This is a genomic window from Streptomyces scopuliridis (genome assembly GCF_042790125.1).
Taxonomy (GTDB): domain Bacteria; phylum Actinomycetota; class Actinomycetes; order Streptomycetales; family Streptomycetaceae; genus Streptomyces; species Streptomyces scopuliridis_A.
Map to the genome: position 1 here is coordinate 1 of NZ_JBHTZS010000033.1, position 57,671 is coordinate 57,671.

The 57,671-nt window shown below is 70.0% G+C and carries 48 protein-coding genes; 17 read left to right on the top strand and 31 right to left on the bottom strand.

Going from position 1 to position 57,671, the window contains the following annotated elements:
• Positions 1–416: 416 nt before the first annotated feature.
• From ACFRKB_RS32690 to thyX, 3 genes are all read right to left on the bottom strand, one after another.
• Complete coding sequence (locus ACFRKB_RS32690) at positions 417–2,102, bottom strand: ribonuclease J (RefSeq protein ID WP_383110247.1); 1,686 nt, start codon at positions 2,100–2,102, stop codon at positions 417–419.
• 166 nt (positions 2,103–2,268) lie between these two features.
• Positions 2,269–3,168, bottom strand: coding sequence for a 4-hydroxy-tetrahydrodipicolinate synthase (dapA, locus tag ACFRKB_RS32695; RefSeq protein WP_383110248.1), 900 nt, complete (start codon positions 3,166–3,168; stop codon positions 2,269–2,271).
• 199 nt (positions 3,169–3,367) lie between these two features.
• Positions 3,368–4,105 carry an FAD-dependent thymidylate synthase gene (thyX, locus tag ACFRKB_RS32700; RefSeq protein WP_383110249.1) on the bottom strand — a complete coding sequence of 246 codons (738 nt, stop codon included), beginning with the start codon at positions 4,103–4,105 and terminating at the stop codon, positions 3,368–3,370.
• A gap of 214 nt (positions 4,106–4,319) precedes the next feature.
• Here thyX and ACFRKB_RS32705 point away from each other — a divergent pair, with 214 nt between their 5' ends.
• Both ACFRKB_RS32705 and ACFRKB_RS32710 read left to right on the top strand, forming a co-directional pair.
• On the top strand, positions 4,320–4,559 hold the full coding sequence (locus tag ACFRKB_RS32705; protein WP_383110250.1) for a hypothetical protein: 240 nt from the start codon (positions 4,320–4,322) through the stop codon (positions 4,557–4,559).
• A gap of 94 nt (positions 4,560–4,653) precedes the next feature.
• A complete protein-coding gene (locus tag ACFRKB_RS32710) occupies positions 4,654–5,199 on the top strand; it encodes a hypothetical protein (RefSeq protein WP_383110251.1) in 546 nt (181 codons plus the stop codon).
• Between the two features lie 86 nt (positions 5,200–5,285).
• Here the strand turns inward: ACFRKB_RS32710 and ACFRKB_RS32715 are convergent, their stop codons facing one another.
• From ACFRKB_RS32715 to eccD, 6 genes are all read right to left on the bottom strand, one after another.
• Positions 5,286–5,738, bottom strand: a complete 453-nt coding sequence (locus tag ACFRKB_RS32715; RefSeq protein ID WP_383110252.1) for a tetratricopeptide repeat protein — start codon at positions 5,736–5,738, stop codon at positions 5,286–5,288.
• Positions 5,739–5,742: 4 nt separating this feature from the next.
• Entirely contained in the window at positions 5,743–6,495 is a 753-nt protein-coding gene (gene dapB / locus ACFRKB_RS32720) for a 4-hydroxy-tetrahydrodipicolinate reductase (protein ID WP_383110253.1), read from the bottom strand.
• Positions 6,496–6,531: 36 nt separating this feature from the next.
• Positions 6,532–7,908: a M16 family metallopeptidase gene (locus ACFRKB_RS32725; protein WP_383110254.1), complete on the bottom strand. Its 1,377-nt coding sequence runs from the start codon at positions 7,906–7,908 to the stop codon at positions 6,532–6,534.
• Positions 7,905–10,154, bottom strand: a complete 2,250-nt coding sequence (locus ACFRKB_RS32730) for a polyribonucleotide nucleotidyltransferase (protein ID WP_383110255.1) — start codon at positions 10,152–10,154, stop codon at positions 7,905–7,907. Before ACFRKB_RS32730 ends, ACFRKB_RS32725 begins: the two co-directional genes overlap by 4 nt.
• Positions 10,155–10,522: 368 nt before the next feature.
• Positions 10,523–10,813, bottom strand: a complete 291-nt coding sequence (gene rpsO / locus ACFRKB_RS32735; protein ID WP_030351649.1) for a 30S ribosomal protein S15 — start codon at positions 10,811–10,813, stop codon at positions 10,523–10,525.
• Positions 10,814–10,967: 154 nt separating this feature from the next.
• Complete coding sequence (gene eccD, locus ACFRKB_RS32740; RefSeq protein WP_383110302.1) at positions 10,968–12,476, bottom strand: type VII secretion integral membrane protein EccD; 1,509 nt, start codon at positions 12,474–12,476, stop codon at positions 10,968–10,970.
• Between the two features lie 302 nt (positions 12,477–12,778).
• Between eccD and eccCa the strand changes: the two genes are divergently transcribed.
• Both eccCa and ACFRKB_RS32750 read left to right on the top strand, forming a co-directional pair.
• Complete coding sequence (eccCa, locus tag ACFRKB_RS32745; RefSeq protein ID WP_383110256.1) at positions 12,779–16,759, top strand: type VII secretion protein EccCa; 3,981 nt, start codon at positions 12,779–12,781, stop codon at positions 16,757–16,759.
• 188 nt (positions 16,760–16,947) lie between these two features.
• Entirely contained in the window at positions 16,948–17,415 is a 468-nt protein-coding gene (locus ACFRKB_RS32750; RefSeq protein WP_383110257.1) for a hypothetical protein, read from the top strand.
• A gap of 84 nt (positions 17,416–17,499) precedes the next feature.
• On the opposite strand, the gene ACFRKB_RS32755 is transcribed toward ACFRKB_RS32750, so the two are convergent.
• The 6 genes from ACFRKB_RS32755 to eccB form a co-directional block, all read right to left on the bottom strand.
• Entirely contained in the window at positions 17,500–17,799 is a 300-nt protein-coding gene (locus tag ACFRKB_RS32755) for a WXG100 family type VII secretion target (RefSeq protein WP_383110258.1), read from the bottom strand.
• 65 nt (positions 17,800–17,864) lie between these two features.
• On the bottom strand, positions 17,865–18,224 hold the full coding sequence (locus tag ACFRKB_RS32760; protein WP_365977531.1) for a WXG100 family type VII secretion target: 360 nt from the start codon (positions 18,222–18,224) through the stop codon (positions 17,865–17,867).
• A gap of 126 nt (positions 18,225–18,350) precedes the next feature.
• Positions 18,351–19,652: a S8 family serine peptidase gene (locus tag ACFRKB_RS32765; protein ID WP_383110259.1), complete on the bottom strand. Its 1,302-nt coding sequence runs from the start codon at positions 19,650–19,652 to the stop codon at positions 18,351–18,353.
• 1,736 nt (positions 19,653–21,388) lie between these two features.
• Positions 21,389–21,853 (bottom strand): hypothetical protein, encoded by a 465-nt coding sequence (locus ACFRKB_RS32770; RefSeq protein WP_383110260.1) that lies wholly within the window; start codon positions 21,851–21,853, stop codon positions 21,389–21,391.
• Positions 21,854–22,114: 261 nt separating this feature from the next.
• Positions 22,115–23,407 carry a type VII secretion-associated serine protease mycosin gene (mycP, locus tag ACFRKB_RS32775; protein WP_383110261.1) on the bottom strand — a complete coding sequence of 431 codons (1,293 nt, stop codon included), beginning with the start codon at positions 23,405–23,407 and terminating at the stop codon, positions 22,115–22,117.
• An 8-nt stretch (positions 23,408–23,415) separates the two neighbouring features.
• On the bottom strand, positions 23,416–24,942 hold the full coding sequence (gene eccB / locus ACFRKB_RS32780) for a type VII secretion protein EccB (protein WP_383110262.1): 1,527 nt from the start codon (positions 24,940–24,942) through the stop codon (positions 23,416–23,418).
• 183 nt (positions 24,943–25,125) lie between these two features.
• Here eccB and eccE point away from each other — a divergent pair, with 183 nt between their 5' ends.
• The 9 genes from eccE (at position 25,126) to ACFRKB_RS32825 (ending at position 37,007) form a co-directional block, all read left to right on the top strand.
• Positions 25,126–26,472, top strand: a complete 1,347-nt coding sequence (gene eccE / locus ACFRKB_RS32785) for a type VII secretion protein EccE (RefSeq protein ID WP_383110263.1) — start codon at positions 25,126–25,128, stop codon at positions 26,470–26,472.
• A complete protein-coding gene (locus tag ACFRKB_RS32790; protein WP_030351664.1) occupies positions 26,469–27,188 on the top strand; it encodes a hypothetical protein in 720 nt (239 codons plus the stop codon). The genes eccE and ACFRKB_RS32790 overlap by 4 nt, the downstream gene beginning before the upstream one ends.
• Positions 27,189–27,361: 173 nt before the next feature.
• Complete coding sequence (locus ACFRKB_RS32795; RefSeq protein WP_365752349.1) at positions 27,362–27,595, top strand: DUF397 domain-containing protein; 234 nt, start codon at positions 27,362–27,364, stop codon at positions 27,593–27,595.
• Between the two features lie 468 nt (positions 27,596–28,063).
• On the top strand, positions 28,064–30,922 hold the full coding sequence (locus ACFRKB_RS32800) for an SCO5717 family growth-regulating ATPase (protein ID WP_383110264.1): 2,859 nt from the start codon (positions 28,064–28,066) through the stop codon (positions 30,920–30,922).
• Between the two features lie 196 nt (positions 30,923–31,118).
• Positions 31,119–32,999 carry an ABC transporter substrate-binding protein gene (locus ACFRKB_RS32805; RefSeq protein ID WP_383110265.1) on the top strand — a complete coding sequence of 627 codons (1,881 nt, stop codon included), beginning with the start codon at positions 31,119–31,121 and terminating at the stop codon, positions 32,997–32,999.
• Between the two features lie 3 nt (positions 33,000–33,002).
• Complete coding sequence (locus ACFRKB_RS32810) at positions 33,003–34,076, top strand: ABC transporter permease (protein ID WP_383110266.1); 1,074 nt, start codon at positions 33,003–33,005, stop codon at positions 34,074–34,076.
• Positions 34,073–35,005 carry an ABC transporter permease gene (locus tag ACFRKB_RS32815; protein ID WP_383110267.1) on the top strand — a complete coding sequence of 311 codons (933 nt, stop codon included), beginning with the start codon at positions 34,073–34,075 and terminating at the stop codon, positions 35,003–35,005. The genes ACFRKB_RS32810 and ACFRKB_RS32815 overlap by 4 nt, the downstream gene beginning before the upstream one ends.
• On the top strand, positions 35,002–35,994 hold the full coding sequence (locus ACFRKB_RS32820; protein WP_383110268.1) for an ABC transporter ATP-binding protein: 993 nt from the start codon (positions 35,002–35,004) through the stop codon (positions 35,992–35,994). The genes ACFRKB_RS32815 and ACFRKB_RS32820 overlap by 4 nt, the downstream gene beginning before the upstream one ends.
• Before the next feature lie 32 nt (positions 35,995–36,026).
• A complete protein-coding gene (locus ACFRKB_RS32825) occupies positions 36,027–37,007 on the top strand; it encodes an oligopeptide/dipeptide ABC transporter ATP-binding protein (RefSeq protein WP_383110269.1) in 981 nt (326 codons plus the stop codon).
• A 156-nt stretch (positions 37,008–37,163) separates the two neighbouring features.
• Here ACFRKB_RS32825 and ACFRKB_RS32830 read toward each other — a convergent pair whose 3' ends face one another.
• From ACFRKB_RS32830 to rimP, 8 genes are all read right to left on the bottom strand, one after another.
• On the bottom strand, positions 37,164–38,114 hold the full coding sequence (locus ACFRKB_RS32830) for a bifunctional riboflavin kinase/FAD synthetase (RefSeq protein ID WP_383110270.1): 951 nt from the start codon (positions 38,112–38,114) through the stop codon (positions 37,164–37,166).
• A gap of 179 nt (positions 38,115–38,293) precedes the next feature.
• Positions 38,294–39,193 (bottom strand): tRNA pseudouridine(55) synthase TruB, encoded by a 900-nt coding sequence (gene truB / locus ACFRKB_RS32835; protein WP_365976704.1) that lies wholly within the window; start codon positions 39,191–39,193, stop codon positions 38,294–38,296.
• Complete coding sequence (gene rbfA / locus ACFRKB_RS32840; protein ID WP_383110271.1) at positions 39,190–39,642, bottom strand: 30S ribosome-binding factor RbfA; 453 nt, start codon at positions 39,640–39,642, stop codon at positions 39,190–39,192. Before rbfA ends, truB begins: the two co-directional genes overlap by 4 nt.
• 41 nt (positions 39,643–39,683) lie before the next feature.
• Complete coding sequence (locus ACFRKB_RS32845; RefSeq protein WP_365752366.1) at positions 39,684–39,977, bottom strand: DUF503 domain-containing protein; 294 nt, start codon at positions 39,975–39,977, stop codon at positions 39,684–39,686.
• Between the two features lie 139 nt (positions 39,978–40,116).
• The gene (gene infB / locus ACFRKB_RS32850; RefSeq protein WP_383110272.1) at positions 40,117–43,227 is read right to left on the bottom strand and encodes a translation initiation factor IF-2; all 3,111 of its coding nucleotides are present in this window, start codon (positions 43,225–43,227) and stop codon (positions 40,117–40,119) included.
• A 149-nt stretch (positions 43,228–43,376) separates the two neighbouring features.
• Positions 43,377–43,667, bottom strand: a complete 291-nt coding sequence (locus tag ACFRKB_RS32855) for a YlxR family protein (RefSeq protein WP_383110303.1) — start codon at positions 43,665–43,667, stop codon at positions 43,377–43,379.
• A 157-nt stretch (positions 43,668–43,824) separates the two neighbouring features.
• Positions 43,825–44,880 carry a transcription termination factor NusA gene (gene nusA / locus ACFRKB_RS32860; RefSeq protein WP_383110273.1) on the bottom strand — a complete coding sequence of 352 codons (1,056 nt, stop codon included), beginning with the start codon at positions 44,878–44,880 and terminating at the stop codon, positions 43,825–43,827.
• 2 nt (positions 44,881–44,882) lie between these two features.
• Positions 44,883–45,380 (bottom strand): ribosome maturation factor RimP, encoded by a 498-nt coding sequence (gene rimP / locus ACFRKB_RS32865; RefSeq protein WP_382872765.1) that lies wholly within the window; start codon positions 45,378–45,380, stop codon positions 44,883–44,885.
• Between the two features lie 121 nt (positions 45,381–45,501).
• On the opposite strand from rimP, the gene ACFRKB_RS32870 reads away from it, so the two are divergent.
• Genes ACFRKB_RS32870 through ACFRKB_RS32880 form a run of 3 tightly spaced genes read left to right on the top strand, consistent with a single transcriptional unit; the run spans position 45,502 to position 47,482 of the window.
• Entirely contained in the window at positions 45,502–46,071 is a 570-nt protein-coding gene (locus ACFRKB_RS32870) for a hypothetical protein (RefSeq protein WP_383110274.1), read from the top strand.
• Entirely contained in the window at positions 46,068–46,535 is a 468-nt protein-coding gene (locus ACFRKB_RS32875; protein WP_383110275.1) for a ferritin-like domain-containing protein, read from the top strand. Before ACFRKB_RS32870 ends, ACFRKB_RS32875 begins: the two co-directional genes overlap by 4 nt.
• A 32-nt stretch (positions 46,536–46,567) precedes the next feature.
• The gene (locus ACFRKB_RS32880; protein WP_383110276.1) at positions 46,568–47,482 is read left to right on the top strand and encodes an aminoglycoside phosphotransferase family protein; all 915 of its coding nucleotides are present in this window, start codon (positions 46,568–46,570) and stop codon (positions 47,480–47,482) included.
• 111 nt (positions 47,483–47,593) lie between these two features.
• Here ACFRKB_RS32880 and ACFRKB_RS32885 read toward each other — a convergent pair whose 3' ends face one another.
• The 8 genes from ACFRKB_RS32885 to ACFRKB_RS32920 all read right to left on the bottom strand — a co-directional run bounded on the left by ACFRKB_RS32885 (position 47,594) and on the right by ACFRKB_RS32920 (position 56,292).
• Positions 47,594–49,285: a proline--tRNA ligase gene (locus tag ACFRKB_RS32885; protein WP_383110277.1), complete on the bottom strand. Its 1,692-nt coding sequence runs from the start codon at positions 49,283–49,285 to the stop codon at positions 47,594–47,596.
• A 67-nt stretch (positions 49,286–49,352) separates the two neighbouring features.
• Positions 49,353–49,931, bottom strand: coding sequence for a GNAT family N-acetyltransferase (locus tag ACFRKB_RS32890; protein WP_383110278.1), 579 nt, complete (start codon positions 49,929–49,931; stop codon positions 49,353–49,355).
• 16 nt (positions 49,932–49,947) lie between these two features.
• A complete protein-coding gene (locus ACFRKB_RS32895) occupies positions 49,948–50,793 on the bottom strand; it encodes a GNAT family N-acetyltransferase (RefSeq protein ID WP_383110279.1) in 846 nt (281 codons plus the stop codon).
• A 193-nt stretch (positions 50,794–50,986) separates the two neighbouring features.
• Positions 50,987–52,141, bottom strand: coding sequence for a flavodoxin-dependent (E)-4-hydroxy-3-methylbut-2-enyl-diphosphate synthase (ispG, locus tag ACFRKB_RS32900; RefSeq protein WP_383110280.1), 1,155 nt, complete (start codon positions 52,139–52,141; stop codon positions 50,987–50,989).
• 163 nt (positions 52,142–52,304) lie between these two features.
• Positions 52,305–53,606, bottom strand: a complete 1,302-nt coding sequence (locus ACFRKB_RS32905; protein ID WP_383110281.1) for a M50 family metallopeptidase — start codon at positions 53,604–53,606, stop codon at positions 52,305–52,307.
• Positions 53,603–54,868 carry a 1-deoxy-D-xylulose-5-phosphate reductoisomerase gene (dxr, locus tag ACFRKB_RS32910; RefSeq protein WP_383110282.1) on the bottom strand — a complete coding sequence of 422 codons (1,266 nt, stop codon included), beginning with the start codon at positions 54,866–54,868 and terminating at the stop codon, positions 53,603–53,605. The genes ACFRKB_RS32905 and dxr overlap by 4 nt, the downstream gene beginning before the upstream one ends.
• A gap of 71 nt (positions 54,869–54,939) precedes the next feature.
• Entirely contained in the window at positions 54,940–55,716 is a 777-nt protein-coding gene (locus tag ACFRKB_RS32915; protein WP_383110283.1) for a hypothetical protein, read from the bottom strand.
• An 84-nt stretch (positions 55,717–55,800) separates the two neighbouring features.
• On the bottom strand, positions 55,801–56,292 hold the full coding sequence (locus ACFRKB_RS32920) for a nucleotidyltransferase domain-containing protein (RefSeq protein WP_383110304.1): 492 nt from the start codon (positions 56,290–56,292) through the stop codon (positions 55,801–55,803).
• A gap of 164 nt (positions 56,293–56,456) precedes the next feature.
• Here ACFRKB_RS32920 and ACFRKB_RS32925 point away from each other — a divergent pair, with 164 nt between their 5' ends.
• A complete protein-coding gene (locus ACFRKB_RS32925; protein ID WP_376582843.1) occupies positions 56,457–57,653 on the top strand; it encodes a glycoside hydrolase family 64 protein in 1,197 nt (398 codons plus the stop codon).
• Positions 57,654–57,671 lie beyond the last annotated feature (18 nt).

Here is a 57,671-nt window from a genome sequence, read left to right on the forward strand (position 1 = left end):
CTCAACCCACCGGTCATCCGGCAGGTCGGGGTATCAACATATCTGGCGTTGACTTTTGGCACGCTGTTGAGTTCTCAAGGAACGGACGCTTCCTTTGTACTCACCCTCTCGGGCTTTCCTCTGGGCTTTTCCCTTCGGTCTTGCGTTTCCGACTCTATCAGACTCTTTCGTGTCCGATTCCCCGTCGGAGCGGGGCCGCCTTCCAGTTTTCCGCTTTCGCGTTTCCCTTTCCAGCGATTCCGACTCTATCAGAGTGATCCGAGTCGGATTCCCACCCGATGATTCGGAAGGCTCCAGGCATATGATTTACCCGGGTTCCCGTCGAGGTGGAGCCGTAAACGTACTGGAGCGGGGGGCCTCGAAGCAAAAAGAGGCCCCCCGCTCCGGGTGACGCATCGGACGATGCGTCAGATGCGTCAGACCTCGACCACCACGGGCAGGATCATCGGGCGCCTGCGGTACGTGTCCGAGACCCACTTGCCCACCGTGCGGCGTACGAGCTGCTGGAGTTGGTGCGGTTCGGCGACGCCGTCCGCGGCCGCCTTGCCGATGGCCTCCTCGACCTTGGGCAGTACGGCGGAGAACGCGGCGTCCTCGATACCGGAGCCACGGGCCTGGAAGTGCGGGCCGCCGACGACCTTGCCGGTGGTGGAGTCGACCACCACGAAGACCGAGATGATGCCCTCGTCGCCGAGGATGCGGCGGTCCTTGAGGGAGGTCTCGGTGACATCGCCGACCGACAGACCGTCCACATAGACGTAGCCGGCCTGGACCTTGCCGACGATCCTCGCCCTGCCGTCGACCAGGTCGACCACCACGCCGTCCTCCGCGATGACGATGTGGTCCTTGCGGACCCCGGTCAGCGCGCCCAGTTCGGCGTTGGCGCGCAGATGGCGCCATTCGCCGTGGACCGGCATCAGGTTCTTCGGCTTGCAGATGTTGTAGAAGTACAGGAGCTCGCCGGCCGAGGCATGGCCCGAGACATGGACCTTGGCGTTGCCCTTGTGGACGACGTTCGCGCCCCACCGGGTCAGGCCGTTGATAACGCGGTAGACCGCGTTCTCGTTGCCCGGGATGAGGGACGACGCCAGGATGACCGTGTCGCCCTGGACGATCCGGATCTGGTGATCGCGGTTGGCCATGCGCGAGAGCGCGGCCATCGGCTCGCCCTGGGAGCCGGTGCAGACGAGGACGACCTCGTGGTCGGGAAGGTCGTCGAGTGTCTTGACGTCGACGACCAGACCGGCCGGGACCCGGAGATAGCCCAGGTCGCGGGCGATGCCCATGTTGCGGACCATCGAGCGGCCGACGAAGGCGACCCTGCGCCCGTACTCGTGGGCGGCGTCCAGGATTTGCTGGATGCGGTGGACGTGGCTCGCGAAGCTCGCCACGATGATCCGCTTCTGCGCGTTGGCGAAGACCTGTCGCAGGACGTTCGAGATATCGCGCTCGGGCGGGACGAAGCCCGGGACCTCCGCGTTGGTGGAGTCCGAGAGCAGCAGATCGATGCCCTCCTCGCCGAGCTTGGCGAAGGTGGGCAGGTCGGTCAGTCTGCGGTCCAGCGGAAGCTGGTCCATCTTGAAGTCGCCGGTGTGCACCGCCATTCCCGCGGGGGTGCGGATGGCGACGGCCAGGGCGTCCGGGATGGAGTGGTTGACCGCGACGAACTCGCAGTCGAACGGGCCGATGCGCTCGCGGTGGCCCTCGGTGACCTCAAGGGTGTACGGACGGATGCGATGCTCCTGGAGCTTCGCCTCGATCAGCGCGAGGGTCAGCTTGGAGCCGATCAGCGGGATGTCGGGCTTCAGCCGGAGCAGGAACGGGACGCCGCCGATGTGGTCTTCGTGGCCGTGGGTGAGCACGACCCCGTCGATGTCGTCGAGGCGGTCCCGGATGGTGGTGAAGTCCGGCAGGATCAGGTCGATGCCGGGCTGTTCCTCCTCGGGGAAGAGAACGCCGCAGTCGACGATGAGCAGACGGCCGTTGTACTCGAAGACCGTCATGTTGCGGCCGATCTCGCCCAGACCTCCGAGCGGGGTGACACGCAGGCCGTTCTTGGGCAGCTTCGGCGGCGCGCCGAGTTCGGGATGCGGATGACTCAAAAGACTCTCCTCACCACACACGCCACGTGCCCGCAGGGGCACGTGGCGCGCATGACATTCGTGCACTTGCTGTTGTCTGTGTGGACCGATGTCCGGTGAACCGCTGTGCCGGTTCGTCTCGATTCGATGGACTATGTCTTCGCGTATTCAGTTGTGAAGTCTGTGATTAGAGCTGTACCCCGCCGGCCGCGAGATCGATCTTGAGCTGAGCGGTTTCATGGTCCGACAGCTCGACGAGCGGGAGGCGCAGCGGTCCGGCCGGCAGCTTCTGCAGGGTGAGCGCGGCCTTGGTGGTGATGACGCCCTGGGTGCGGAACATGCCCGTGAAGACCGGGAGCAGCTTCTGGTGGATCTCGGTGGCCTTCTGGACGTCACCGGTGAGGTGGGCGTCGAGGAGTTCGCGCAGCTCCGGGGTGACCACATGGCCGACGACGGAGACGAAGCCGATCGCGCCGACCGAGAGCAGCGGGAGGTTGAGCATGTCGTCGCCGGAGTACCAGGCGAGGCCGGACTGGGCGATGGCCCAGCTGGCGCGGCCGAGGTCGCCCTTGGCGTCCTTGTTGGCGACGATGCGCGGGTGCTGGGCGAGCCGGACGATCGTCTCGGTGTCGATGGGGACACCGCTGCGGCCCGGGATGTCGTAGAGCATGACCGGCAGCCCTGTCGCGTCCGCGATGGCGGTGAAGTGCCGGAAAAGGCCTTCTTGCGGTGGCTTGTTGTAGTACGGGGTGACCGCGAGCAGCCCGTGCGCTCCGGCGCGTTCGGCCGTGCGGGCCAGCTCCAGGCTGTGCCTGGTGTCGTTGGTGCCGACGCCGGCGACGATATGGGCCCGGTCTCCGACGGCTTCCAGGACGGCCCGTACCAGCTGCTCTTTCTCCGCGTCACTGGTGGTCGGCGACTCACCGGTGGTGCCGTTGAGGACCAGGCCGTCGTTGCCCGCGTCCACGAGATGGACGGCGAGCCGCTGGGCACCGTCGAGGTCGATTGCGCCGTCCGCCGTGAAGGGCGTGACCATGGCGGTGAGGACCCGCCCGAAGGGGGTCTGCGGAGTGGAGATCGGAGCCATGGGTAACACGCTACTCGCTGCTCAGCTCACCGTGTCCCTTTGGGGGACGGGACAGGAGGAGCCCGGCACTGCCTGCTCGGGGGTTCAAGCAGTGCCGGGTCCGTTTGATCAGCCTAGATGAACTTCTCGAAACGCCGCAATCCGGACACTTCACTCGGCCGACCGTACATCTGTGCCCTGGACAGGCCCGGAGCACCCCCTAGGGAGCGACTCTGCCGTTGGCGTTGAAGGCCGCATGGGTGAGCGGCATGAGCTGCGCCCAGTGCTGCTCCATCCGCTCCGCGACCATCTCGATCTCGCGCTGCGGGAAGGACGGGGTCCTCGCCTGTTCGTGCTGGGTGCGCAGGCCGAGGAAGTGCATCAGCGAGCGCGCGTTGCAGGTGGCGTACATCGACGAGAAGAGCCCGACGGGCAGCACGGCACGGGCCACCTCACGGGCCACCCCCGCCGCCAGCATCTCCTGGTACGCCTCGTACGCCCGTACGTAGGAGTCCTCCATGACGCGGCCGGTCAGCTCCTGCTGCTCGCGGGTGCCGTCGACGAACACGTACTTCCCCGGACGGCCCTCCTGGACGAGCTTGCGCGACGCATCGGGGACGTAGAAGACCGGCTGGAGCTCGCGGTAGCGGCCCGATTCCTCGTTGTACGACCAGCCCACGCGGTGCCGCATGAACTCGCGGAAGACGAAGATCGGGGCGCTGATGAAGAAGGTCATCGAGTTGTGCTCGAAGGGGCTGCCGTGGCGGTCCCGCATCAGGAAATTGATGAGGCCCTTCGACCGCTCGGGGTCCTTCGAGAGCTCTTCCAGGGACTGCTCGCCGGCGGTGGAGACGCGCGCCGCCCACAGCACATCGGAGTCACCGGCGGCGTGCTTGACCAGCTCGACGGTGACATCGCTGCGGAAGCTCGGTTCGGTCTCGGTGGGGGTGTCGCTCACCGGCGGGTTCCTTCCAGTCGCATCGCACGGGCGGCGCCCACTCTACGGCTCGGCACTGACAGCGACGGACGGGGCGGCGGACGCACGGCCCCGCTCGGAGTTCATTGGTCAATTCGGGGAAATAGGGCACCGAATGACGCTGTTGTTCGTCTCATTGAGTAGCAGCTGACACACCAGCGGCGTTCCACCACGAGACCGCAAGGAGAGTCCCTCCATGTTCCGCCGGCGAGAGGCCGTCCCGTTCGCATTCGTCGCCGAGGCCGACAGCTTCCGCAGTAATGTCGCGCCCCCGCCCAAACACCGGGCCAGTACGTCCGAGCTCGTCAGCCGTACGCTGATCGGGCTGACCGTCGCCGCCGGATTCACCGGCGCGCTGCTTTTCGGGCTGCCGTCCCTGGAGACGAATCAGTCCTACGGGCACACACAGCAGTCCGAGGCGTCGCAGGGCCGCTGACTCGTCCGGCCCCCCTGGGGTGGTCCGGACGGGCCACTGATCGATAGCCTCACCGGGCACAGCAATCGAGCGTGCTTGTGAGTGAGGATCAGTCGTGCCCCTGCCCTTCCTGACGGCCGACCGGGCTTTTGACGCGACCGATGATGTCGCGCTGCCCTTCGACGATCATGATCATTGGCGGCGTCCGTACCGCCCAGGCCCCTGGCGCGTGGTGGCGGCGGCGCTGCTTCTGCTGCTCGCCTCGTTCGTTCTGCTCGCGGCGATGATCATCGCCTTCGCGGGCGCGCCGTCCGGCGCGACCGTGTGCCTGATTGTGGCGGCGGTGGTGATCGCCGCCGCGCTGCGCCTGCTCCGGATGGGTGCGTGGGTCAGCCGGCACGGCGTACGCCGGGTGGGCCTGCTGCTGACGAAGACCGTGCCCTGGGACCAGGCCACGGCCGTACGCACCGTCCAGCAGCCGGTGCGCTGGCTCGGGCTGCCGCGCACCGTTCAGGGGCAGGCGCTCGTCGTCGCACGCCGGCAGGGTGAGCCGATTCAGCTGCTCACCGACCACAACGCGGACTTCCTGTCGCGTGGAGAGGCGTTCGACCGCGCCGCCGACACCGTGGAGGTCTGGGGCGACGAGTACCGGGGCGTCTGACGTCGTCGTACGGGCGGGAGAGCGGCAGAGCGGGGTCCGGCCATGCTGGCCGGGCCCCGCTCTGCCGTACGCGGTCCCTGTGGGCGTCAGACCCGTACGGGCTTGCCGTCACGGAGCGCGATGGCCCGCTGCATCGCCTTGCGGGCCCGCGGGGTGTCCCGGGCGTCGTGGTAGGCGATCGCGAGCCGGAACCAGCAGCGCCAGTCGTCGGGGGAGTCCTCGGTCTCGGCGCGGCGCTCGGCGAAGACGGCGTCCGCCGAGGCCCGGTCGATCCGGCCGCCGACCGTACGGACCAGCGTGTCCACCGGCAGGCCGCCCTCCGCGTCCAGCTCCGCCGCCAGCCGGTTGGCGCGGGCGACGAACTGGGTGCTCTTCCAGAGGAACCAGATACCGATGAGCGGCAGGATCAGCACGGCGACACCGAAAGTGATGGTGAGCGCCGTGCCATGCTCGATCAGCAGCACTCCCCGGCTGCCGACCAGGACGAAGTAGACGACCAGAACGGCGGCCGTGACGCAGTAAGTGATCTTTGCACGCATGGGGTCAGCTCAGGTCGAGGAAGTGTTCCAGGCCGAAGGTGAGGCCGGGGGCGGAGACCACGCGCCGCACACCGAGCAGGATGCCCGGCATGAAGCTGCTGTGGTGCAGGGAGTCGTGCCGGACGGTGAGGGTCTCGCCCTCGCCGCCGAGGATGACCTCCTGGTGGGCCAGGAGGCCGCGGAGCCGTACGGAGTGCACCGGCACCCCGTCGACATCGGCGCCGCGCGCGCCGTCCAGCGCCGTGACCGTGGCGTCGGGCTGCGGGGCGCTGCCCGCCGCCGCGCGGGCAGCCGCGATCAGCTGGGCCGTACGGACGGCGGTGCCGGAGGGCGCGTCGACCTTGTTCGGGTGGTGCAGCTCGACGATCTCGACCGACTCGAAGTAGCGGGCCGCCGTCTCGGAGAATTTCATGGTGAGGACCGCGCCGATGGAGAAGTTCGGCGCGATCAGCACGCCCGTCTCCGGGGAGGCGGCCAGCGTGGTGTTCAGCTGCGCGAGCCGCTCGTCGGTCCAGCCCGTGGTGCCGACGACCGCGTGGATTCCATGGCGTACACAGAAGTCGAGGTTGCCCATCACCGACGCCGGGGTGGTGAGTTCCACCACGACCTGGGCGCCGGTCTCCACCAGGGTCTCCAGCTTGTCGCCCCGGCCGAGGGCCGCGACCAGTTCCAGGTCGTCGGCGGCCTCGACGGCCCGTACCGCCTCGGCGCCGATACGGCCCCTGGCTCCGAGAACGGCCACGCGCAGCTTGCTCATTGCTCTGCTTCCTTCAGCGTCGGGGGTGCGGCCCGGTCAGGAGACCACGTCGTCGAGGCGGTCCGCCTGCTTGTCCTTGAGGGGTCCTATGACGGACAGCGAGGGACGGTGTCCCAGTACGTCGCGGGCGACCGCGCGCACGTCGTCCGGGGTGACGGCGGATATCCGTCCCAGCATGTCGTCCACGGACATCTGGGAGCCCCAGCACAGCTCGCTCTTGCCGATCCGGTTCATCAGCGCTCCGGTGTCCTCCAGACCGAGGACGGTGGAGCCGGAGAGCTGGCCGATGGCGCGCCCGATCTCCTCGTCGCTGAGCCCTTCCGCGGCGGCCCGGTCGAGCTCGTCACGGCAGATCTTCAGGACGTCGTGGACCTGGCTGGGGCGGCAGCCCGCGTACACCCCGAAGAGCCCGCAGTCGGCGAAGCCCGAGGTGTACGAGTAGACGCTGTAGGCGAGCCCGCGCTTCTCCCGTACCTCCTGGAAGAGCCGTGAGCTCATGCCGCCGCCGAGGGCGGTGTTCAGCACGCCGAGCGCCCAGCGGCGCTCGTCGGTGCGCGCCAGGCCGGGCATGCCGAGCACGACATGGGCCTGCTCGGTCTTGCGGTTCAGCAGATCGATCCGGCCCGCGGTGCGTACGGTGCGGCTGCCGTCCCGGGGCGCCAGGGGCGTGACGTCCGTCCGGGACAGGGCGCCGGCCTTCTCGAACGCCTTGCGGACCTGTCGTACCACCGTGGCGTGGTCGATGTTGCCCGCGGCGGCGACGATGAGACGCGTCGGGTCGTAGTGCTTCTTGTAGAAGCGCGCGATCCGGTCGCGGTCGAGGGCGTTGATGGTGTCGACGGTGCCGAGGACCGGCCGGCCGAGAGGGGAGTCGCCGAACATGGTCTTCGCGAACAGGTCGTGTACGCAGTCGCCCGGGTCGTCCTCGGTCATGGCGATCTCTTCGAGGATCACCCCGCGCTCGGCGTCGACGTCGGCGGCCTCGATGAGCGAACCGGTGAGCATGTCGCAGACGACGTCGATGGCCAGCGGCAGATCGGTGTCGAGCACCCGCGCGTAGTAGCAGGTGTACTCCTTCGCCGTGAAGGCGTTCATCTCACCGCCGACCGCGTCGATGGCGGAGGAGATGTCCAGGGCGCTGCGCCGGCTCGTGCCCTTGAAGAGGAGGTGCTCCAGATAGTGCGTGGCGCCGTTGAGCGCCGGGGTCTCGTCGCGGGAGCCGACCTGTGCCCAGATCCCGAAGGTCGCGGAACGTACCGACGGGAGGGTTTCGGTGACGACGCGGAGGCCGCCGGGGAGGGTCGTACGGCGGACCGTACCGATGCCGTTCTCGCCCTTGAGCAGGGTTTGGGTACGGGCGACGGCCCGCGCCTCCGAGGAGGTGCGGGCCGTCGCCCTGGAGCTGTCTGTCACTTGGCGCCCGTGGCGGAGCCGCTATCGGAGGCAGTGTCCTTCGCCTCTTCGGACTCCCCGGCCTCTTCACCCTCGATGACGGGGATCAGGGAGAGCTTGCCGCGCTGGTCGATCTCGGCGATCTCGACCTGGACCTTCTGGCCCACACCGAGCACGTCCTCGACGTTCTCCACGCGCTTGCCGCCGGCGAGCTTGCGGATCTGCGAGATGTGCAGCAGACCGTCCTTGCCCGGGAGCAGCGACACGAACGCACCGAAGGTGGTGGTCTTGACGACCGTGCCCAGGTAGCGCTCGCCGACCTCCGGCATGGTCGGGTTGGCGATGCCGTTGATCGTGGCGCGGGCGGCCTCGGCGGCCGGTCCGTCGGCGGCACCGATGTAGATGGTGCCGTCGTCCTCGATCGTGATGTCGGCGCCGGTGTCCTCCTGGATCTGGTTGATCATCTTGCCCTTGGGGCCGATGACCTCACCGATCTTGTCCACCGGGATCTTGACGGTGATGATCCGCGGGGCGTTCGGGGACATCTCGTCCGGGACGTCGATGGCCTCGTTCATCACATCGAGGATGTGGAGGCGGGCGTCGCGGGCCTGCTTCAGCGCGGCGGCCAGGACCGAGGCGGGGATGCCGTCGAGCTTGGTGTCGAGCTGGAGGGCGGTGACGAAGGTCTTCGTACCGGCGACCTTGAAGTCCATGTCGCCGTAGGCGTCCTCCGCACCGAGGATGTCGGTGAGGGCCACGTAGTGCGTCTTGCCGTCGATCTCCTGGGAGATCAGGCCCATGGCGATACCGGCGACGGGGGCCTTGAGCGGCACACCGGCGTTCAGCAGCGACATGGTGGAGGCGCAGACCGAGCCCATGGACGTCGAGCCGTTGGAGCCCAGCGCCTCGGAGACCTGGCGGATCGCGTACGGGAACTCCTCGCGCGTCGGCAGCACCGGCACGATCGCGCGCTCGGCGAGCGCGCCATGGCCGATCTCGCGGCGCTTCGGGGAGCCGACGCGGCCGGTCTCACCGACGGAGTAGGGCGGGAAGTTGTAGTTGTGCATGTAGCGCTTGCGGGTCACCGGCGAGAGGGTGTCCAGCTGCTGCTCCATGCGGAGCATGTTGAGGGTGGTGACGCCCAGGATCTGGGTCTCGCCACGCTCGAAGAGCGCCGAGCCGTGCACGCGCGGGATGGCCTCGACCTCGGCAGCGAGCGTACGGATGTCCGTGACGCCGCGGCCGTCGATCCGGACCTTGTCCTTGATGACGCGCTCGCGCACCAGCGACTTGGTCAGCGCGCGGTAGGCGCCGGAGATCTCCTTCTCGCGGCCCTCGAACTGCGGGAGCAGCTTCTCGGCGGCGAGCTCCTTGACGCGGTCCAGCTCGGTCTCGCGGTCCTGCTTGCCGGCGATCGTGAGCGCCTGGGAGAGCTCGCTCTTGACGGCGGCGGTCAGCGCCTCCAGGACGTCGTCCTGGTAGTCGAGGAAGACCGGGAACTCGCCGGTGGGCTTGGCGGCCTTGGCGGCGAGGTCGGACTGGGCCTTGCAGAGCGCCTTGATGAAGGGCTTCGCGGCTTCCAGACCGGCGGCGACGATCTCCTCGGTGGGAGCCTCGGCGCCGTCCTTGACGAGCTGGACGGTCTTCTCGGTGGCCTCGGCCTCGACCATCATGATCGCGACGTCGCCGTCGTCCAGGACACGGCCGGCGACGACCATGTCGAAGACGGCGTCCTCCAGCTCGGTGTGGGTCGGGAAGGCGACCCACTGGCCCTTGATCAGGGCGACACGGGTGCCGCCGATCGGGCCGGAGAAGGGCAGGCCGGCCAGCTGCGTGGAGCAGGAGGCGGCGTTGATGGCGACCACGTCGTACAGGTGGTCGGGGTTGAGCGCCATGATCGTCTCGACGATCTGGATCTCGTTGCGCAAGCCCTTCCTGAAGGAGGGGCGCAGCGGGCGGTCGATCAGGCGGCAGGTGAGGATCGCGTCCTCGGACGGCCGGCCTTCCCGGCGGAAGAAGGAGCCGGGGATCTTGCCGGCCGCGTACATCCGCTCCTCGACGTCCACCGTCAGGGGGAAGAAGTCGAGCTGGTCCTTGGGCTTCTTGGAAGCGGTGGTGGCCGACAGCACCATGGTGTCGTCGTCCAGGTAGGCCACGGCGGAACCGGCGGCCTGCTTGGCGAGCCGTCCCGTCTCGAAGCGGATGGTGCGGGTGCCGAAGGTTCCGTTGTCGATAACGGCCTCGGCGTAGTGGGTCTCGTTCTCCACTAGTGTTTTCTCCTCGTGTTCGTCCGGTGCCCGTGTGGCAGGGGACGTGACGGAGAAGCGCTCCTTGGTGCGGGCCGGTCTTCGATCGAAGCACCCGGGGCCGCGGCATGGGCCGCGCGCCATCCGGGAGCCACTACCGAGGACCGGCGGCGGCGGAGTTCGCTCCTCCTCTTCAGTTGTGCTCGTGCGACCAGATTACTGAGCTTCGCCGCGGGATGACATTCCGGTTGTCCCGGGCGGGGCGCTCGGGGGCCCGGTACGGGGGTGGTCGGCCCGCCCGCACCCGTACCCGCGTACGGAACAGAGCGTGCGCGCGTACGCGAAAGGAGCGGCCCCCTGGAAGTGGGAACCGCTCCCTTCACGGTGTCTTACTTGGCACCGCCGGCCGCACCGCGGCGGATGCCCAGGCGGTCGACCAGCGTACGGAAGCGCTGGATGTCCTTCTTGGCCAGGTACTGCAGCAGCCGACGGCGCTGACCGACCAGGATGAGCAGACCACGACGGGAGTGGTGGTCGTGCTTGTGGGTCTTGAGGTGCTCGGTCAGGTCCGAGATCCGGCGCGACAGCATGGCGACCTGGACCTCGGGGGAGCCGGTGTCACCTTCCTTGGTGCCGAACTCGGTCATGATCTGCTTCTTCGTAGCGGCGTCGAGCGACACGCGTACTCCTCGTGGGTCTTCGTGGCCACCGAGTGCCCCAGGTCGAATACTCTGGGGAGCTTCCGTTACTCGGGAGGCGGGGATCCGTTGGGCGCTGTTCCGGACGGTCCCGGAACGCGTACACAAACGGCCGCTACGTAGCGTACCAGCCCCGTCAGGACGTCAGCGCCCGGATGGAGTGGTAGACGTCGAAGACCGCCAGACAGAGCGGTACGAGCGTCAGCAGGACGAAGGCCTCCGCGATCTCCAGGAAGCGGCCCCAGAAGGGGGTCACCCCCTTGCTCGGCACGATCAGGCCGATGGCGGTGATCAGGGCGGCGACGGCCGCGACCGCGGTGGTGAGCCAGATCGTACGGATGTCGAGCCCCGTGGCGTCACCCCGCAGGGCCTCACGGATCAGATCCGAGGGCGGGTTGAGGCAGAGACCGAGCACCAGCAGCGCCAGGGCGCCGAGACCGGCGGCCAGGGCGCAGCCGACCTGGGCGGTGTAGCGGAAGAGGTGGGCGCGCATCAGCATGGCGACGCCGGTGGCGAGCGCGAGCAGCTGCCCCCACACGTTGTCGGAGAAGCCGAGCACCGCCGCGGCGCCCACGGCCACCAGCGCGCAGCCGCCGACCAGTCCGACCAGCAGTTCATGACCGCGCCGGGCCTGGGCCGCGATGCGCTCGGCGTCGACCGGGCCCTGCGGGACGGGATCGGCGCCGTAGTCGCCGACGGACGTACGGGGCGGCTCGAAGCCGATGGGGAGCCGGGCGAAGCGGGTGGAGAGGCCGGGCAGGAACGCCAGGGCCCCCACGGCGAGCGGGGCGCAGACCGCGGCGGTCTCGGCGGGCGTCATGTCGGTCATGATCGCGGCGAAGGTCACCAGCAGGCCGACGGCGGCGGCGAACACGAACGCGACGAAGGCACCGTCCCCGCTCGGGGTGACGATCACCAGGATCACGGCGGCGACGAGCACGGCCGCGCAGGCGAGCAGGAACTGGAGCCTGCCGGTGCCCTGGCCCTGTGCGAGTGACAGCAGCCCGGAACCGGCGACGCCGGCGTTCGCCAGTGATCCGATGCCCAGGGCGATGGACGAGCCGCGGTCGTCGTAGATCCGTGCGCGTACACCGGCGAGCGCGAGCAGCAGGACGGCCGTGACGGCGGCGAGGATGCCGGGCAGGCCGTGCATGTCGTGCCGCGGGTCGGCGCTCCACAGCACGAAGGAGAGCAGGACCAGCAGGACCGAGCCGCCGAAGAGCCCGGCGCCGCGCATCAGGCCGTCGGTCCAGAGCGTGCTGTCGCGGGCCACGGCGGAGGCGACGGCGTCGGAGACATCGTCGAAGACCGCCGGCGGCAGGGACTCGGCGAAGGGCCGCATCGAGAGCAGTTCGCCGTCGAGGATGCGCTGGGCCGCCAGGGAGCGCGCGCTGTCGAGAACGGTGCCGTCCCTGCGCACCAGGTGGTACCCGACGGGGGCGCCCTCCGCGGGGCTCTGTCCCGACAGTCTGAGGATCTCCGGGTAGAGATCGGCGACGGGGATGTCCTCGGGCAGTGCCACATCGACGCGGCCGTCCGGCGCGACGACCGTGATCCGGCAGAAGCCGGTCCCGCCGCCGGCCGGGGCCGCGGGACCGGGGTGACCGGTTCCGGCGGCCACTCCTTGGGCCGTCTGGGCCGTCATACTCACCTGCTGCTCCCCCTTGTGGTTCTGATGGATCGTGCGCATGGACCGCGCGCGTGGATCCGATGCGCGGATCTTGTGCGCGGATCGTGTGGACCGTGGGCCGCGCTGATGCCGGGTCTTCCACTACGACCCGAATCACCCGGTTTTTTGCAGTAGTTCACGGGTGCGCAAACGCGTCGCGCCACCCTACCGCCAAGCCCTCATCCGCGACGCAAGTAGGATCCCTCCCCGCGGATGGAACCCGTCGCCACGGGGGCGCCGATAGGAAACATTCCGTCCGGCAAGGGAATTGGTGAGCTGTGAGCCAGATCGTCGTCAAGCGCCCACCACGGGTCCTGCCTGCCGAAGTGCCCGCCGAGCAGGTGCAAGTGCAACCTCCGCCCGAGCTGCCGCGAGGACAGCAGGAGGGCGCGCTGATGCAGCTGCTGCCGATGCTGGGCATGGGCGGTTCGGTCGTCTTCTTCTTCATGACCCCGAACCCGATCATGCGGATCATGGGCATGGTGATGATCGCGTCGACGGTCGCCATGGCCATCGCGATGCTGGTCCGTTACCGGCGGGGCACCCAGGGGGAGCTCGCCGACATGCGGCGCGACTATCTCAAGTACCTGACGCAGACCCGGCGTACGGTCCTGCGCACCGCGCGCCTCCAGCGTGACGCGCAGTACTACCTCCATCCGTCGCCGGAGCAGCTGTGGGCGCTGGTCGCCGAGGGCAGCCGGGTGTGGGAACGCCGGGTGGGCGATGTCGACTTCGGGCAGGTGCGCATCGGTCTGGGCAACCAGCAGCTCGCGACCCCGCTCATCGCGCCCGAGACGGCACCGGTGGACGATCTGGAGCCGCTCACCGCAGGGGCGATGCAGCAGTTCCTGACGGCGCACAGCACGCTGGGCGGGCTGCCGATGGCCGTCTCACTGCGCGCTTTCTACCATCTGACGGTCAGCGGGGAGCCGGAGTGCGTGCGCTCCACGGCCCGCGCGGTGGTCTGCTCGCTCGCCTCGCTGCACTCCCCCGACGACCTGGTCATCGCGGTCGCCGCCGGGCGCGAGGCGGCCCCGCGGTGGGAGTGGGCGAAGTGGCTTCCGCATGTGCAGGTCAAGGGCAGCACCGACGGCGCGGGCAGCCGGCGGCTGATCACCACCGACGCGCGGGATCTGGAAGAGCTGCTGGCGGGCCGGCTGGAGGGCCGTCCGCGCTTCCAGCCCGGCGGTCAGCCGCTGCTCGACCAGCCGCACATCGTCGTCGTCCTGGACGGCCAGTCGGTACCCGCCATGTCCGCGCTCGCGGCGGCTGAGGGCCTCCAGGGGGTGACGGTCATCGAGGTCGTCCCCGGCGAGGTCACCGGCGCGCGCGGCGGACTGTCCGTGGTCGTCCACCCCGATTCGCTGCAACTGGAGTCGGGGCACGGCCTGGTGTACGACGGCGCGCCCGACCAGCTGAGCGCCGAGGCGGCCGAGGCGCTCGCCCGCCAGCTCGCGCCGCTGACCGTGGCCTCGGGCGGCGACGACGACGAACCGCTGCTCGCCAACCTGGACTTCACCGATCTGCTGAATCTGGGCGACGCGGCCTCCGTCGACGTCACCCGCACCTGGCGGCCGCGCTCGCAGGCGGAGCGGCTGCGGGTCCCGATCGGTGTCGGCGAGGACGGCGCACCCGTGATGCTGGACCTGAAGGAGGCCGCGCAGGAGGGCATGGGTCCGCACGGTCTGTGCGTGGGCGCGACCGGCTCCGGAAAGTCCGAGCTGCTGCGTACGCTCGTACTGGGCCTGGCCGTCACCCACTCCTCGGAGACCCTCAACTTCGTCCTCGCGGACTTCAAGGGCGGCGCGACCTTCGCCGGGATGTCGCAGATGCCGCATGTCGCCGCGGTGATCACCAACCTCGCGGACGATCTGACGCTGGTGGACCGCATGGGCGACTCCATCCGCGGTGAGCTCAACCGCCGGCAGGAGATGCTGCGCGACGCGGGCAACTACGCCAACATCCATGACTACGAGAAGGCACGGGCCGCGGGCGCGCCGCTCCAGCCCATCCCCTCGCTCGTGCTGGTCATCGACGAGTTCAGCGAACTCCTCACCGCCATGCCGGACTTCATCGAGATGTTCGTGCAGATCGGCCGCATCGGACGGTCACTGGGCGTCCATCTGCTGCTGGCCTCGCAGCGGTTGGAGGAGGGGCGGCTGCGCGGGCTGGAGACGTATCTGTCGTACCGGATCGGTCTGCGGACGTTCTCCGCGGCCGAGTCCCGCGCGGCGATCGGTGTGCCCGACGCGTACCAGCTGCCCAATGTGCCCGGCTCCGGGTATCTGAAGTTCGGTACGGACGAGATGGTGCGGTTCAAGGCCGCCTATGTCTCCGGGGTGTACCGCACGAACCAGCAGCAGGCGGCGGCCCCCGGCGCGCCGCTCCCGGTGGACCGCAGGCCCGTACCGTTCACGGCGGCTCCGGTGCCCGTACGGTATGTCGAGCCGAGCATCACCCGGCCCGACGTGCCCGAGGCGCGCTCCGGCGAGGACGACGCGCTGGCCGACTCCGTACTCGATGTGATCGTGCGGCGGCTGGAGGGCCGGGGCGCGGAGGCCCACCAGGTGTGGCTGCCCCCGCTGGACAACCCGCCGGCGCTGGACGAACTGCTCCCGGGACTCGCGGGGGTGGAGGGACGCGGGCTGACGCAGCCCGGGTTCGAGGGCGCCGGCCGTCTCGTCGTACCGCTCGGCGTGGTCGACAAGCCCTACGAGCAGCGCCGCGACACGCTCTACCGGGACTTCTCCGGGGCCGCGGGCCATATGCAGATCGTCGGTGGCCCCCAGTCGGGCAAGTCGACGCTGCTGCGGACGATCATCTCGGCGTTCGCGCTGACCCATACGCCGCAGGAGGTCCAGTTCTACGGACTCGACTTCGGTGGTGGCGGTCTGTCGTCGGTCGCGGGCCTGCCGCACGTCGGCGGCGTCGCGTCGCGCCTCGACCCCGAGCGGGTACGGCGTGCGGTTGCCGAGGTCTACGGGATCCTGGCGCGGCGCGAGGAGTACTTCCGCGGCGCGGGCATCGACTCCATCGCGACGTACCGCAGGCTGCGGGCGCGCGGCGACATCTCGCTGACGGACCAGCCGTGGGGTGACGTGTTCCTGGTCATCGACGGCTGGGGCAACTTCCGTTCCGACTACGAGGGCCTGGAGCAGGCCGTCCTGGACATCGCGGCGCGCGGACTCGGCTACGGCATCCATGTGATCCTCACGGCCTCGCGCTCGATGGAGGTCCGGGCCAATCTCAAGGACCATCTGATGAACCGCCTGGAGCTGCGGCTCGGCGACACGATGGACTCCGAACTGGACCGCAAGTCCGCGGTCAATGTCCCCTCGGGGGTGCCGGGGCGCGGGCTGACGCCGGAGAAGCTGCACTTCATGGCGGCGGTCCCGAGGATCGACGGGATCAACAGCGACAGCGATCTGTCGGAGGCCACGGCCGCGATGACCCAGGAGGTCTCCCGGCACTGGACCGCACCGGGCGCCCCCGCCGTACGGCTGCTGCCGCGCGAACTGCCGATGTCGGACCTCCCGGCGGGCTTCGCCCACCCGGAGCGCGGGGTCGCCTTCGCCATCGACGAGAACAACCTGGAACCGGTCTTCGTCAACTTCGAACAGGACCCGTTCTTCCTGGTGTTCGGCGAGAGCGAGGCCGGCAAGACCAACATCCTGCGGCTGCTCATCAAGCAGCTGACCGAGCGGTACGACGGCGACTCGTGCAAGCTCTTCGTGATCGACAACCGGCGCGCACTGCTGGACGCCACCCCGCCCACGCACCTGGCGGAGTACGTCCCCATGTCCAACAACATGGAGCACCATGTGGACGCCCTCGTCGACCTGATGCGCCGCCGTACACCGTCGGCGGACGTCACGGCGCAGCAGCTGCGGGACCGCAGCTGGTGGCAGGGCCCGGACGTGTACGTGGTCGTGGACGACTACGACCTGGTCTCCACGTCGAGCGGCAACCCCCTGGCGAAGCTGACGGAACTGCTCCCCTTCGCGCGCGACGTGGGCGTCCGCTTCATCATCGCCCGCAACGCGGCGGGCGCGAGCAGGGCCGCGTACGAGCCGTTCATGCAGCGGATGACGGAACTCGGCGCACAGGGCGTGCTGCTCTCCGGCGACCCGCAGGAAGGCGATGTCCTCGGCAACATCAGGATGCGCCCGATGCCGGCGGGACGGGGAATCTTCGTCTCGCGCCGGCGCGGGAACCCGCTGGTGCAGACGGGCCTGATGCCCTCGCCGGACGAGCGGTGACCGGGGCCGGTGACCGGGGCCGGCGGCAGGGGCCGGCGGCAGGGGGTCGTCGTGCCCGGCGGTCCGACCGGAGATCTCTCGGTCAAGCGGGAGGACTTGGCGGCGACCCCATTGAAGCGCGGCGGAGAGCGAGGCCGGTTCATGTCCTGGCCGGTCGCCGCGGGCACCGGCGCCGCGCGCTGGTGCTGATGGCGGGGTGCGGCGGAGGCGGCGGAGGCGAGGCCACTGCGCTCAGCGAACAGCGGATAGAGCTGGCCGTCCCCGACGCGAAGGCGGTGCCGGGCTGGGAGACCCTCAGCGCTCGGGCCTCGGGCTCCATGAAGGAGGAGACCCTCCGGGGGTCCCTCTGCCCCAAGAAGGGGCAGGAGGCCTGTAAGGGCGCACGTTTCATGGGCATCGCCCGGTTCAAGGGCGCGGAGCAGACGCAGGTCGGCTTCTGGGCCATTGCCTATCAGGACGAGAAGTCCGCCGAGTCCGCCTACGGCCTCCACTGGGACTGGTGCAGAAAGGGCCTGGCCGAGCCCGAGAGTGTCGATCTCGGCGGCCTCGGCAAACAGCGCGACGCCGGGCTCGTCAAGGACCTCGCGTCACTGTTCGCGGTACGCGCGCAGGAGGCCCAGGACTGCGAGACGCCGACGGCGAAGCTCGGCGCCTGACCGTCGGCGTCGGATCGCCGCACGCAGACAGGCCAGGGTGGGCACCTCCCGTGCGTGCCCACCCTGGCCTGTGATGACTAGCTGCTACTGGAAGTTGGCCGCGGACTTCTTGTCGCCGGCCTGGTAGGCAGGGGCCGCGTCCTGGACCGCACGGGAGATCTGCATGAGCGCGGTGTGGATCTCCTTGGCCTTCCGGTCCCAGTCGGCCTGGGCGATGTTGTACGCCTCCCGGGCCTCACCGGCCCAGAGGTCGGAGACCGAGCGGATCTTCGCCTGGATGGCTTCCAGGCTCCGGTCGAGCTTGTCCGCCTGCTTCCTGATGTCCCCGGCCGCGGCATCGAGCGAAGCGTAAGTGACGATCATCGTGCCGTCGTCATGTGCCATGGTGTCCTCCAACTACGTGCTTGGGTGTGCTGCGATGGCCGAGTTCGCGCTACGGCCGAGAGGTGTCAGAACTTGCTGAGGTTCGACGTCTGAGCCGTGGCGGAGGCGTCGCCCGAGTAGCCCTCGGCCACGTCGATGCCCTTCAGGGCCGCCTCGACCTCGTCTTCGGTGTTGCCGGAAATCGTACGAGCTGCCTCGATCGCTTCCTGGAACTTGAGCAGCAGCTTGCCGATGCCCACCATGTTGTTGTTGATCTGCGTCTGCTTCGCGTTGAACGCGCCGGCGCCAATGCCCTGCCAAGCGCCTTCGAGGCTGTCGATCGTCGCCTGCAGCGCGTGCAGCTGCCCCTTGACGTCGTCAAAGCTGTTGGTCAGCTCGCCTTGCAGCGACTTGAGGGCAACGCCATTGACCTTCTGGACTGCCATTGGTCTTCCTTTCTCGAAGATCCCGGGTGGGTGTGTCTCCCCGGGCCGTGCGTGAGCCTCGACGGCGGGTGGATGCCGGGGCGGTGTGAGGTACGTGCGGGTCGTACGGCTGTACGGCTTGTACGGTCAGGCGGCGCGGCGCTTACGGAGGAAGAAGAAGGCTCCGCCCGCGAGGACCACCACGACCGCGGCCCCGCCGAGGATCAGGCCCAACTGGCTGTCGTCTCCGGTGCTCTTGCTGGTGCCGGCGGCGACGGCCTCGTCCCCGTCCGGCGCCCCTGAAGCCTCCGAGCCCGGTGCCGAGGCCGATCCGGAAGGCGCGGAGGACGACGAGGAGTCGGCCGATGACGCGGAGCCGGGAACGCCGGGCGTCCGTTCGTTGGTCAGAGGGCTGAGGTTCGGGTCGCCGGGCTTGCCCACTCCACGGTTGATGTGCGCGCCGGGACGCACGATGCCGTGACCGATGTAGTTGCTGACGGTTCCCGGCTTCGAGTCCTCGCTCCGGCCGGCGGACTCGAACATGACGCGGAGGACCTGGTTCGCGGTCCAGTCAGGATTGGCGGACCAGATCAGGGCGGCAGAGGCGGAGGCGATCGCGGTGGCAGCGCTGGTTCCGCCGTCGCCGTCACAGTAGCTAGTGAAATTCTCGTCGCACCAATGCGGAATGCTGTCGCCTGGGGCAGCGATATCGACGAAGTCCCCATGCTGGGAGTATTCCGCTACACGGCCCTCGGGGCTGGTGGCCGCAACGCCGACGACTTGCGGATAGCTGGCGGGAAACTGCTTCTTGTTGCCGTCCTCGGCTTTGTTTCCAACAGCCGCGAAGAACAGCTTTCCCTTGCTTTCGGCGTACTTCACCGCGTCACGCTCGGCCATATTGGAGAAGTCGCTACCGAACGACATGCTGATGATCTGCGCATCGCTGTCAGCTGCAGCCCGGATTGCGTCCTGCGCATCCTGCGCGTTCACCTTGTGCTCGTTCTGATACTCGGTGTTAGAGACGCGCATCGGAATAATCTTGGCATCGGGTGCAAGGCCACGGAGTCCACCTCCCTTGCCTGTACCGGCGATCAACTCGGCCATCGTTGTCCCGTGACCGTCGTAGTCGTCTGTGGCTTCGCCTTCGGCTTCCATCGCATCCACCCCCTCCAGGACCTGCCCCTTCAGTGAGGGGGTGGACGGGTTGACGCCAGTGTCGATAACAGCGACTTTGATGCCTTCGCCAGTGGCAGACTTCCAGATCTCCTCAGCGTTCATCGCATCCAGATACCACTGCTTCGACTGCACACCGTCCGCGGCAACGGCGGCCGGAGCCATACCCGCGATGCTCAGGGTGCACGCGCCGGCCACAGCCAGCGCGCGGAGCAGCGCACGCCGCATTACGTGAGGCGCTCCGCGCCTCCGGGCCCGGCTCATTCCTGCCGTCATCCTGACTTCCGCACCTTCCCTGTGCCTATTCGATGACCGGCGGCACGGCACCACGCCGTCGAGCCGCCCACGTCTCTTCGTCTTCCGTCAGATAGTCAGGACGCTCTGATCCGGTGCGCTCCTGCTCCTCGTCCTTGGGCTGATTCCGGCCGGAACCACGCACAAGGCCGGCGCCGCCCTGCGTGAAACCGCCAGCGCCGGACCGTGAACCGCCAGCGCCTCCACGCGGGGTGCCCACGACACCGTTCGAGCTGGCTGTACCTCGGCCTCCGGGCCGGGGCGTGCTGTTCGGGTTCGCGCCGATGACCCCCGGCTGGCCGGCTCGCCCGGCGGGAGGGCGCCCCGTCGGAGTCCCACCGCTACCGATGACGGTCCCCCGCGGAATGCGTGAGCCCGAGGAACCTGAAGTGGAGCGCTGAGGGGTACCACCCACGATGCCGCTCGTACGGCCTGCGCGGGGACCCGTGCCCCCACCCGTACCCGCGCGGCCCGCAGCGGGCTGGCCGGTCGTGCCCGGTCTACCGACGGGTGTCTGGCCAGGGCCACCGGCGCGCCCCGCCGGGGGACCACCGCCCGTGACTCCTTGACGCCCAGTCGCTGCTGAGCGTCCGGCAGCCGAAGAGCGGTCTCCTGTGACACCTGGCTGTCCCGCCCTCCCCGCAGGTGGCCCGCCAGCTCTGGGCGTTCCAGTGGGGCCCGATGCTCGCGAGGTACCGCCTCGCACGGGGTTGACCAATCCGGGCGCAATCGCGGGTGGAGGGCCACCGCTAGGGCCTGGCGTCCCAGTGGGAGGGGAAACAGGCGGGGCGCTGGGGCTCGTAGTGGGAGCCGGGGGGGCCGCGACGGTGTCAATCTGCATGGACGTATCCAGTCCCGGAACGGGTGTGACCGCGCCAAGGGCTTCAGTCCGGGGCGGGCCCTCCGCGAATCCGGAGTCCCTGCGTGTCGAAATCGACTGCTGCCCGGTAGTGGCTGAGGGCCCGCCATCCGCTCGGGTGACGTCCCCGCTTGACTCGCGGATGTATGCATTACTCGGCCGCGGCACAGCCGCGTTCAGCATCCCGGGGAACTTCGGCGGTTCCTGCGAGGCCAACGACTCCTCGGAGACCGCGTAGAACGAGGCCAGGCGGTTCATCTGGTTGATGGCCTCCTGGCGATCCTTCTCCACCTTCACGGCCTTGGCGTACTCCGGGTTGTCGTCCGTACGCTCGGGCAGAGGGAAGTCCTCGACCTTCTTCTGGACCGCCCGGTCGTCACGCGGAGGCGCGGAGTTGCGCACCGAGGTCAGGCCCGTGCTCGCGACCTTCATCTGCGTGCCGGCCGCGTTGGCGAAGGTGCCCAGGGCCCAGGCGTGCTTCGCGAGCTCTCCTCCGAACCTGCGGAACTCAGTGCCGGACTCGCCCTTCCACTCAACGGAGGTGACGTAGTCGTTCAGTTCCTCGGCAGCCTTGTTGAGGGCGTTCTTGGCGGCGATGAGGGCCTCGCCCGCCTCCTCCAGATCCGATGGCTTCGAGCTGTCCACGAGATCCAGCATCGCGTTGAGCTGGGCGCCCTCGAAGCTCGTCTTGCCGAAGACCCCACCGGGGCTCCTGCTGCCGAACCCGATGCCATCCATGATCGCCGTGACGCGCTCGAAGGCGTCGGTCGCGGTGAACTGGCCCTGGATCAGAGCCGAGTCCTGCGCCTGCTGCTGCTCGGGGGTCAGTTCTGGTTGCGTCTCGCCACTCATCAGCTATTCACCCCAGGTCCTTCGTGCCGGTCTTCTCGTCGTCACGCGGCTGCGCAGGCTCAGCGTTCTTGTCGCCGTGCGGCCTGTCCCGGTTCCCCTGCGCCTCGCGCTCCTCGTCAAGACGACTCTGGATCGTGTGGAAGCGCTGCCGGAGATCCTCTTCCACGTTGTTGAAGCCGACCTCCGCCGCATGCACCCCGATGCTCAGCATCTCTATCTGATCGCCGAGGGACTTGGAGAGCTTGACGATCTCCTCATGGACACGGTTGTACTGAGTGAAAAACCCGTCCGCCTCCGCGAACGGCAGGTTGCCACCGCTGAAGGAACTCCTCGAAACCCGGTGCTCGGCCACCCTCTTGTTGCCGGCCGCCCCGCTCTCAAGCTCCGTCAGCAGCGCGTTCACCCTCGTCTGGAAACGCTTCAGGGCGCCGACGCCCTTCTCCAGGTCGCTCCTCGCGCCGGTTCCGCCCATGCCACCACCACCTGCATCGAGCACGATGCCGTACCTCCCCGTTTGCTCACTCCCCGCACATCGCGATCGCGGTGACATGAACATCACTGATCACATGAAAGCCACTCTATCTACTGGCTCTGACAGCCCCAAGTGTCTTATCCATCATGTGACTTCCTCCTACGACGATCCCATGACCCAATGCGGTTGCAACCCGCTCGCGACTCTTTTCAGTCGGGATTCGCTGCCATCGGTTGCCATCGGTTGCCATGAGTTGATCCGCTAGCCGCGCGCCTCACTCGTTGCCCCGCTCACCCGGCGCGTACGCCGCCGCGCGTCCCGTAGGGCCACCGCGCCGCCCGCGATCGCCGCGACCAGGACTCCGCCGCCCACGACCACATAGGTCGCGAGACGGGCGTTGCGCTCCTCCGCCGTCTCCCCCAGGGGGAGTTCGGCCGGAGTGGGTGCTTCCCCCTTGTCGACGCCCTCGTGGGCGACCGGCTTCTCGATGGGCTTGTCGTCCTCCGTCAGGGCCCGGACCGGGTCGACGACTCCCCAGCCCACCAGCCTGTCATGGCCGGCCACCGACCGTTCCGCGGTCTGCTGGATCTGCGCGACGATCTGCTTCTGCGTCCAGTCCTTGTGCTTGCTCTTGATGAGAGCGGCGACGCCCGCGACGTAGGGGGCGGAGAAGCTGGTGCCGTTGTCGGCGCAGTGGCCGCCGCCCGGGACCGTGGAGATCATGTCGACGCCGGGGGCCGCCACGCCGACGAACTCGCCGGACTGGGAGAAGGCCGCGCGTTCGTTGTTGCGGTCGGAGGCGGCCACGGCCAGGACGCCGTCGTACGACGCCGGGTAGGTCTCCTTGACGTTGCCGCCCAGACCGTCGTTGCCTGCCGAGGCGACGATGACGGTCTCCTTGGCGAGGGCATTGTTCACCGCCTGCTTCAGCAGGGGTGTGGGCTCGACTGCGTTGGCCGTGTCCTGGGAGATGTTGATGACATCGGCTTCCTCGGCGACGGCGTGGTTGATCGCGTCGGCGAGGGTCAGGGCGGTGCCGTTCCCGTCGGCGTCGTTCTGCTGGAGGGGAATGATCGTGGCGTCAGGAGCGAGGCCGACGAAGCCGGTGCCCGTGGCGGGGCGGGCCGCGATGATCCCGGCGACCTTGGTGCCGTGGCCCACCACGTCCGTGGTGCCGTCCTCCTTGCCGCGCTCAAGCTTGGTGCCGTTGTCGTCCTTGAGGTCCTTGTCCATGAAGTTCTTGCCGCTGCCGACGTCCACCGCGGCCTTCAGCTGCGGATTCTTGATGTCGACACCCGTGTCGATGACCGCGACCCGCACCCCCTTGCCCCGGGACTGGGCCCACAACTCGTCGAGTTGGACGCGCTGGAGCGACCAGGGCCTGCCCTCGTACTTCTTCCCGGGGTATGTGCACTGGTCGGAATCCGCGGCGGCCGGGGACACCGGCAGGCCGATCAGCGCGATTGTGGTGGCGGCCGAGATCGCGAAGAGGCGCCGACAAGCCTGAGTCTGTGTGTGCGTGTGCCTGTGCCTGTGCCTGTGCGTGTGCGGCATGGTCACCCTCACGAGCCCTGCGGCTGGCGGGCGTCCGCCGTCGACAGTCGCGGTCCGGTCGGCAGGAACTCCGACCACGCGGCGGGGATCGGCGCCGGATCGACGTCCTTGTACCCGAGCCGGTTCTGGGCCTGCTGTGCTTCCTCCTGCTGCGACTGCTTCTGCTCCTCCGAACCGGACGAGCCGATACCGGAGTCGTCCGTCGCGCTGTCGCCGTTCGACTGCATCGCGTACCGCAGTCCGGTGTCCGTGACCAGGAACACGAAGCCCGAGTCCGTCCTTGAGCCCTTGAACTGGCGGAAGAGCTGTCCGGATCCCGGGGTGACATAGCCGCTGCTCGACCCGGTCGGCAGGGTCGCGGGGAAGTCGGTGCCCGCCCAGGTGCTGAGCGTGGTGGCGCCACTGTCCTCGTCCACCTCGCGCAGCACGTTGCACACGGTGTTGCGGCTGTCCTCGGCGGTGCTCGCGGAGTTGACGGACTTCGGCGCGTTGTCCGGCCAGTCCAGGTCCTGCCCGAACGCCTCGCCCGGCTCGATGGCACCCGGGCTGACCGGCCTCGCCTTGCCCGCCTGGCCGACGCTGATCAGATCCTTGCTGCTGAGCAGCAGCTTCGCGGTGAAGTCCGAGACGGGGGCGACCCGGCCCTGCAGGACCAGGTAGTGCTGGTTCCTGGTGCCGTCGGTGGCGGTGAGGACCATGCCCACCTTGTTGGCCTCGGGCTCCAGCGCACCGGGGGCGCCGGCGTCGACGCCAGGGGGGCCGTCGATCTCGGGGAACGTGATCCTGTCCCCCTTGTGCAGCGTGTCCAGCCAGCCCGCTGACACCCGCTGGGGCTTGGTGCCCAGACCCACCAGCTGGCGCAGCAGCAGTTCGTCCTTCTCCACCTCGTACGCCTTGCCCTCGGCGTCCACGACGTAGCGCGTCCGGTCGGGCGCCTCCACGTACAGCAGCTCACCGCCGCGCAGTTGGCCGCTGCCCTCGGTCTTCTTCTGCTCGCGTTCGGCGAGGACGAAGGACGCCTTCTGGATGGCCCTGCCGCCCTCGCCGGGCCGCTCGCAGACCGCCCATCGCTTGGTGGACCCGGCCTCCTTGGCATCGGGCAGCCGGTCGGGGGCGTAGGGAATGCCGAGGGTGGCGCCGTGCGGGATCTTGCCGTTGTCGAGCACCGACTCGTCGACGTTGATGACCTTGACCTTGTCCGGGTCGAGGAGGAGTTTGGCGGAGGACATGTTCAGGACGGGATGGAGCTGACTCTTGCCGCCGGTCTCCAGCACCACATAGCGAGTGGTGGACTTGCTGGCGATGATGACGTTCTCCCTGGGCTTGTCCCAGCCCTTCGGCGCCACGGGTTTGAACATTCCCCAGGCGCCGAACACCGCGAGAACCACCACACCGACGATCGCGCCGGGCACCACCGCGCGAAGCGGTCGGGGCGCGCCCTCCTCCGAGCCGGTCGGGCTCGGCTGTACGAACTGCGCGATCAGCCTTCGCTTCGCGAAGGTGTAGGCGTTGAGTTCGTCCCGTCGTGATGCCATCTGTCCGCTGTCCCTCTCCCCCACCGGGCGACCAGGCTCCCACACTCGCCGAGCGGGCCTGCTGTCGTACCAGCCCCCTACTATGCATGCTGGCGCTCCCGTCGCACTGCTCAGGTAGGGTGATCGGCCGGTCAACGCCCGTGGGAAAATTGGTAATTACGGACACGAGGGGGCAACGCGGCGATGGGTACGGCGACGCGCGAGCGCAATGGGCGGACCACCGGACAACCCCCTGACCAGTCCGGTAACAATTCCCGACGGCAACGCAGCAACGCACGGCCGGTGGCGTCCGCGTCGGCCGTCCCCTCGGCCACGAGTCCGCGCGCCCTGTCGCGCACCAGCCGCGTCGGTCCCTTCCAACTGCGTCAACTGGTGCTGATCGAGGCGGCGGCCGCGCTGGCCCTGATCGGCGGGGCGCTCGGCGGGCTCTGGCTGGTGCCCACGCTCGTCGCCGCCGCCGCGCTGGTGCTGTTCGCCGTGATACGCCGCCGCGGTCACGCCATACAGGACTGGGTGTCCACGGCCCTCGCCCTGCGCTCCCGCAGACGGGCGGCGGAGCCCTGTGCCTGGGAGGTCGACCCGTCGCTGGTCCCGGTCGTGGAGAACGTGCCGGGATTCCGCCCGTTCACCTACGTCGACCGGACCCGCCGTACGGTCGGCATGCTCGGTGACGGCACGTTCCTCACGGCGGTGGTACGGGTCGAGGCGAGCAGCGACGCGCTGCGCCCGGTGTTCGGCGCGCGGGCGCTCCCGCTCTCGCTCCTGGGCGACGCCCTTGAGGTCGACGACATCATGCTGGAGTCGGTGCAGTTGGTGCAGCAGGTACGGGCCGCGCCCGCGCCGCATCTTCCCGAGCAGTCGGTGGCCCGGCTCTCGTACGCCCCGCTCCAGGACAAGACCGGAGCGCCCGCGCTGCGGCTCACCTGGGTGGCCGTGAAGCTGGATCCGGAGCTGTGCCGGGAGGCCGTCGAGGCCCGTGGCGGCGGGATCGAGGGCGCCCAGCGCTGTCTGGTGCGGGTGGCGGACCATGTGGCGAGCCGTATCACCGGCGCGGGTTTCCGGGCGGTGGTGCTGGACCAGGACGAGCTGAACTCCACCATGGCGACATCGGCGTGCGCGAGTCCGGCGCTGTCCGCCCGCACGGGCCGGCCGGAGGCCGCGCCCCGTCGGCGTACGGCCGAGACGCCGCGTGTGTGGCGGTGCGACAACCGCTGGCACACGACGTACGCGGTGGCCCGCTGGCCCGAGTTGGGGCGCGCCGCGACCCCGCTGCCCAAGCTGGCGGCGCTGCTCACGGCGGCGCCGGCGTACGCGACGACCTTCAGCCTCACCCTGCGGCGCGGTCCGCACCGGGGCTCGATGACCATGTCCGGTCATGTACGGATCACCGGCGGCACCGACACCGGACTGGTGCGGGTACGGCGGTCGTTGGAGCAGGCGGCGCGGTCGGCGAAGGTCGGTCTCGTACGGCTGGACCGCGAACAGCTGCCCGGCGTGCTCGCGACGCTGCCCCTGGGAGGTGCGCGATGACCGCCGCGAGCGGAACGGCGCGTGGACTGCGGGGGCTGCGCGGCCCCCGTCACGCGGGACACACGCTGGCCATCGAGGATCTGCGCGCGCTGTCGCTGCCCGTCGGGGACGACGGAGTGGTGATCGGTGATGACGCGGAGGGGCGCCCCCAGTTGGTGGGGTTCCACCGTTCGACGCCGTACGACGTGCTGCTGATCGGCGGGCTGTGGACGGCCCAGGTGCTGGCGCTGCGCGCGGCGGGCACGGGCGCGCGGGTGGCGGTCGAGACCGGGCGCGCCCAGGCGTGGACCCGGCTGGCGCAGGCGGCGGGCGCGGGGCTGGACTGCATCACGCTGCACGAGGTCGGCCGCGTCCCGCCGATGGGTGCGACGGTGGGCAGCCCCGTCGTGGTGATCCGGGACTGCGGCATGCGGCCGCCGCGGGGGCGCGTGGTGTCGTCGCCATGGCAGTCGGTGCTGACCCTTCTGCCGTATCTGAGCCCGGTCGCGCCCCGGTTGATGCGGGCGGCCACCCTGGTGGGTGTCCAGCGGGTGTCGCCGCAGGAGGCCGAGCAGATCGGCAGGATCCTGGGGCTGTCGCGGGTCGAGTGCGAGGCACTGCCCACGCTCGCGGACGGTGTAACGCTCTGGTGCGCCGGGCGTGAGCGCCACTGGGTGATGACGGGCGCCACGGACGCCGAGACCGGACTGCTGGGTGTCGCGCGCCGGATGGACTGACTCCGCCGGCGGATGCGGCACTGGATTCGGGACGGGATTCGGCACCGGATCTCCACGTTGTGTGCGCACCGCGCGAACAGGCGTCGAACTTACCTGAGCCCGCTGCCGGATTGAGGGGGCTGTCCTAAGATGTCCGAAGTGACGTCGGCCGTTACCGAAGGGAAGCTTGACTGATGGGGAGCGCACAGGAGAAGGAAGAGCTGTACGCCCTCGACATCTCGGGTGTCGAGTGGATCGGCGCCCCCGGCACGAGCGCGGACGAGGAGCGGGTCGAGATCGCCTATCTGCCCGAGGGGGCTGTCGCGATGCGGTCGTCCATCGATCCGGAGACCGTGCTGCGCTACACCGAGGCGGAGTGGCGGGCGTTCGTACTCGGCGCGCGTGACGGCGAGTTCGATCTGCGCTGAGGCGGTCAGGGCTCAGGACCTCTCTGTAGGGGGCGCGCTTCTCACGGAGCGCGCCCCCTACGAGTACCCGGGGCATTCGACACCGAGACCGGATTGTTGGGCAGCGCACACCCGAGGGGCACAGACCCGGCCACGAGCCGTCGCTGCGCCCGGCCGGTGTGGGTTTCGCCAGGATCTCGTACAGAGATGTACGGATTTGACCACTCGTCCCGTTCACTCTCCGCCCTGGAATGTTCACTTGAGGGCAGCTGGAGTGCGGTACGTGTTGTACCGGACGGCCGTTGACGGACCGGTCCGGCCTGACGTGTCGGCGCCGTTGACGATTAGGGTGGGTGTGGGCGCGGCAGCGTTGAACCTGTGGAAAGGCCGACCGCGTCGTAAGGGGAAGAGCCGGGCGGACCGGACGTACAGATTCGGTCGCCCCCACCCACCACGGCACAAGGGTGCTCGACCACACCAGGAGGCAAAGTGAAGGGCGATCGGGACGAGATCCGCGGAGGCTGGAACCGGCCTGCCGCGGACGATCAGTCCGACGCGGAGCCCGAGATGACGGGTGAGTTCACCATCGACTACACCCCGCCGGCCTGGTATACGCAGAACGCGCCGGGGGACACGTCCGGTGGTGGCGCGGCGAGCACGCCGCCACCCGCGTCGTTCACGACTCCTCCCCCACCGCCCGACGGCGCGCCCGTCGCCGTACCGGGGCTGCCCGCGGGCAGCGGCTTCGAACCCAACTGGGCCCCGGCGCCGCCGGGGCCCCCGACACCGGCTCCGGACCCGACCCCGGCTTCGGACCCGGCTCCTGTCGCGGAGCCCGGTCACGCCGCGCCTGAGCCGTTCGGCGGCGGGGATGTCGAGAGCGGGTCGACCATGCGGTTCTCCCCGGCGTCTCTCCAGCGGGAGATCGCCGAGCAGGAGGCGGCGAAGAACAGGGCCGCGGAGAGCGCCGAGTCCGGCGCCCCCGAGGGACCGGACGCCGCGGAGGCCGTACGCGCGAGCGAGCCCGAACCCGAGACCACGTCCGAGGCTGAGTCCACACCCGCACCCGCACCCGCACCCGCGGTGGTTGCCGACCGTACGGAGACGGAGGGAGCCGAGGCTCCCGACGTACCGAAGGCGGCGGCCGATCCGGTCGCGGAGGCCGGGGCTCCGCCGGAGCCCGAGGTTCCGGACGAGGCCGAGGGCTCCCGCGAGCGTGCGGACGACGAGGACGACGACGAACGCGACGGCGACAAGACCGCCCACTCCGGCGAACCGGCCGCCCTCGCGCCGGTGGACGCGATCGCGGACGCCGTTCCCTCGGCGGACGCCGCACCCGCGCACGGGCCCCAGGACGCTCCCCCGGCCCCCGCGCCGGCCCAACCCTGGGCCCCTCAGCCGGCCGCCGCCCAGAGCCCCGGACTGCCCCCGCTGCCGCCCGCGTACCAGCCCGCAGCGCCGACGGCCGCGCCGCAGTGGCCCGTACAGGCCCCTGCGCAGGCACAGCCGCAGCCCGAGCCCCAGCCGCAGAGCGCCGCGCCGGCTCCGAACGCCTGGCCAGGACAGCCGCCGCAGAGCGGGTACGGCTTCCCCCACCAGGTCCAGCCCGGCCAGCCGCCGCAGCCCGCACAGCAGCAGGGCCACCCCGCCCCCGCCGCGTTGCCGCCCGCCGTACCCGGTCCGGACGCCCAGGGCGCACCGGCCGGTTACGGGTTCCCGCACCAGCAGGGGCAGCCGGGCCCGTACCAGCCCGCCCCGCAAGGCGGTTACGGCTTCCCGCAGCAGGGCCAGCAGGGAGCGCCGGGCGGCTACGGATTCCCTCAGCAGAGCCAGCCGGGACAACCGGGCCAGCCGGGACTCCCCGGTCAGCAGGCGGGCGCCGGTCAGCCGGGCGCCGGCGCTCCCGCGCCGCTGCCTCCGCAGGCGTCCCATCCGCCCGTGCCCGCCGCCCCCAACCTCCCTGCCCAGCAAGCCCAGCAGCCCCCGCACGGCGCTCAGCCGCACCAGGCCCAGCCGCAGCCCCACCAGCAGCCGGCGCCCGGGGCCCCGCCGGTGGACCCCCGTACCGGCGCCGCCTGGCCGTCCGCCGTCTCGCACGACCACCGTGAGCGGTCCGTGCCCGGCGCTCCGCTCGGCTACACGGCCGCCGTGGAGCTCTCCTCCGACCGGCTGCTGCGCAACAACAAGCCGAAGCCCAAGAGCAGCCGCAACCCGTCCGGCGGTTCGCGCTTCAAGCTCGGCGGAAAGGCCGCGGAGGCGGAGCGGCTGCGCAAGCTCGAACTGATCCGTACGCCGGTGCTCTCCTGCTACCGGATCGCGGTCATCAGTCTCAAGGGCGGTGTCGGCAAGACCACGACGACCACGGCACTGGGCTCCACCCTCGCCACCGAGCGGCAGGACAAGATCCTGGCGATCGACGCCAACCCGGACGCCGGCACGCTCGGCCGCCGCGTACGGCGTGAGACGGGCGCGACCATCCGTGACCTGGTCCAGGCGATCCCGCATCTGCACAGCTATATGGACATCCGCAGGTTCACCTCGCAGGCGCCCTCCGGTCTGGAGATCATCGCCAACGATGTGGACCCGGCCGTCTCCACATCGTTCAACGACGAGGACTACCGGCGCGCGATCGAGGTCCTGGGCAAGCAGTACCCGATCATCCTCACGGACTCGGGCACCGGTCTGCTCTACAGCGCGATGCGCGGGGTGCTGGATCTGGCCGACCAGCTGATCATCATCTCGACCCCGTCCGTCGACGGCGCGAGCAGCGCGTCGACCACGCTCGACTGGCTGTCCGCGCACGGCTACGCCGAACTGGTGCAGCGCTCCCTCACGGTGATCTCGGGGGTGCGCGAGACCGGCAAGATGATCAAGGTCGATGACATCGTGCAGCACTTCGAGACCCGCTGCCGCGGGGTGATCGTGGTGCCGTTCGACGAGCATCTGGCGGCCGGTGCCGAGGTGGACCTCGACATGATGCGGCCCAAGACGCGTGAGGCGTACTTCAATCTCTCCGCGATGGTCGCGGAGGACTTCGTACGGGCCCAGCAGGCGCAGGGGCTGTGGACCGCGGACGGCCAGCCGCCGCCGCATCTCGCGCCGCCGATGCCGGGTCCCGGCCAGCAGCCGATGCCGGGTCAGCCCCCGTACGGCCAGCCCGCGCAGGGTCAGCCGTACGCGCCCCAGCAGCATCCCCAGCACTACCCGCAGCAGCCGCACCATCCGCAACAGCAGCCGCCGTACCCCTACCCGCCCCAGCAGCAGGCGGGACCGTACCCGGGGCCCGGAGACCAGCAGGGCTGGCAGCAACAGCCGCCCCCACAGGCACCGCCAGCGCCTCAGCAGTAAGGCATCAGAGGTAGAGACCAATGAGGGGCCGCACCGTCTTCACGGTGCGGCCCCTCGCCCTATTCCCGCAGACCACACGGGGTATGGGCGGCCGTTGACTCAGCCGGACGGGCGCTGATAAACCTTCGCTTCACCAGTTGGCGAATCAGCAGTAACCCGGCTTCTCCGTGCGAGTGATAACACGAGGTCAGCGTCCATGGTCGAAAGAGTCTTCCCGCGCACGCCCCGGCAGCCCGCCCGGCAGCCCGTCCGGCAACGCCCCCGTCTCCGTCTGCTCCTGGCCTCCGGTGCCGCCTCCGCCGCGCTCGTGGCCGGGACCGTGATCCCCCTCAACCCGCTGCTTCCGGCGCCCCAGCAGGCCCAGGCCGCCGACGGCAAGAAGGTCCTCACCGTCGCGGTCAGCCAGAGCGTCGACTCCCTCAGCCCGTTCCTGGCCCAGAAATTGGTCAGTACCAGCGTCCACCGGCTGACCTACGAGTATCTGACCAACTACGACCCCAAGGACGCGCACACGGTCCCCGGCTTCGCCACCGCCTGGAAGCCCTCCGCGGACAAGCTGACGTGGACCTTCACCATCCGCAAGGACTCGAAGTGGTCCGACGGCGTCCAGGCGACCGCCGAGGACGCCGCCTGGACGTTCAACAAGATGATGACGGACGAGAACGCGGCCACCGCCAACGGCAGCTTCACCTCCAACTTCAAGAAGGTCACCGCGCCCGACCCGGAGACGCTCGTCATCGAGCTGGACAAGCCCCAGGCCACGATGACCGCGCTCGATGTCCCGATCGTGCCCAAGCACATCTGGGAGAAGGTCGGCGACTTCTCCAAGTTCAACAACGACAAGCAGTTCCCGATCGTCGGCAACGGACCGTTCGTCATCACGGACTACAAGGTCGACCAGTACATCAAGCTCAAGCCGAACAAGGACTTCTGGCGCGGTGCGCCCAAGTTCGACGAGCTGGTGCTCAAGTACTACAAGGACGGGGACGCGGCCGTCGCGGCGCTCCAGAAGGGTGAGGTGTCCTTCGCCGCCAACCTCACCCCGGCCCAGGCCGCGGCGCTGAAGAGCGCCGACAATATCAAGGTCAATGACGCCCCGGGGCGCCGCTTCTACGCGCTCGCCACCAACCCCGGCGCCCGCTCGAAGAACGGCGAGAAGTTCGGCAACGGGCATGCCGCGCTGCTGGATCCGGCGGTCCGCAAGGCGCTGTTCCAGGCCGTCGACCGCAAGACCGTCATCGACAAGGTCTTCCAGGGCCACGCCGTCGAGGGCAAGGGCTATATTCCGCCGCGCTTCGACGCGTACTTCTGGGAGCCCTCGGCCGAACAGACCATCGCGTACGACCCCGCCGAGGCGGCCAAGACCCTTGACGCGGCCGGATATCAGAAGAACGCCGCGGGCAAGCGCGTCGGCAAGGACGGCAAGCCGCTCGACTTCCGGATCCTCTGCCATGCCACGGACCCGAACGACAAGGCCATCGGGAAGTATCTCCAGGAGTGGTGGGGAGAGCTCGGCATCGGGCTGAAGGTCGAGTGTCTCGACAATGTCTCCGACCCCTGGCTCGCGGGCGACTACGACCTGGCGTTCGACGGCTGGTCGGTCAACCCCGATCCCGACTATGTACTCTCCATTCACACGTGCGACGCGCTCCCCGCCACCCCCAAGGACAGCGGCGCCACGGACAACTTCATCTGCGACAAGCGGTTCGACGACCTCTACGCGCAGCAGTCGGCGGAGTACGACCCGGCCAAACGCGCGGAACTGGTCAAGCAGATGGAATCGCGGCTGTACGACACCGGGTACATGAATGTCATGGCCTACCCGAACGCGGTCGAGGCGTACCGTACCGACCAGATCAAGTCGATCACGACGATGCCGGAGGCCGCCGGCAACCTCTGGGGCCAGGACGGCTACTGGAGCTGGTGGTCCGCAGTGCCGGCCGATGACGGCGGCGGTTCCGGCAGCTCTTCCTCGACCGGTGTGGTGATCGGGATCGGGGCCGCTGTCGTGGTCGTCGCCGCCCTCGGTCTCTTCGTCGCGATGCGTCGCCGTTCCACCGCGGAAGACCGTGAATAACCGATGAGCACCGCAAGCACCCCCGGTGTGGTGTGGGACGCCGTCGACGGCCCGGTGAAGACCGGGCCGTCCGGCCCCGCCCCCGCCACCTCGGGCACCAGGACCGCGTATCCGCTCTATGTGGCGGGCAAGCTGGGCGGCGCCGCCGTCTCGCTGCTCGCCGTCCTCGTCACCAGCTTCTTCCTCTTCCGGATCATCCCCGGCGACCCGGTCAAGGCCATGACCCGTGGCGTACCGACCTCCGCCGAGCAACTGGCCACGCTGCGCAAGCAGTTCGGGCTCGATCTGCCGCTGTGGCAGCAGTTCACCGACTACGTCGGCCGGGCGCTGACCGGCGATCTCGGCACCTCGTACCAGTTCCACGCGCCGGTCGGTGAGCTGATCGCCGAGAAGCTGCCCGCGACACTGCTCCTCACGGGTGTCGCCGTGGTGATCTACTCGGCGCTGGGCCTCTGGCTCGGCACCCGCTCCGCCTGGCGCAACGGCAGCCTCGGCGACCGCCTCAACACCGGTGTGGCGCTGACGCTCTGGTCCGTCCCGTCCTTCTGGCTCGGGCTGCTGCTGATCATCGTCTTCTCGGTGGGCCTCGGCCCGATCCCCGGTCTGTTCCCCACCGGCGGTATGGAGTCGGGCGACTCGTCCGGCTTCGGTTACGTCCTCGATGTGGCGCACCACATGGTGCTGCCGGTGGCCACGCTGGTCGCGGTCGGATACGCGCAGACGCTGCTCGTCATGCGGTCCTCGCTGCTGGACGAGATGGGCGGCGACTATCTGACGACCGCGCGGGCGAAGGGGCTGCGGGACGATCTCGTACGGCGCCGGCACGCGGTGCCGAACGCCCTGCTGCCCACCGTCACCATGGTCTTCATCAACCTGGGCCATGTGGCGGCCGGTTCGATCCTCGTCGAGACGGTCTTCTCCTGGCCCGGTCTCGGCGGACTGTTCTACCAGGCGCTGAGCGTGCCCGATCTGCCCCTCGTCCAGGGGCTGTTCGTCGTGTTCGCCGGGGCGATGATCCTGATGAACCTCCTCGCCGACCTGTTCTATCCGCTCCTCGATCCCCGGGTGGGCCGATGACCCTGGAGAAGACCCCGGCCTCCGCGGACCCCTCGTCGCCGTCGGCCTCCTCGCTCGCCTGGGCCCGCCGGCGCGGCTCGGCGGCCCGCTTCTGGAAGGAGTACCGGACGCACCGCGCCGGACTCCTCGGCCTCGCCGGGCTCGCGTTCATCGCGCTGATCGCCCTCTTCGCGCCGCTGCTCGTCGGCGGCGACGTGCGGAGCGTGACCAACGCGCCCGGTACGGCCCTGGAGAAGCCGAGCGGTGAATTCCCGCTCGGTACGGACCAGTTCGGGCGCTCGCTGCTCGGCCTGCTGATCTGGGGCGCCCGGATCTCGCTGACCGTGGGGCTGCTGGCCGCCGCGCTGTCGGTGGCCATCGGCACCCTCGTCGGGGTCATCGCCGGGCACTACGGCGGCTGGTTCGCGACCGTGGTCATGCGGATCACCGACTGGTTCCTGGTGATGCCGACGCTCGTGCTGGCGATCGTCCTCGCGACGGTCATGTCACGGTCCATCTGGACGGTGATCCTGGCGATCGGTGTCACCAGCTGGCCGACCACGGCACGGCTGGTACGGGCCCAGACCATCGCCGTCGAGTCCCGTCCGTACATCGAGCGCGCCCGTGCGCTCGGCGGCGGCCACGGGCACATCATGACGCGCCATGTGCTGCCCAACGTGATGCCGCTGGTGCTCGCGCAGACCACCCTCGGCATCTCCAGCGCCATCCTGACGGAGGCGACGCTCGCCTTCCTCGGACTCGGCGATCCCCTGATCATCTCCTGGGGCGGCATGCTCCAGGACGCGCGCGAGGCGGGCGCGGTCTCCTCGGGGCACTGGTGGTATCTGGCACCGCCCGGTATCGCGATCGCGTTCGTCGCCCTCGCCTTCACACTCTGCGGCCGTGCGATCGAGGCCGTGCTCAACCCGAAGCTGGGGGTGGCCCGTTGACCGATACGACCCTGCTGGAGATCAAGGACCTCCATGTCACGTACGGCTCCGGTCCCTCGGCCGTGCCCGCCGTACGGGGTGTCGATCTCACCGTCGAGTCCGGCCGCAAGCTGGGCATCGCCGGTGAGTCGGGGTGCGGCAAGTCCACTCTCGCGCTCGCGCTGCTCAGGCTGCTGCCCGCCTCCGCGCGGCTGTCCGGGGAGATCCTGCTCGACGGCGAGGACGTCCTCACGATGAAGTGGGGGCGGCTGCGCGCCGTTCGGTGGGCCGGGGCGTCGATCGTCTTCCAGGGCGCGATGCACTCGCTCAACGCGGTGCACCGGATCGGGGACCAGATCGCCGAACCGGTACTGCTGCACCGGCGCGCCACCCCCGCCGCGGCCCGCTCGCGCGCCGGCGAACTGCTGGAACAGGTCGGGCTGCCGGCCGCCCGCGCGGACGCCTATCCACACGAACTCTCCGGCGGCCAGCGCCAGCGCGTGATGATCGCGATGGCGCTCGCCTGCGATCCGCGGCTGATCGTCGCGGACGAGCCGACCACCGCGCTCGATGTGATGATCCAGGCGCAGATCCTGCGGCTGATCGAACAGCTCGTCGCGGACCAGGGCATCAGCCTGCTGATGATCAGCCACGACCTGGCGGTCCTCTCGGACACCTGCGACCGGCTCGCCGTGATGTACGCGGGCCGGATCGTCGAGGAGGGCCCGGCGCGCACGGTGTACGACGCCGCCGAGCACCCGTACGGCCGGGCGCTCTCCGCCGCCTTCCCCCGCATCGGGGACCCCGCGTCACGGCGCGCCCCCCGCGGGCTGCCCGGCGACCCGCCCGACCCGTCGGCGCTGCCGTCCGGCTGTACGTTCCATCCGCGCTGCCCGGTCGCGCTGGACTCCTGCGCGACCGACGACCAGGAGCTGCGGGACGCGGGCCAGGACCGCCGGGCGGCATGCGTACGGGTGGGCTCGACGGCACCCGCTGAGGTACGTCCATGACGGCGTCCGCGACCACCCCTCAGGAGCCACCCATGCCCGCTGCCCCCCTGCTCTCGGCCGCCGGACTGAACGTCACCTTCCCCGGCCGGCGCGGCGCGCCTCCGGCCCGCGCCGTCGACGGTGTCGACCTCGACATCGGCCCCGGCGAGATCGTCGCGCTGGTCGGCGAGTCCGGCTGCGGCAAGACCACGCTGGCACGCACCCTGCTCGGTCTGGTGCCGCCCACCGACGGCGGGGTCAGCTTCGCCGGCGAACCGCTGGGGTACGGCTCCCGCACCCTCAAGGCCTACCGCAAGCGGGTCCAGCTGGTACTCCAGGATCCGAGCGGCTCCCTCAACCCGCGCCATACGGTGTACGACGCGGTGGCCGAGGGCCTGCGGATCCATGGCTACGGGGGCGACGAACGCGAGGCCGTCGCCGAGGCGCTCTCCCGCGCCGGCCTGCGCCCGCCCGAGCGCTTCTTCCTGCGCTACCCGCACGAGCTGTCCGGCGGCCAGCGCCAGCGCGTCGTCATCGCCGGCGCGCTGGTCCTGAAGCCCGAACTGATCGTCGCGGACGAGCCGGTGGCGTCCCTGGACGCGTCGGTACGGGGCGAGATCCTGGCGCTCCTGCTCTCCCTGCGCGACGAACTAGGCCTCTCCGCGCTGGTCGTGACGCACGACCTGGGCCTCGCGTGGAACATCGCGGACCGGGTGGCGGTGATGTATCTGGGCCGGATCGTGGAGACGGGTCCGGTCGAGGACGTACTGACGAACCCTCAGCACCCCTACACGCAGGCGCTGTTGTCCGTCCTCCCGGAGTCGGACGGCCCCCCGGTCATCCTCACGGGCGAACCCCCGGACCCGTCCCGCATCCCGACGGGCTGCCGCTTCCACGCGCGGTGCCAGGTGCTGGCGTCGGGGGAGGCGGAGAGGGCGGGGGTGGCGGAGAGATGCCGGACGTCGGCGCTGCCGGTGCTGATGGGTGGGGCGGCGACGCAGGTGGCGTGCCACTGGGTGGGAGCGGGTCGGTAGGCGGCGGTTTCGCCTCCGGCGGGGGGCCGTGGTGCGGGGCCGTCGTCGTGGTGCCCGGGGCCGGCTCGCCTCGCGCACGGCCGGGTTGCCCCGGAGCGCACCCCGGCGACAACCCGCACCGCACCACCGGCCCCAGCCGAAACGAACCGCCGGCCGCTACGCGTCATACGCCTCAGTGAGCGCCCGCGACCTCTTCACGTCGTCCCTGATCGCTTCCAGCAGCGCGTCGATCGACTCGAACTTCCGCTGCCCCCGCACATACGACAAGAAGTCCACCGTCACATGCAGCCCGTACAGATCCAGCCCCACCCGGTCGATCGCATACGCCTCGACCGTCCGCTCCGTCCCCTCGAACTGCGGATTCGTGCCCACCGAGATCGCCGCCGGCATCCGTTCCCCGTCCGCCGTCAGCCACCCCGCGTACACCCCGTCCGCCGGGATCGCGGTGTGCGGCAAGGTCTCCACGTTGGCCGTCGGGAAGCCGAGTTCGCGGCCGCGCTGCGCTCCGCGTACGACCACGCCCTCCACCCGGTGCGGCCGGCCCAGGATCTCCGCCGCGCCCGCGACGTCGCCCTCGGCGACCAGTCTGCGGGTGAGGGTGGACGAGAAGGGCTCGCCGCCGCCCGCCTCGCCGGTGACGTAGAGGTCGACGACCTCGACCTCGTAGTCGTAGGTCACGCCGAGATCGGCGAGGACGGCGACATTGCCGGCCGCCTTGTGGCCGAAGCGGAAGTTCGGGCCCTCGATGACCGCGCGGGCGTGCAACTTGTCGACCAGGACCTTCACGATGAAGTCGGCGGGCGACAGCTTGGAGAACTCCAGGGTGAAGGGGAGGATCAGCAGCGCGTCCACCCCCAGGTCCGCCATCAGCTCGGCGCGCCGGTGGTGGGGCGCGAGCAGGGGCGGGTGGCTGCCGGGGCGCACGACCTCGCTGGGGTGCGGGTCGAAGGTCACGACGACCGACTGGACCCCCAGCTCGCGCGCCCGCTCCACCGCTCGTCCGATGATCAGCTGGTGACCGCGGTGCACCCCGTCGTAGGAGCCGATGGTGACGACGCTGCGCCCCCAGTCCTGGGGGATGTCCTCCAAGCCACGCCAGCGCTGCACTCTGACCGCTCCTCGCCGAAACTCTGTACGTCATTGCCGATTACGCAGCTCTAAGACTGCCATGCCCGGCGCCCACGGCCCTCACCGGCACCGGAGAACCCCGCGCGGTGGACGGGTCCCTCTCCGTGCGGGGGACCGTGGGGCGGGCAGGCTGCCCGGCCGCCCCACGGTGGGGTGGTTCAGCCGAAGACCGCGAGGCTCTTGGCCTTGCCGTTCTGCTCCTCGACCAGCGCCACGAAGCGCCCCTCGGGGTCGAACGCGGCGACCGGTCCGGTCGCGTACGAGGGCATGTCCAGCCGTACGCCGTTGATCAGCAGCTTGGCGCGCCGCTCGTCCACGTCCCAGCGCGCGAAGGCCGCCGCGGCGGCCTCGGCGACCGGCATCACGGTCAGCTCCTCCTGGAGCTGCTCAAGCGTCCTCGCGGCGTCCAGCGCGTAGGGGCCCACCCGGGTCCTGCGCAGCGCGGTGAGATGGCCGCCCACCCCGAGGCCGGCGCCCAGGTCGCGGGCGAGGGCGCGGATGTACGTACCGGAGGAGCAGACGACGGAGACGACCAGGTCGAGGACCGGAGTGCCGTCCTCCGCGACCGCCTCACGGACGTCGTAGAGCCGGAACGAGGAGACGGTCACCGGACGGGCCGGGATCTCGAACTCCTCGCCGCCGCGCACGCGCGCGTACGACCGCTTGCCGTCGATCTTGATGGCACTGACCTTGGACGGCACCTGCATGAGGGCGCCGGTCAGCGCCGCGATCCCGGCGTCGATGGCCTCGCGCTTCACCGCGGAGGCGTCGGCGGAGGAGGTGATCTCCCCTTCCGCGTCATCGGTGACGGTGTTCTGCCCCAGCCGGATCGTGCCGAGGTACTCCTTCTCGGTCAGCGCGAGATGGCCGAGAAGCTTCGTGGCCCGCTCCACGCCGAGGACGAGGACGCCCGTCGCCATGGGGTCGAGGGTGCCGGCGTGGCCGACGCGCCGGGTTCTGGCGATCCCGCGCATCTTGGCGACGACGTCGTGCGAAGTGAAGCCCGACGGCTTGTCCACGATGACAAGCCCGTCGGGCGTCGTGTTCTGCTGAGTCATTCCGCGGCGGCGCCGTCCGTGTTGTCGGTGTCGTCGTCCTTGCGGTAGGGGTCGGCCCCGGCCGCGTAGGTCTTGCCGGTCGACACCTCCCGTACCTCCGCGTCCTTGGCGCGCGCCTTGTCGAGGAGGTCCTCGATGGTGCGGGCGTTGTCGGGCAGGGCGTCGGGCACGAACGCCAGTGTCGGGGTGAAGCGGACGCCCGTCTGACGGCCCACCTCGGAGCGGAGGACGCCCTTGGCGCTCTCCAGGGCCGCCGCGGAGGCCGCGCGCTCCTCGTCGTCGCCGTAGACCGTGTAGAAGACCGTGGCCTCCCGCAGGTCGCCGGTGACACGGGCGTCCGTGATGGTCACGAAGCCCAGTCGCGGGTCCTTGATACGGCGGTCCAGGGTCTCCGCGACCACGACCTGGATGCGATCGGCCAGCTTGCGGGCCCGCGCGTTGTCGGTCACCGGTCCGTCACTCTTCCTTCTGGGGTTCTCTTGTGTACTGGTCAGTCTTCATCGCCGTGCAGCCGCCGTCGTACCGACAGCAGCTCCACCTCGGGGTGGCCGGCGACCATGCGCTCGCACCGGTCCAGCACATCCGTGAGGTGCGCCCAGTCCCCGGACACCACCGCGAGACCGATCTCGGCCCTGCGATGAAGGTCCTGGTCGCCGGTCTCCGCCACGCTCACCGCGAATTTCCGCTGGAGCTCGGCGACGATGGGCCGGACGACCGAGCGTTTCTCCTTCAACGACCGTACGTCGCCGAGGAGCAGATCGAAGGACAGCGTCCCCACATACATGCGTTTCCGGATCCCCGCCGGTACGGGTTCAGATGCCCTGCCAGCGCTTGGCAGGGGCACGAGAACCGTACACGGAACGGCCGGGGCCGATCGACGGAATATGCGTCCCGTCGACCGGCCCCGGACCGGTTGCCGTGCGTCAGCCGCGCGGCTTCTCGCGCATCTCGTACGTCGCGATGACGTCGTCGATCTTGATGTCGTTGAAGTTTCCGAGGTTGATACCGCCCTCGAAGCCTTCGCGGATCTCGGTGACGTCGTCCTTGAAGCGGCGCAGACCCTGGATGTTGAGGTCCTCCGCGATGACCTTGCCATCGCGGACGAGCCGGGCCTTGGTGTTCCGCTTGACCTCGCCGGAGCGGATGAGAACACCCGCGATGTTGCCCAGCTTGGACGAGCGGAAGACCTCGCGGATCTCCGCCGTACCGAGCTCGACCTCTTCGTACTCCGGCTTGAGCATGCCCTTGAGGGCGGACTCGATCTCCTCGATCGCCTGGTAGATGACCGAGTAGTAGCGGACGTCCACGCCTTCGCGCTCGGCCATCTGCGCGGCACGCCCCGCGGCGCGCACGTTGAAGCCGATCACGATGGCGTCGGAGCCCATGGCCAGGTCGATGTCCGACTCGGTGACCGCACCCACACCGCGGTGCAGGACCCGGATGTCGACCTCGTCGCCGACGTCGAGCTGGAGCAGCGAGGACTCGAGGGCCTCCACCGAACCGGACGCGTCGCCCTTGATGATGAGGTTGAGTTCCTGCACCAGACCGGCCTTGAGGGCCTCGTCCAGGTTCTCCAGGGAGAACCGGACGCCCCTGCGGGCGAAGGCCGCGTTCCGCTCACGGGCGGCACGCTTCTCGGCGATCTGCCGGGCGGTGCGGTCCTCGTCGACCACGAGGAAGTTGTCGCCGGCGCCGGGGACGTTGGTGAGACCCAGGACCAGGACCGGCGTCGACGGCGCCGCTTCCTCGACGTTGTTGCCGTTGTCGTCGAGCATCGCCCGGACACGGCCGTACGCGTCACCGGCGACCATCGTGTCACCGACGCGCAGCGTACCGCGCTGGACGAGCACGGTGGCGACGGCGCCGCGACCGCGGTCGAGGTGGGCCTCGATGGCGATACCCTGCGCGTCCTGCTCCGGGTTGGCCCGGAGGTCGAGCGAGGCGTCCGCGGTGAGGACCACGGCCTCCAGCAGGCTGTCGATGTGCAGGCCCTGCTTGGCGGAGATGTCGACGAACATGGTGTCGCCGCCGTACTCCTCGGCCACCAGACCGAACTCGGTGAGCTGACCGCGCACCTTGGTCGGGTCGGCGCCCTCGACGTCGATCTTGTTGACCGCCACCACGATCGGCACGTCGGCCGCCTTGGCGTGGTTCAGCGCCTCGATCGTCTGGGGCATCACACCGTCGTTGGCCGCGACCACCAGGATCGCGATGTCGGTGGACTTGGCACCACGGGCACGCATGGCGGTGAACGCCTCGTGACCCGGGGTGTCGATGAAGGTGATCTTGCGCTCTTCACCGTTGACGTCCGTGGCGACCTGGTACGCACCGATGTGCTGCGTGATACCGCCGGCCTCGCCCGCGACGACGTTCGTCTTGCGGATCGCGTCCAGCAGCCTGGTCTTACCGTGGTCGACGTGACCCATGACGGTCACGACCGGCGGACGGGACACGAGGGCTTCCTCGCCGCCCTCGTCCTCGCCGAACTCGATGTCGAAGGACTCGAGCAGCTCGCGGTCCTCCTCCTCGGGGCTGACGATCTCGACGACGTAGTTCATCTCGCTGGCGAGGAGCTGAAGCGTCTCGTCGGAGACGGACTGCGTGGCCGTGACCATCTCGCCGAGGTTCATCATCACGGCGACGAGCGACGCCGGGTTGGCGTTGATCTTCTCCGCGAAGTCGGTGAGCGACGCACCGCGCGACAGCCGGACCGTCTGGCCCTGGCCGCGCGGCAGCATCACGCCGCCTACCGACGGGGCCTGCATGGCCTCGTACTCCTGGCGCCTCTGCCGCTTCGACTTACGGCCACGACGGGCGGGCCCGCCGGGACGGCCGAACGCGCCCTGTGTGCCACCACGGCCGCCGGGACCACCCGGACGTCCGCCGAAGCCGGGACGGCCACCGCCGCCACCGAAGCCGCCGCCACCGGGACGGCCCGGAGCGCCGCCTCCGCCGCCGCCACCCGGGCGACCGGCGAAACCGCCACCGCCGCCGCCACCGGGACGGCCCGCGAAGCCGCCGCCACCGGGACGACCGCCGCCGCCACCGGCACCGCCGGGACGACCGCCGCCACCGGGACCACGGCCACCGCCGGGGCCACCACCGGGACGCGGACCGGCAGCGGGACGCTGCGGCATCATGCCCGGGTTCGGACGGTTACCACCGGGGCCACCGCCGGGACCCGCGGCGCGGGGCGCCTGCGGACGCGGCATACCGCCGGGGGTGGGACGTCCGCCCTGACCACCGGGACCGGCCTGCGGACGGGGACCGCCCTGACCGGAGCCCTGCGGGCGCGGAGCACCGGGGGCACCGGGGCCGCCCGGACGCGGGGCGCCGCCGGGACGGGGCGCCTGCGGGCGCGCCATTCCGGTGGAGCCACCCGAGGTGAAGGGGTTGTTGCCAGGACGCGGGCCCGCGGGGCGGGCACCGGGACGCGGGGCCTGGCCGGGGCGCGCACCGCCGGAGCGGCCGCCCTGGCGCTGGTCTCCCTGGCGCTGGTCGCTCTGCCGCTCACCCTGGCGCTGGTCGCCCTGGCCGCCCGCGGGGCGGTTGGACGGACGCGGGCCGGGGGTGGCACCGGGCCGGGGACCGGCGGCCGGGGCCGACGGGGGCGCGGTGAACTCCGGGGCCGCCGGTGCGGCGGGCGCGGGCTTCGGCGCGGCGGCCGCGGGCCGCGGGGCCGGACGCGGACCGGGCGTCGGCGCGACGGAGGGGGTGCTCCTGGGGGCCTCGGCGGCGGCCGGCTTGGGGGCCGGGACACCGGGCTTGGGGGCAGCGGGACGTGCCGCCTGCGCCGGAGAGGGCGCGGCGGGCCTGGCGGGGGTCGCCTTGCGGGGCGCCCCGGGCTTGGCAGCGGGCTTGCCGGCGTTGCCGCCGGGCCCCTGCAAAGCGTCAGTCAGTTTGCGTACGACCGGCGCCTCGATCGTCGACGACGCCGAACGGACGAATTCACCGAGTTCTTGGAGCTTGGCCATGACGACCTTGCTCTCCACGCCGAACTCCTTGGCGAGTTCGTATACCCGGACCTTAGCCACTTCGCTCCTTTTAGGTCCGGGTTACCGCCGGACCGTCGCTACTTCATGGGCGTACTCATCGCGTACTCATCGAGTGCTCATCGCAATCTCGACCTACTTCCAACTCGCGAGGTACCTGAACCGCACGGGGTTCCGTGCCGTACTTCTTCCTACAGTGCTGCCTGCACTGCGATCGCCTCGACAAACCGGCGCAGCTCCGCGCTGTCGAGCGGTCCCTGGACCCGGAAGGCCCGGGGGAACGCCCGGCGGCGGACCGCCAGATCGAGACAGATCAAGGCGGGGTGCATATACGCACCCCGGCCGGGCAGCGTACCGCGTTGATCGGGAACACATTGTTCTCCGGCCACCACGATGCGCAACAGATCGTTCTTGGCCGCTCGCTTCCGGCAGCCCACGCAGGTTCGCTCAGGGCATGCACGGTCGACCGTCCGGCCAGACACGCTCAAGTCTACCTCCCCGCGCCGACCCCACCCCTTTGGGGCAAGGTTCGAACGCCTGCCGCCCGAAAGATCACGTCGATGTCCGGCGGGGCCTGGTCGCGGCGTACCGCGACGGGCCCCCACCGCCGGCCACTCCCTGATCGGTCGAGCCGGATATTCAGCCGCGGTCGCGACCGCGGTCCCGGTCGTCCCGCCCGCGGTCCCGGTCGTCGCCGCGGTCGCGCTCGTCGTCCGTGGGCTCCGTGTCCGGCCGGATATCGATGCGCCAGCCGGTCAGCCGGGCGGCGAGCCGGGCGTTCTGCCCTTCCTTGCCGATCGCCAGCGACAGCTGGTAGTCCGGCACGGTCACCCGCGCGGAGCGGGCACCCAGATCGACCACCTCGACCTTGCTGACCCGGGCCGGCGACAGCGCGTTCGCCACCATCTCGGCCGGGTCGTCCGACCAGTCGACGATGTCGATCTTCTCGCCCAGCAGCTCGGCCATGACATTGCGTACCCGCGCGCCCATCGGGCCGATGCAGGCGCCCTTGGCGTTGAGGCCGGAACGTGTCGACCGTACGGCGATCTTGGTGCGGTGGCCCGCCTCGCGGGCGATCGCCGTGATCTCGACGGAGCCGTCCGCGATCTCCGGGACCTCCAGCGCGAAGAGCTTCTTCACCAGATTGGGATGGGTACGGGAGAGCGTCACCGACGGCCCGCGCACCCCCCTGGCGACCCGGACCACATACGTACGCAGCCGGAGACCGTGGGTGTACTCCTCACCCGGCACCTGTTCCTGCACCGGAAGGATGGCCTCAAGCTTGTCGTCCAGCTTGACCAGGACGTTCTTCGGGTCCTTGCCCTGCTGGACCAGCCCGGCGACGATGTCGCCCTCCCGGCGCGCGTACTCACCGAAGGTCACATCGTTCTCGGCGTCCCGCAGCCGCTGCTGGATGACCTGGCGCGCGGTGGTCGCGGCGATCCGGCCGAAGTCCGACGGGGTGTCGTCGAACTCCTTGGGCTCCTGCCCCTCTTCCAGATCGGCCGGGTCCTCCTTGGCCCAGACCGTGACATGACCGGTGTCCCGGCTCAGCACGACCCGGGCACGCCGGTGGCTGCCCTCGGTGCGGTGGTAGGCGATGAGGAGTGCCGATTCGATCGCCTCGACCAGCAGGTCGAAGGGAATCTCCTTCTCTTGTGCCAAGCCCTTCAGGAGCTTCACATCGATATCCACGGCTACGCCTCCTCTTCCTTCTTGTCCTTGCGGCTGAACTCGATCTCCACGCGCGCCTTGTCGATCCCCGCGAACTCGATCCGGCGGGCGGTGGGCTTGCGCCCCTTCACACCCGGCACTTCGAGGTCGAGCCCCTCGTCGTCGACGGTCAGGATGCGGGCCACCAGCTCGCCGTCCTCGTGCAGTTGGAACCGGGCCAGCCGGCCCACGGCGCGCACGTAGTGGCGGTGTTCGGTCAGTGGGCGCTCCGCCCCGGGGGAGGTCACTTCGAGCTGGTACTCGTCCTCGCCCATCGCGTCCGTCTCGTCGAGTCTGTCGGAGATGGAGCGGCTCAGCTCGGCGCACTCGTCGAGGTCCACGCCCTCGTCGGAGTCGACCACGACCCTCAGCACACGACGCCTGCCCGCCCGGGACACCTCGATCTCTTCCAGATCCAGGTCCTTCGCGCTGACGAGCGGTTCCAGCAGTCCGCGCAGCCTTTCGCTCTGGGTGGTGCTCATCCGGGTGACTCCTCGGCCGCGTGTGCTGTTGTGGGATCGTCGCGTGTCAGATCAAAGGGTATCCGGTCCCCAGGGGTGTTGCCGTCCACCTGGGGGTGACCCGCGGGTACGCTCGCCTGCGGTGATCATCGCGAAGCCCGAGGAGAGACGCGTGGGGCGCACGGGGACGACACGGAGGCATGCGCTGAGGGCCGCGGGCGCCGCGACGGCCGGTCTGCTGACCGGCTGTTCCCCGGATTCCCCGGCCGTGGACAGCCCGGCGGGAATCGCGCGGGCGGCCAAGCGGGAGCGTGTGCTGCGGATGCGCGCGGCGGGCGGCCACCGGGAGTTGCTGGGCCAGTACGACGCCGTGCTGAAGCGGCACCCCGGGCAGCGTGAGCGGCTGGCTCCGCTACGGGCGGCGGTCGTACGGCAGTTGGCGGCGCTGGCGCCGGAACCGGCCGAGTCCGCGAGCCCCGCCGCGTCGCCGTCCGTATCCGTCACGGCCGCGGCCCCCGCGCCCGGCTCGCCGGCCGTCCCGGCGGAACCGGCCGCGGCCCTCAGGGCGCTGGCCGCGACCGAGCGCCGTACCGGCGACGCGCACACCGCGTCGCTCATGGAAGCGCCCCCTGAGCTGGCCCGGCTGCTGGCCTCTCTCGCGGCGGCGAGCGCCGCCCACGCCTATCTGCTGACGGAAGGATCCCGCTCATGAGTACGGCGCGGACGGCGGCGACAGCGGGCACGGCGACCGGAACGAGCGGTGGTGCGCTGGACGCCGCGCAGGCCGCGCTCGCCGCCGAGCACGCGGCGGTGTACGGGTACGGGGTCGTCGGCGGGCGTGTCGACCGCGCACGCCGGAGCGAGGCCACCAGCGCGCACGCGGCGCACCGGGCCCGGCGTGACGCGCTGGCGCGCACCGTACGGGACCTGGGCGGCACGCCCGCCGCCGCGCAGCCCGCGTACGCCCTGCCCTTCCCCGTACCGGACTCCGCCGCGGCCGTACGGCTCGCCGCCCATCTGGAGGACCGGGTCGCGGGCGTCTACTCCGATCTCGTACGGGCCGCGGAGGGCCCCCTGCGGCGGGAGGCGGCGGGCGCGCTGCGCGAGGCCGCCGTGCGCGCGGTGCGCTGGCGCGGGACCGGCGTAGCCTTTCCTGGGCTCGCCGAGCGCGCGTGAGCCCGTGAGCTCGGAAAGGGAACAACGCACGTATGGGTTTCGAACCGCCGCAGCGTCTGGTGCGCACGCTCGGCGAGAGGTACGGGGAGACCACCGCCGCCGAATGGCTCGGCCGACTGCCCGGCATCGCCGGTGAGGCGGTCGCCCGGCGGCAGCTGGAGGTCGAGCGGGTGATCGCGCCGGGCGGCCGGAGCGGTCTGGTGCTGCTCGTACGGCGGTCCGACGGCTCCCCCGCGACGCTCAAGATCGTCCCGCCGTTCGCGGCTCCCTCGCCGGAGCGGGCGGCGCTGGCGCACTGGAAGGGCTGGGGGGCGGTGGAGCTGCTGGACGCCGGCGCGGACAGCCCGGACACCGCCGACGGCGCGCTGCTCCTGGAGCGGCTGCATCCCGAGGTGTCGCTGCGCTCCCTGCCGGAGGCGAAGTCGCTGCTCGAAGCAGCGGGTACGGTGCGCCGGCTGTGGGTCGACCCGCCCGGGGACCACGGCTTCGAGACGGTGGCCGAGCGGACCGCGCGGGAAGCGGCGGCACTGCGGACGAACGCCGACGACACGCTCGCGCCGCTGGTGTCGGCGGCGCTGGCGGCGCGCGACGAACTCTGCGCCTCCGCCACCGAGATACGGCTGCTGCACGGCGCCTTCGGCCAGGGCAAGGTGCTCGCCGGCGACCGCGCGCCCTGGCTCGCGGTCGGCCCGGAACCGCTGGTCGGTGAGCGCGCCTACGATCTGGCGCGGCTGGTGCGCGACCGGGTGGAGGATCTGGTGGCGGCCTCGTCGGGGGCGTCCTCGGCCCGCCGGCGGGTCAACAGACTGGCCGACTCGCTGGATCTGGACCGGGAGCGGGTGCGGGGGTGGACGCTGTTCCGGGCGGTGGAGTCGGGGGTTCGCACGCTGCGGGCGGGGCGGCGGCAGAGCGGTGAGCTGCTGCTGGAGTTCGCGGGCTGGCTGTAGCCGCGGACTCTGGGTGATTTCCGCGCCGGACCGGCGTGGTACTCCTCGCCGGACCGGTACTCCTCGTGGGACGGGCCCCGCACACGAGCCCGCCCCACGGTGGAGCCAGGGTCAGGCCGTCAGGCGGGCGATCGCCTCCGCGACGGTCAGTTCCTCGCGCTCGCCCGTACGGCGGTCCTTCAGCTCCAGGACGCCGTCGGCCGAGCGGCGGCCCGCCACCAGGATCTTGGGGACACCGATCAGTTCGGCGTCGGTGAACTTCACGCCCGGCGAGACGCCGGGGCGCTCGTCCACCAGCACCCGCAGACCGGCCGCCGACAGCTGCTCGGAGACGTCCAGCGCCAGTTCCGTCTGGAGCGCCTTGCCCGCCGCGACGACATGGACGTCCGCCGGGGCGATCTCCCGGGGCCAGCACAGCCCCTGCTTGTCGGCGCTCTGCTCGGCGAGGGCCGCCACCGCGCGCGAGACGCCGATGCCGTACGAGCCCATGGTCACGCGGACCGGCTTGCCCTGCTGGCCCAGCACATCGAGCTGGAAGGTGTCGGCGTACTTGCGGCCGAGCTGGAAGATATGGCCGATCTCGATCGCGCGGTCGAGCTTGAGGCCGGTGCCGCAGACGGGGCAGGGGTCGCCCTCCTCGACCACGACGACGTCCAGGTAGTCGTCGACCTCGAAGTCCCGTCCGCACACCACATTGCGCGCGTGGGTGTCGGGCTTGTTGGCACCGGTGATCCAGGCGGTGCCGAGCGCGACGCGCGGGTCGGCGATGTAACGGATCTTGAGACCCTGCGGGCCGACATAACCGCGTACGAGCTCGGGGCGGTCCTCGAAGTCCTCGGCCGTCACCAGCTCCACCACGGCGGGCGCGAGGTGCTCGCCGAGCTTGCCGAGGTCCACCTCGCGGTCGCCGGGGACACCGACCGCGGTGATCTCGCCGTCGACCTTGACGAGCAGGTTCTTCAGGGTCGCCGAGGCGGGCACGCCGAGGTGCGCGGCGAGCGTCTCGATGGTCGGGGTGTCGGGGGTGTCCAGTTCCTCGACCGGGCCGGGCCCGGCCGCCGCGGGTACGGTCGCGGTGAAGCGGACGGCCTCCGTGTTGGCCGCGTACTCGCACGCGGGGCAGTCCACGAAGGTGTCCTCACCGGCCGCGGCGGGCGCCAGGAACTCCTCGGAGGCGGAGCCGCCCATCGCGCCGGAGACCGCGGAAACGATCCGGAAGTCGAGGCCGAGCCTGGCGAAGATCTTCTGGTACGCGGCGCGGTGCAGCGCGTACGACTCGGCGAGGCCCTCGTCCGTGGTGTCGAAGGAGTACGAGTCCTTCATCTGGAACTCGCGCCCGCGCAGCACACCGGAGCGCGGCCGGGCCTCGTCGCGGTACTTCGTCTGGATCTGGTAGAGCATCACCGGCAGGTCCTTGTAGGACGTGCACTGGTCCTTGACGACCTGGGTGAAGATCTCCTCGTGCGTGGGGCCGAGCAGATAGTCGGCGCCCTTGCGGTCCTTGAGGCGGAACAGCAGATCGCCGTACTCCTCCCACCGGCCGCTCGCCTCGTACGGCTCCCTGGGCAGCAGCGCGGGGAGCAGCACCTCCTGGGCGCCGATCGCGTCCATCTCCTCGCGGACGACGCGCGAGATGTTGTCGAGGACCTTCTTGCCCAGGGGCAGCCAGCTCCAGATGCCGGCGGACGTACGGCGGACATACCCCGCGCGGACGAGCAGCTTGTGGCTGAGCGTCTCGGCGTCCGCCGGGTCGTCGCGCAATGTCTTGACCATCAAACGGGACATGCGCTGGACCTGGGACATGGGGAGTACTCCTGCGTTCTCTCGGGTGATGCCAGGAGGTTAGCCGGGGCACGCCCGCGGGCGGAAATCAGTTCTCCGCGCCCGCCCTGCGCAGCGGCAGCGGGGCGCCCATCACGGCGTACGGCTTGGGGGCGCTGGGGAAGTGGACCTGGCGGGCCAGGTCCCGGTAACCGAGCGCGCGGTAGAGGCGGCGGGCCGGGCTCTCGATGTCGATGGCGGACAGGATCGACTTGGGTTCGCCTGCGCTGTCGGTGATCGTGGTGATCAGGGCGCGGCCGATGCCCCGGGCCTGGAATTCCGGGTGGACATGCAGCTCGGTGATCACGAAGGAGTCGACGAGCCAGTCCTCGGAGCCGGTGGTGCGCAGATATGGCTCGACGACGGTGGACCACCAGTGGGCGCGGTCGTTCGGGAGGCCGTATACGAAGCCGACGAGCCGGCCGGCCGCGGTGGTCGCGCCGAGGGCGCGGGAGCCGCGCAGCAGCAGATGCCGGAGCACGATATGGCGGCGTACCTCGATCTCGTCGTCGCTGAGCCCGAAGGCGAGGGCCTGTACGGCGAGCGCCTCGTCGACGCGCGCGGCGAGATCGACCGGCCCTACCTGTACGTCGGGGGTGCGGGGGCTGCCCCCGGGGATGCTCAGCATGGGCCGAACCCTACTTTCAGAACAGCACGCTCATGAAGGCACCCACTTCACGGAAACCCACCCGGCGGTACGCGGCTCTGGCAGGGGTGTTGTAGTCGTTCACGTAGAGACTCACGACCGGCGCGACATCGGCGAGCGCGTACCGTACGACCGCCGCCATGCCCGCCTCCGACAGGCCCCGGCCGCGGAATTCGGGGTCGACCCAGACGCCCTGGATCTGGCAGGCCCGGGGGGTGGCGGCGCCGATCTCGGCCTTGAAGATGACCCTGCCGTCGTCGATACGGGCGAACGACCTTCCGGCGCCGACGAGTTCGGCCACGCGCGCCTGGTAGAGCAGTCCGCCGTCACCAGCGAGCGGCGAGACACCGACCTCCTCGGTGAACATCGCCACGCATGCGGGCATGATCACGTCTACTTCGGCCTTGCGGATACGGCGTACGAGCGGATCGGGCGCGACCGCGGCGGAGACCTGCTCGGTGACCATCAGCGGCTGGTGGGCGCGGATCTCGCGGGCCGGGCCCCAGCTCGGCTCAAGCAGCCGCCACAGCTGGCTGGTGGGCTCGGCGGGGCCGACGATCGAGGAGCAGCGGCGGCCGGTCCTGCGGGCCCGGTCGGCGAAGGCGCGCACGGCCTCGGGGGTGGCGCAGATGGGTACGAGATTGGCGCCGGAGTAGCAGAGGGAGCGCAGCCGCCCGTCCGCGTACCAGCCCCACATCTCGCCACCGAGGCGCCAGGGGTCGAGCCCCGCGACCTGTACGCGCGACGTCACGAAGGCGTTTTCGACGGGCTCGCTCTCCAGGATGGCGAGCGCGGCGTCGAGTTCGCTGGGTTCGAGGACCCGGGTGGTGGTCTGCGTCAACACGAGGGGGCCTCACCATACGTCTGCCGATCTCCGCACTGTACCCGGACCCTTCCCGGTATGCCGCTCATCGGAGCGGAGCCCGGTATCGCCGCAGGTCAGAGCGCGAAGGGTCCCGCAGCCACGGCCGGGTGGGCGGTGGCTGCGGGACCCTTCGCGAACGTATGTCCATGGCCGGACAGGCGCCTGGACGAGGTCAGCTGACGGAGACCTCGGGCTCGCCCGAGGCGATGCCGTCCTTCTCCATCTGCTCCGCGATCTTCATGGCCTCCTCGATGAGGGTCTCCACGATCTTCGATTCCGGGACGGTCTTGATGACCTCGCCCTTGACGAAGATCTGGCCCTTGCCGTTGCCGGACGCGACACCGAGGTCGGCCTCACGGGCCTCGCCGGGACCGTTCACGACACAGCCCATGACGGCCACGCGCAGCGGGACCTCCATGCCCTCAAGGCCGGCCGTCACCTGGTCCGCCAGCTTGTAGACATCGACCTGGGCCCGGCCGCAGGAGGGGCAGGAGACGATCTCCAGCCGGCGCTGCCGCAGGTTCAGCGACTCCAGGATCTGGATGCCGACCTTGACCTCCTCCGCCGGCGGGGCGGAGAGCGAGACGCGGATCGTGTCGCCGATGCCTTCGCTGAGGAGGGCGCCGAAGGCCACCGCGGACTTGATGGTGCCCTGGAAGGCGGGGCCCGCCTCGGTGACGCCGAGGTGCAGCGGGTAGTCGCACTGCGCCGCCAGCTGCCGGTACGCGTTGACCATGATCACCGGGTCGTTGTGCTTCACCGAGATCTTGATGTCGCGGAAGCCGTGCTCCTCGAACAGCGACGCTTCCCACAGCGCCGACTCGACAAGCGCCTCCGGCGTGGCCTTGCCGTACTTCGCCAGCAGACGCGCGTCCAGCGATCCGGCGTTCACGCCGATCCGGATCGGGGTACCGGCCTCGCCGGCCGCCTTCGCGATCTCCTTGACCTTGTCGTCGAACTGCTTGATGTTGCCCGGGTTCACCCGCACCGCCGCACAGCCCGCGTCGATCGCCGCGAACACGTACTTCGGCTGGAAATGGATATCCGCGATCACCGGGATCTGCGACTTCCGCGCGATGGTCGCCAGCGCGTCCGCGTCGTCCTGGGTCGGGCACGCGACCCGCACGATCTGGCAGCCGGACGCTGTCAGCTCCGCGATCTGCTGCAACGTCGCGCCGATGTCCGACGTACGCGTCGTCGTCATCGACTGCACCGACACCGGCGCGTCCCCGCCGACCGCCACCGACCCCACCTGGATCTGACGGCTGACCCGTCGGTCGGCGAGCTTCGTCGGAACGGACGGCATTCCGAGAGAAATTGCAGTCATCTGCTGTGCAACCCCAAGGTGTGGATCGAGGTCCCGAGATCGGCGGGCTCCAGCCCCCGAGATTACGCCACCGCGTGCGGACCGAGCACATCCACGCGAAAACTCCACCCAAAGGTAAGCGGCCGGACACAAATGGTGTCCGGCCGCTGTGAAACGGCTTCTATCAGCTGATCTTGACGGGGTTGAAGACGTCCGCGACCAGGACGAGCAGGGTGAAGCAGATGAAGATCCCCGCCACGACATAGGCGACGGGCATCAGCTTCGCCACATCGAACGGGCCCGGGTCGGGCCGCTTGAACAGCCGTGCGAGCCTGCGCCGCAGCGATTCCCAGAGCGCGCCCGCGATATGCCCGCCGTCGAGGGGCAGCAGGGGCAGCATGTTGAAGAGGAAGAGCGAGAGATTGAAGCCCGCGAGCAGGAACAGCATCATCGCGATCTGGTTCTGCGCCGGGATGTCCAGCGTCATCACCTCGCCGCCGATGCGCGCCGCGCCGATCACACCGACCGGGGAGTCGTCCTTGCGGGGGCCGTCGCCGAAGGCCGCGCTCCAGAGGTCGGGGATCTTGGAGGGCAGGGCCAGGATCGACTCGGCACCGTCCCCGATCATGGTGCCCATCCGGTCCACGGACTGGGGGAAGGAGAGCGGGACGATCTCGGTGGAGGCGGCGAAGCCGAGGTAGCCGGCCGGTACGTACTTGTCCGGGACGACCTCTCCGTTGGAGTCCTTCTCGGCCACCATGTTCTTGCGGAGCGTGGCGTGCAGGACCTGCTCGGTGCCGTCGCGGTCGACGGTGATGGTGGCGGGGCCGATCGTCTTACGGATGAGGCCGGAGAGGGTCGCCCAGTCCTCGACGCGCTGCCCGTTGAAGGCGACGATCTTGTCGCCCTTCTGGAGACCGGCCGCGCGCGCGGGCGAGACCGGATCCTTCTTCTCGCAGGTGTCGCGCTTCTCGCTCTGCGAGATCACACACTGCTGGACACCGGCGACCTCGGTGGTCTGGGTCTGGAAGCCGAAGCTCATCGCCACGCCGATGAAGATCACGGCGGCCAGGACGAGGTTCATGAACGGACCCGCGAACATCACGATCACGCGCTTCCACGGCTTGCGCGTGTAGAAGAGACGCTTCTCGTCGCCCGGTTCCAGCTCCTCGAAGGCGGCGGAGCGCGCGTCCTCTATCATCCCGCGCCACGGCGAGGTGGAGCGTGCCTCGATCTTGCCGTCGGGTCCCGGCGGGAACATTCCGATCATCCGGATATAGCCGCCCATCGGGATCGCCTTGATCCCGTACTCCGTCTCGCCCTTCTTGCGCGACCAGATGGTCGGCCCGAAGCCGACCATGTACTGGGGCACGCGGATGCCGAAGAGTTTGGCCGTGGAGAGATGGCCGAGTTCGTGCCAGGCGATGGAGAAGAGCAGCCCCACGACAAAGACGAGAATGCCGAGGACCGTCAACAGGATCGTCATGCGCGAGCCTCCGCTGGCTGTTCTTCGCTGAATTTCGCTGCCGTCTCACGGGCCCGGGCGCGGGCCCAGGTCTCCGCTTCGAGGACGTCCGCCACGGTGAGCGAGGTTCCCGTACGGGGGGTGCCGTGCTCCGCGACGACCTCTGTGACCGTATCCATGATTCCGTTGAACGGCAGCCGTCCCGCCAGAAACGCGTCCACGCACTCCTCGTTCGCGGCATTGAACACCGCGGGGGCCGTGCCACCCAGGGCCCCGACGTGCCGGGCGAGTCCCACGGAGGGGAACGCCTCGGTGTCGAGCGGGAAGAACTGCCAGGTCGAGGCCGTGGTCCAGTCGAAGGCGGGCGCGGCGTCCGGGACCCGGTGCGGCCAGCCGAGACCGATGGCGATCGGCCCGCGCATGTCGGGCGGGGTCGCCTGGGCCAGGGTCGAGCCGTCGTTGAATTCCACCATCGAGTGGACATACGACTGAGGGTGTACGACGACCTCGATGCGGTCGAAGGGAATGTCGTACAGCAGATGTGCCTCGATCACTTCGAGGCCCTTGTTGACGAGGGTCGCGGAGTTGACCGTGATCACGGGGCCCATGGCCCAGGTGGGGTGCGCGAGGGCGTCCTTGGGGGTGACGTGCGCCAGCTCGGCCTTCGTACGGCCCCGGAAGGGCCCGCCGGAGGCCGTCACCACGAGCTTGCGCACCTCGGCACGGGTGCCGGCGGCCAGCGACTGGAAGAGCGCGGCGTGCTCGGAGTCGACGGGGATGATCTGGCCGGGCCTGGCCACGGCCTTCACCAGCGGGCCGCCGACGATCAGCGATTCCTTGTTGGCGAGCGCGAGCGTACGGCCCGCCGTGAGGGCGGCGAGGGTGGGCGCGAGTCCGATGGAGCCGGTGATGCCGTTGAGCACGGTGTGACAGTCGGACGCGGCCAGTTCGGTGGCGGCGTCGGGTCCCGCGAGGATCTCGGGGAGCGGTTCAGCCGTCCCGTACCGCTCGGCGAGCGCCTCCCGGAGCGCGGGCACGGCCTCCTCGCGCGCGACCGCGACGGTACGGACCCGCAGCCGCCGGGCCTGCTCGGCGAGCAGCTCCACACGACCGCCGGCGGCGGAGAGCGCGGTGACACGGAAGCGGTCGGGGTTGCGCAGAACCAGGTCGATGGCCTGCGTGCCAATGGATCCGGTGGAGCCGAGGACGACGATGTCCCGGCGGCCTTCGGTCGGATCGAAGGCGATGTGCGGATCGGCGAGAGGGGCTGGGCAGTCGCTCATGCCCCCATTCTCACCTCATTGCCGCGCCGGGAGGACAGCGCGCCCCCACAGGTGTCCCCGTGCGCCGTTCTTCACTGCTTTTCCACGGTTTCCCCGGCCGCCGACCGGAACTTCTGCCACTGCGCCCGGATGATCTCGTCGGGCACTCCCCCGACATCCTTCGTGCCGGTGATCTCGGCGCGGAAGGAGAGCGTGGTGGTGCCGGACCGTATGACGGTCAGATACTCGTACAGCTTCAGCGTGCCCTTCACATCGAGGAGGGTGAAGCGGTACGCCTTCGCCTCGTCCCCCATGTCCGGCGCTTTGACGGGCTCCGCCTTCAGATACCTCGCCCGCGCCAGCACCCTGTCCTCGGTGAACCCGCCCGCGCACTGCCGCCCGGCGGTGGCGAGGGCCTTCATCACCCCGGCCGCGTCCGGCGCGGTGTACGAACGCAGCTGTACGGAGACGGTGAGACCGAGCAGCTCGTCGGGGATGTCGGCCTTGCGCTGGACCTCGGCGACGGGGTCGAACGCGGTGGCGCCCTTGGCGAGGCTGACGAACGGCTGGCAGACGGCGGGCTCGGCGGTGTAGTCGTCGCCGAGGGGCGCGCCGAGGGCGTATGCGGAGGCGGTGTACGCGCCGATCCTCTCGCCGTCGGTGAGGGACGCGGCGGTGAGCCGGTCCTCGGTGAGCGGGACAGGCCCGGTGGCGGAGGATATGCCGGCCGGCTTCCCGCTCGCCTTCGCGTCCTTGCCGTCGTCGGCGCTCTGCCCGTCACCGCCGCACGCGGCGACCCCGGCCAGTACGAGCCCGGCGGCCACCGCCCCGAGTCCCCGCCGCGCCCGCCGTTTTCCTGCCTCGAACATGCTTGCCCCCGTTGTCGGTTGTTCGCGCCGGTTGACGCGCGACTCCCGATTGTGGGGCATGCGGACCTGGCCCGGGCCCGGCACTCAGAAGTGCGTCGTGATGCCGAACTTCTCGCGGAGCCTGGCCATGTCGTGGCGGTCCCGGTCGGCCGGCTCGTACCCCTGGTGGAAGAGGACCTGTTGCGCGGCCGAGATGCACCGGACCGTCGTACCCCCGATGGTGCCCGTCGTGAAGCACTCCGCCGGGTACACGTAGGGCTGCTCCGGGTCCAGCGACGACTGGAGCGCCGAGCCGTCCGGGGCGAAGCCGAGGGGGTGGAAGTCGATCTCCTCGCCCGTCGGGCGTGCGAGGACGAAACGGACCGGGCGCCAGTCCAGGGTCTCGGCGAAGCCCGCGCCGGACATCGCCTCGATGACACGGGGTTCCTGGTCGGCGCGGTGCAGGAGGTCCAGATCGCGATGGGGGCGGGTCTGGGCGCCGAGCAGGGCGTCGATGCCCCAGCCCCCGGCGATCCAGACGTCCGCGCCGGCCTTCCCCAGCAGGGTCAGCACGGACAGTACGTCGTCGGAGGTCATCACGCGGCGGGACGATACGGCGTCAACTCCGCTCGCCGCCAGTCGATTTCGTGGCCATGGAGCGTACCGGTCCCGAGGAGTGAGTTGAGCCGGGCGCATTGACACACCTCACCCGCGGCCCGATTCTGAGAGCGCTCTCAACCCCACACAGCAGGAGGTAGAGCGTGCTTGGTACCAGAAAGTTGCTCGCGGCACTGGCCGCCGCGGTGATCTTCGGCACGGGGTTCACGGCCGCCGGGCCCGCGGCCCCCGCCGAGGCCGCGGTTCCCACGACCATTCCGCTCACCATCACGAACAGCTCGGGCCGCTCGGACCCGGTCTACATCTACAATCTCGGCACCCTGCTCACGACGGGCCAGCAGGGCTGGGCCGACGCGAACGGTACGTTCCACGCCTGGCCCGCCGGCGGCAATCCCCCCACCCCGGCGCCCGACGCGTCGATCGCCGGACCCGCCAACGGGCAGTCCGTGACGATCCGGATGCCGAAGTTCTCCGGCAGGGTCTACTTCTCGTACGGCCAGAAGCTCGACTTCAGGCTGACGACCGGCGGGCTGGTGCAGCCCGCGGTGCAGAACCCGTCCGACCCGAACCGGAACATCCTGTTCAACTGGACCGAATACACACTCAATGACGCCGGGCTGTGGATCAACAGCACACAGGTCGATATGTTCTCGGCGCCCTACGCCGTCGGCGTCAAGGCCCCCAACGGCACCACCAAGACCACCGGCCACCTCAAGGCGGGCGGCTACAACGGTTTCTTCGACTCGCTCAGGAGCCAGCCGGGCGGCTGGGCCAATCTGATCCAGACCCGGCCCGACGGCACGGTCCTGCGCGCCCTCTCGCCCGGCCATGGCATCGGGGCCGGCGTCCTGCCCGCCTCCGTGATGGATGACTACATCAACCGGGTGTGGTCCAGATACACCACATCCACACTGACGGTGACACCGTTCACGGACCAGCCAAACACCAAGTACTTTGGCCGGGTGTCGGGCAACACCATGAACTTCACCAACAGCGCGGGGGCGGTCGTCACCTCGTTCCAGAAGCCCGACGCCGACTCGATCTTCGGCTGCTACAAGCTGCTGGACGCCCCGAACGACCTCGTGCGCGGCCCGATCTCGCGCACGCTCTGCGCGGGGTTCAACCGCTCCACGCTGCTGGTCAACCCCAACCAGCCGGACACGAGCCCGGCCAACTTCTACCAGGACGGGGTGACCAACCACTACGCCAAGAAGATCCACGAGCGGATGGCCGATGGCAAGGCGTACGCCTTCGCCTTCGACGATGTCGGCAACTACGAGTCACTGGTCCACGACGGCGACCCGCAGCAGGCGTACATCACGCTCGATCCGTTCAACTGACGTAACTGACACGGAAAG

Coding starts and splice junctions, on each gene's coding strand:
- ACFRKB_RS32705 (WP_383110250.1), top strand. CDS start 4,320: ATGTTCCGCCGGCGAGAGGCCGTCCCGTTCGCATTCGTCGCCGAGGCC.
- ACFRKB_RS32880 (WP_383110276.1), top strand. CDS start 46,568: ATGGGTTTCGAACCGCCGCAGCGTCTGGTGCGCACGCTCGGCGAGAGG.
- ispG (WP_383110280.1), bottom strand. CDS start 52,141: ATGACTGCAATTTCTCTCGGAATGCCGTCCGTTCCGACGAAGCTCGCC.
- mycP (WP_383110261.1), bottom strand. CDS start 23,407: ATGCCGCACACGCACAGGCACAGGCACAGGCACACGCACACACAGACT.
- ACFRKB_RS32805 (WP_383110265.1), top strand. CDS start 31,119: ATGGTCGAAAGAGTCTTCCCGCGCACGCCCCGGCAGCCCGCCCGGCAG.
- rimP (WP_382872765.1), bottom strand. CDS start 45,380: ATGAGCACCACCCAGAGCGAAAGGCTGCGCGGACTGCTGGAACCGCTC.
- ACFRKB_RS32755 (WP_383110258.1), bottom strand. CDS start 17,799: ATGGCACATGACGACGGCACGATGATCGTCACTTACGCTTCGCTCGAT.
- ACFRKB_RS32790 (WP_030351664.1), top strand. CDS start 26,469: ATGACCGCCGCGAGCGGAACGGCGCGTGGACTGCGGGGGCTGCGCGGC.
- eccE (WP_383110263.1), top strand. CDS start 25,126: ATGGGTACGGCGACGCGCGAGCGCAATGGGCGGACCACCGGACAACCC.
- ACFRKB_RS32905 (WP_383110281.1), bottom strand. CDS start 53,606: ATGACGATCCTGTTGACGGTCCTCGGCATTCTCGTCTTTGTCGTGGGG.
- ACFRKB_RS32765 (WP_383110259.1), bottom strand. CDS start 19,652: ATGACGGCAGGAATGAGCCGGGCCCGGAGGCGCGGAGCGCCTCACGTA.
- dapB (WP_383110253.1), bottom strand. CDS start 6,495: ATGAGCAAGCTGCGCGTGGCCGTTCTCGGAGCCAGGGGCCGTATCGGC.
- ACFRKB_RS32795 (WP_365752349.1), top strand. CDS start 27,362: ATGGGGAGCGCACAGGAGAAGGAAGAGCTGTACGCCCTCGACATCTCG.
- ACFRKB_RS32920 (WP_383110304.1), bottom strand. CDS start 56,292: ATGACCTCCGACGACGTACTGTCCGTGCTGACCCTGCTGGGGAAGGCC.
- ACFRKB_RS32810 (WP_383110266.1), top strand. CDS start 33,003: ATGAGCACCGCAAGCACCCCCGGTGTGGTGTGGGACGCCGTCGACGGC.
- ACFRKB_RS32890 (WP_383110278.1), bottom strand. CDS start 49,931: ATGCTGAGCATCCCCGGGGGCAGCCCCCGCACCCCCGACGTACAGGTA.
- ACFRKB_RS32760 (WP_365977531.1), bottom strand. CDS start 18,224: ATGGCAGTCCAGAAGGTCAATGGCGTTGCCCTCAAGTCGCTGCAAGGC.
- ACFRKB_RS32715 (WP_383110252.1), bottom strand. CDS start 5,738: ATGCGTGCAAAGATCACTTACTGCGTCACGGCCGCCGTTCTGGTCGTC.
- ACFRKB_RS32815 (WP_383110267.1), top strand. CDS start 34,073: ATGACCCTGGAGAAGACCCCGGCCTCCGCGGACCCCTCGTCGCCGTCG.
- dxr (WP_383110282.1), bottom strand. CDS start 54,868: ATGAGCGACTGCCCAGCCCCTCTCGCCGATCCGCACATCGCCTTCGAT.
- ACFRKB_RS32750 (WP_383110257.1), top strand. CDS start 16,948: ATGGCGGGGTGCGGCGGAGGCGGCGGAGGCGAGGCCACTGCGCTCAGC.
- ACFRKB_RS32915 (WP_383110283.1), bottom strand. CDS start 55,716: ATGTTCGAGGCAGGAAAACGGCGGGCGCGGCGGGGACTCGGGGCGGTG.
- eccB (WP_383110262.1), bottom strand. CDS start 24,942: ATGGCATCACGACGGGACGAACTCAACGCCTACACCTTCGCGAAGCGA.
- ACFRKB_RS32875 (WP_383110275.1), top strand. CDS start 46,068: ATGAGTACGGCGCGGACGGCGGCGACAGCGGGCACGGCGACCGGAACG.
- ACFRKB_RS32845 (WP_365752366.1), bottom strand. CDS start 39,977: ATGTATGTGGGGACGCTGTCCTTCGATCTGCTCCTCGGCGACGTACGG.
- eccD (WP_383110302.1), bottom strand. CDS start 12,476: ATGACGGCCCAGACGGCCCAAGGAGTGGCCGCCGGAACCGGTCACCCC.
- ACFRKB_RS32825 (WP_383110269.1), top strand. CDS start 36,027: ATGCCCGCTGCCCCCCTGCTCTCGGCCGCCGGACTGAACGTCACCTTC.
- ACFRKB_RS32770 (WP_383110260.1), bottom strand. CDS start 21,853: ATGGGCGGAACCGGCGCGAGGAGCGACCTGGAGAAGGGCGTCGGCGCC.
- ACFRKB_RS32885 (WP_383110277.1), bottom strand. CDS start 49,285: ATGTCCCAGGTCCAGCGCATGTCCCGTTTGATGGTCAAGACATTGCGC.
- truB (WP_365976704.1), bottom strand. CDS start 39,193: ATGACTCAGCAGAACACGACGCCCGACGGGCTTGTCATCGTGGACAAG.
- dapA (WP_383110248.1), bottom strand. CDS start 3,168: ATGGCTCCGATCTCCACTCCGCAGACCCCCTTCGGGCGGGTCCTCACC.